The organism is Sphingobium sp., assembly GCA_035196065.1.
GTDB lineage: Bacteria > Pseudomonadota > Alphaproteobacteria > Sphingomonadales > Sphingomonadaceae > Sphingorhabdus_B > Sphingorhabdus_B rara.
On record CP136575.1, the window covers coordinates 846,912 to 902,379 of the forward strand.

61 protein-coding genes (2 of these 61 only partly in view) are annotated in these 55,468 nt (G+C 59.1%); 30 read left to right on the forward strand and 31 right to left on the reverse strand.

From position 1 onward, the window contains the following. The 5 genes from RSE16_04000 to panB form a co-directional block, all read right to left on the reverse strand. Positions 1–387, reverse strand: partial view of an Hpt domain-containing protein gene (locus RSE16_04000; protein WRH76639.1) — the 5' portion only. Its footprint begins 45 nt before the window's first position; 387 of the gene's 432 nt are visible here — the first part of the coding sequence; the start codon lies at positions 385–387; its stop codon lies off the left edge, out of view. A gap of 129 nt (positions 388–516) precedes the next feature. Continuing rightward, entirely contained in the window at positions 517–1,890 is a 1,374-nt protein-coding gene (gene der / locus RSE16_04005; protein WRH76640.1) for a ribosome biogenesis GTPase Der, read from the reverse strand. Between the two features lie 41 nt (positions 1,891–1,931). After that, positions 1,932–3,257, reverse strand: a complete 1,326-nt coding sequence (locus RSE16_04010; GenBank protein ID WRH76641.1) for a PQQ-binding-like beta-propeller repeat protein — start codon at positions 3,255–3,257, stop codon at positions 1,932–1,934. A 4-nt stretch (positions 3,258–3,261) separates the two neighbouring features. Continuing rightward, positions 3,262–4,005 (reverse strand): tetratricopeptide repeat protein, encoded by a 744-nt coding sequence (locus RSE16_04015; protein ID WRH76642.1) that lies wholly within the window; start codon positions 4,003–4,005, stop codon positions 3,262–3,264. A 77-nt stretch (positions 4,006–4,082) separates the two neighbouring features. Further along, positions 4,083–4,949, reverse strand: a complete 867-nt coding sequence (gene panB, locus RSE16_04020) for a 3-methyl-2-oxobutanoate hydroxymethyltransferase (protein ID WRH76643.1) — start codon at positions 4,947–4,949, stop codon at positions 4,083–4,085. Positions 4,950–5,073: 124 nt separating this feature from the next. Here panB and RSE16_04025 point away from each other — a divergent pair, with 124 nt between their 5' ends. Beyond that, on the forward strand, positions 5,074–5,496 hold the full coding sequence (locus RSE16_04025) for a hypothetical protein (GenBank protein WRH76644.1): 423 nt from the start codon (positions 5,074–5,076) through the stop codon (positions 5,494–5,496). A gap of 59 nt (positions 5,497–5,555) precedes the next feature. After that, positions 5,556–5,714, forward strand: coding sequence for a helix-turn-helix transcriptional regulator (locus RSE16_04030; GenBank protein WRH77293.1), 159 nt, complete (start codon positions 5,556–5,558; stop codon positions 5,712–5,714). Between the two features lie 62 nt (positions 5,715–5,776). Here the strand turns inward: RSE16_04030 and RSE16_04035 are convergent, their stop codons facing one another. The 12 genes from RSE16_04035 to pyrE form a co-directional block, all read right to left on the reverse strand. Next, complete coding sequence (locus RSE16_04035; protein ID WRH76645.1) at positions 5,777–7,363, reverse strand: GMC family oxidoreductase N-terminal domain-containing protein; 1,587 nt, start codon at positions 7,361–7,363, stop codon at positions 5,777–5,779. A gap of 52 nt (positions 7,364–7,415) precedes the next feature. Next, positions 7,416–8,321, reverse strand: a complete 906-nt coding sequence (locus RSE16_04040; GenBank protein ID WRH77294.1) for a sterol desaturase family protein — start codon at positions 8,319–8,321, stop codon at positions 7,416–7,418. After that, positions 8,321–8,731: a hypothetical protein gene (locus RSE16_04045; protein ID WRH76646.1), complete on the reverse strand. Its 411-nt coding sequence runs from the start codon at positions 8,729–8,731 to the stop codon at positions 8,321–8,323. The genes RSE16_04040 and RSE16_04045 overlap by 1 nt, the downstream gene beginning before the upstream one ends. A gap of 3 nt (positions 8,732–8,734) precedes the next feature. After that, positions 8,735–9,163, reverse strand: a complete 429-nt coding sequence (locus RSE16_04050; GenBank protein WRH76647.1) for a TIGR01244 family sulfur transferase — start codon at positions 9,161–9,163, stop codon at positions 8,735–8,737. A gap of 5 nt (positions 9,164–9,168) precedes the next feature. Further along, positions 9,169–10,947, reverse strand: coding sequence for a DNA helicase RecQ (gene recQ, locus RSE16_04055; GenBank protein WRH76648.1), 1,779 nt, complete (start codon positions 10,945–10,947; stop codon positions 9,169–9,171). A gap of 91 nt (positions 10,948–11,038) precedes the next feature. Beyond that, positions 11,039–12,874, reverse strand: coding sequence for an ABC transporter ATP-binding protein/permease (locus RSE16_04060; protein WRH76649.1), 1,836 nt, complete (start codon positions 12,872–12,874; stop codon positions 11,039–11,041). A 37-nt stretch (positions 12,875–12,911) separates the two neighbouring features. Next, on the reverse strand, positions 12,912–15,029 hold the full coding sequence (locus RSE16_04065; GenBank protein WRH76650.1) for a hypothetical protein: 2,118 nt from the start codon (positions 15,027–15,029) through the stop codon (positions 12,912–12,914). A gap of 126 nt (positions 15,030–15,155) precedes the next feature. Then, positions 15,156–15,425: a hypothetical protein gene (locus tag RSE16_04070; GenBank protein WRH76651.1), complete on the reverse strand. Its 270-nt coding sequence runs from the start codon at positions 15,423–15,425 to the stop codon at positions 15,156–15,158. 16 nt (positions 15,426–15,441) lie between these two features. After that, the gene (gene lepB / locus RSE16_04075; GenBank protein ID WRH76652.1) at positions 15,442–16,413 is read right to left on the reverse strand and encodes a signal peptidase I; all 972 of its coding nucleotides are present in this window, start codon (positions 16,411–16,413) and stop codon (positions 15,442–15,444) included. After that, positions 16,410–16,820 (reverse strand): holo-ACP synthase, encoded by a 411-nt coding sequence (acpS, locus tag RSE16_04080; protein WRH76653.1) that lies wholly within the window; start codon positions 16,818–16,820, stop codon positions 16,410–16,412. Before acpS ends, lepB begins: the two co-directional genes overlap by 4 nt. Further along, a complete protein-coding gene (locus RSE16_04085) occupies positions 16,817–17,557 on the reverse strand; it encodes a pyridoxine 5'-phosphate synthase (GenBank protein WRH76654.1) in 741 nt (246 codons plus the stop codon). Before RSE16_04085 ends, acpS begins: the two co-directional genes overlap by 4 nt. Beyond that, positions 17,554–18,138, reverse strand: coding sequence for an orotate phosphoribosyltransferase (gene pyrE / locus RSE16_04090; protein ID WRH76655.1), 585 nt, complete (start codon positions 18,136–18,138; stop codon positions 17,554–17,556). The genes RSE16_04085 and pyrE overlap by 4 nt, the downstream gene beginning before the upstream one ends. 225 nt (positions 18,139–18,363) lie before the next feature. Between pyrE and coxB the strand changes: the two genes are divergently transcribed. From coxB to RSE16_04135, 9 genes are all read left to right on the forward strand, one after another. Beyond that, the gene (coxB, locus tag RSE16_04095; GenBank protein ID WRH76656.1) at positions 18,364–19,491 is read left to right on the forward strand and encodes a cytochrome c oxidase subunit II; all 1,128 of its coding nucleotides are present in this window, start codon (positions 18,364–18,366) and stop codon (positions 19,489–19,491) included. A gap of 18 nt (positions 19,492–19,509) precedes the next feature. Further along, positions 19,510–21,186 carry a cytochrome c oxidase subunit I gene (gene ctaD, locus RSE16_04100; protein WRH76657.1) on the forward strand — a complete coding sequence of 559 codons (1,677 nt, stop codon included), beginning with the start codon at positions 19,510–19,512 and terminating at the stop codon, positions 21,184–21,186. A 133-nt stretch (positions 21,187–21,319) separates the two neighbouring features. Next, a complete protein-coding gene (locus RSE16_04105) occupies positions 21,320–22,225 on the forward strand; it encodes a heme o synthase (protein ID WRH76658.1) in 906 nt (301 codons plus the stop codon). Next, positions 22,222–22,407: a hypothetical protein gene (locus tag RSE16_04110; protein ID WRH76659.1), complete on the forward strand. Its 186-nt coding sequence runs from the start codon at positions 22,222–22,224 to the stop codon at positions 22,405–22,407. Before RSE16_04105 ends, RSE16_04110 begins: the two co-directional genes overlap by 4 nt. Next, positions 22,404–22,970, forward strand: a complete 567-nt coding sequence (locus RSE16_04115; GenBank protein WRH76660.1) for a cytochrome c oxidase assembly protein — start codon at positions 22,404–22,406, stop codon at positions 22,968–22,970. The genes RSE16_04110 and RSE16_04115 overlap by 4 nt, the downstream gene beginning before the upstream one ends. A 39-nt stretch (positions 22,971–23,009) precedes the next feature. Further along, the gene (locus tag RSE16_04120) at positions 23,010–23,897 is read left to right on the forward strand and encodes a cytochrome c oxidase subunit 3 (protein ID WRH76661.1); all 888 of its coding nucleotides are present in this window, start codon (positions 23,010–23,012) and stop codon (positions 23,895–23,897) included. A 16-nt stretch (positions 23,898–23,913) separates the two neighbouring features. Then, positions 23,914–24,312, forward strand: a complete 399-nt coding sequence (locus RSE16_04125; protein WRH76662.1) for a DUF983 domain-containing protein — start codon at positions 23,914–23,916, stop codon at positions 24,310–24,312. Then, a complete protein-coding gene (locus tag RSE16_04130; protein WRH76663.1) occupies positions 24,309–24,935 on the forward strand; it encodes an SURF1 family cytochrome oxidase biogenesis protein in 627 nt (208 codons plus the stop codon). The genes RSE16_04125 and RSE16_04130 overlap by 4 nt, the downstream gene beginning before the upstream one ends. A gap of 14 nt (positions 24,936–24,949) precedes the next feature. Continuing rightward, a complete protein-coding gene (locus RSE16_04135; protein ID WRH76664.1) occupies positions 24,950–25,705 on the forward strand; it encodes a sulfite exporter TauE/SafE family protein in 756 nt (251 codons plus the stop codon). Positions 25,706–25,712: 7 nt separating this feature from the next. On the opposite strand, the gene infC is transcribed toward RSE16_04135, so the two are convergent. Beyond that, positions 25,713–26,234, reverse strand: coding sequence for a translation initiation factor IF-3 (gene infC / locus RSE16_04140; protein ID WRH76665.1), 522 nt, complete (start codon positions 26,232–26,234; stop codon positions 25,713–25,715). A 150-nt stretch (positions 26,235–26,384) separates the two neighbouring features. Next, positions 26,385–27,068, reverse strand: coding sequence for a VOC family protein (locus RSE16_04145; GenBank protein ID WRH76666.1), 684 nt, complete (start codon positions 27,066–27,068; stop codon positions 26,385–26,387). A gap of 52 nt (positions 27,069–27,120) precedes the next feature. On the opposite strand from RSE16_04145, the gene RSE16_04150 reads away from it, so the two are divergent. Further along, positions 27,121–28,272 (forward strand): alpha/beta fold hydrolase, encoded by a 1,152-nt coding sequence (locus RSE16_04150; GenBank protein WRH76667.1) that lies wholly within the window; start codon positions 27,121–27,123, stop codon positions 28,270–28,272. Here RSE16_04150 and RSE16_04155 read toward each other — a convergent pair. The 3 genes from RSE16_04155 to thrS are packed head-to-tail and all read right to left on the reverse strand — an operon-like array spanning position 28,269 to position 31,508. Next, entirely contained in the window at positions 28,269–29,063 is a 795-nt protein-coding gene (locus RSE16_04155) for a sulfite exporter TauE/SafE family protein (protein ID WRH76668.1), read from the reverse strand. The genes RSE16_04150 and RSE16_04155 overlap by 4 nt on opposite strands. 15 nt (positions 29,064–29,078) lie before the next feature. After that, positions 29,079–29,486, reverse strand: coding sequence for a DUF305 domain-containing protein (locus RSE16_04160; protein WRH76669.1), 408 nt, complete (start codon positions 29,484–29,486; stop codon positions 29,079–29,081). Positions 29,487–29,510: 24 nt separating this feature from the next. Next, positions 29,511–31,508 (reverse strand): threonine--tRNA ligase, encoded by a 1,998-nt coding sequence (gene thrS, locus RSE16_04165; GenBank protein ID WRH76670.1) that lies wholly within the window; start codon positions 31,506–31,508, stop codon positions 29,511–29,513. A gap of 204 nt (positions 31,509–31,712) precedes the next feature. Here thrS and RSE16_04170 point away from each other — a divergent pair, with 204 nt between their 5' ends. From RSE16_04170 to RSE16_04185, 4 genes are read left to right on the forward strand one after another with little or no spacing between them, the layout of a single operon-like run. After that, on the forward strand, positions 31,713–32,933 hold the full coding sequence (locus RSE16_04170) for a YjgN family protein (GenBank protein ID WRH76671.1): 1,221 nt from the start codon (positions 31,713–31,715) through the stop codon (positions 32,931–32,933). Then, on the forward strand, positions 32,933–34,024 hold the full coding sequence (locus RSE16_04175; GenBank protein ID WRH76672.1) for a M48 family metallopeptidase: 1,092 nt from the start codon (positions 32,933–32,935) through the stop codon (positions 34,022–34,024). Before RSE16_04170 ends, RSE16_04175 begins: the two co-directional genes overlap by 1 nt. A gap of 51 nt (positions 34,025–34,075) precedes the next feature. Further along, positions 34,076–34,330 carry a DUF6356 family protein gene (locus tag RSE16_04180; protein ID WRH76673.1) on the forward strand — a complete coding sequence of 85 codons (255 nt, stop codon included), beginning with the start codon at positions 34,076–34,078 and terminating at the stop codon, positions 34,328–34,330. A gap of 21 nt (positions 34,331–34,351) precedes the next feature. Then, positions 34,352–35,089: an alpha/beta hydrolase gene (locus RSE16_04185; protein WRH76674.1), complete on the forward strand. Its 738-nt coding sequence runs from the start codon at positions 34,352–34,354 to the stop codon at positions 35,087–35,089. Between the two features lie 51 nt (positions 35,090–35,140). On the opposite strand, the gene ggt is transcribed toward RSE16_04185, so the two are convergent. Together ggt and RSE16_04195 are read right to left on the reverse strand one after the other, a co-directional pair. Beyond that, complete coding sequence (gene ggt / locus RSE16_04190; GenBank protein WRH76675.1) at positions 35,141–36,934, reverse strand: gamma-glutamyltransferase; 1,794 nt, start codon at positions 36,932–36,934, stop codon at positions 35,141–35,143. A gap of 106 nt (positions 36,935–37,040) precedes the next feature. Beyond that, positions 37,041–37,751, reverse strand: coding sequence for an SIMPL domain-containing protein (locus RSE16_04195; protein ID WRH77295.1), 711 nt, complete (start codon positions 37,749–37,751; stop codon positions 37,041–37,043). A gap of 194 nt (positions 37,752–37,945) precedes the next feature. Here RSE16_04195 and RSE16_04200 point away from each other — a divergent pair, with 194 nt between their 5' ends. Genes RSE16_04200 through RSE16_04210 form a run of 3 tightly spaced genes read left to right on the forward strand, consistent with a single transcriptional unit; the run spans position 37,946 to position 39,461 of the window. After that, a complete protein-coding gene (locus RSE16_04200; protein ID WRH76676.1) occupies positions 37,946–38,386 on the forward strand; it encodes a VOC family protein in 441 nt (146 codons plus the stop codon). A gap of 1 nt (position 38,387) precedes the next feature. Further along, positions 38,388–39,113, forward strand: coding sequence for a hydroxyacylglutathione hydrolase (gloB, locus tag RSE16_04205; GenBank protein ID WRH76677.1), 726 nt, complete (start codon positions 38,388–38,390; stop codon positions 39,111–39,113). A gap of 57 nt (positions 39,114–39,170) precedes the next feature. Further along, positions 39,171–39,461 (forward strand): zf-TFIIB domain-containing protein, encoded by a 291-nt coding sequence (locus tag RSE16_04210; protein ID WRH76678.1) that lies wholly within the window; start codon positions 39,171–39,173, stop codon positions 39,459–39,461. Between the two features lie 6 nt (positions 39,462–39,467). Here the strand turns inward: RSE16_04210 and RSE16_04215 are convergent, their stop codons facing one another. Then, positions 39,468–39,854 carry a hypothetical protein gene (locus RSE16_04215; protein WRH76679.1) on the reverse strand — a complete coding sequence of 129 codons (387 nt, stop codon included), beginning with the start codon at positions 39,852–39,854 and terminating at the stop codon, positions 39,468–39,470. Positions 39,855–39,942: 88 nt separating this feature from the next. Between RSE16_04215 and guaA the strand changes: the two genes are divergently transcribed. Both guaA and RSE16_04225 read left to right on the forward strand, forming a co-directional pair. Continuing rightward, positions 39,943–41,508: a glutamine-hydrolyzing GMP synthase gene (guaA, locus tag RSE16_04220; protein ID WRH76680.1), complete on the forward strand. Its 1,566-nt coding sequence runs from the start codon at positions 39,943–39,945 to the stop codon at positions 41,506–41,508. Further along, entirely contained in the window at positions 41,505–42,152 is a 648-nt protein-coding gene (locus tag RSE16_04225; protein ID WRH76681.1) for a VTT domain-containing protein, read from the forward strand. Before guaA ends, RSE16_04225 begins: the two co-directional genes overlap by 4 nt. 6 nt (positions 42,153–42,158) lie before the next feature. Here the strand turns inward: RSE16_04225 and RSE16_04230 are convergent, their stop codons facing one another. Then, entirely contained in the window at positions 42,159–42,653 is a 495-nt protein-coding gene (locus tag RSE16_04230; GenBank protein WRH77296.1) for an asparaginase domain-containing protein, read from the reverse strand. 98 nt (positions 42,654–42,751) lie between these two features. On the opposite strand from RSE16_04230, the gene RSE16_04235 reads away from it, so the two are divergent. After that, complete coding sequence (locus RSE16_04235) at positions 42,752–43,102, forward strand: arsenate reductase (GenBank protein WRH76682.1); 351 nt, start codon at positions 42,752–42,754, stop codon at positions 43,100–43,102. Positions 43,103–43,152: 50 nt separating this feature from the next. Then, positions 43,153–44,229: a glycerophosphodiester phosphodiesterase gene (locus RSE16_04240; GenBank protein WRH76683.1), complete on the forward strand. Its 1,077-nt coding sequence runs from the start codon at positions 43,153–43,155 to the stop codon at positions 44,227–44,229. 19 nt (positions 44,230–44,248) lie between these two features. Here the strand turns inward: RSE16_04240 and RSE16_04245 are convergent, their stop codons facing one another. Genes RSE16_04245 through hemC form a run of 3 tightly spaced genes read right to left on the reverse strand, consistent with a single transcriptional unit; the run spans position 44,249 to position 46,640 of the window. Further along, on the reverse strand, positions 44,249–45,025 hold the full coding sequence (locus RSE16_04245; GenBank protein ID WRH76684.1) for a hypothetical protein: 777 nt from the start codon (positions 45,023–45,025) through the stop codon (positions 44,249–44,251). Then, on the reverse strand, positions 45,022–45,735 hold the full coding sequence (locus RSE16_04250; GenBank protein ID WRH76685.1) for a uroporphyrinogen-III synthase: 714 nt from the start codon (positions 45,733–45,735) through the stop codon (positions 45,022–45,024). The genes RSE16_04245 and RSE16_04250 overlap by 4 nt, the downstream gene beginning before the upstream one ends. Beyond that, positions 45,732–46,640, reverse strand: coding sequence for a hydroxymethylbilane synthase (gene hemC / locus RSE16_04255; GenBank protein ID WRH76686.1), 909 nt, complete (start codon positions 46,638–46,640; stop codon positions 45,732–45,734). Before hemC ends, RSE16_04250 begins: the two co-directional genes overlap by 4 nt. A 41-nt stretch (positions 46,641–46,681) precedes the next feature. On the opposite strand from hemC, the gene tsaD reads away from it, so the two are divergent. Genes tsaD through uvrB form a run of 4 tightly spaced genes read left to right on the forward strand, consistent with a single transcriptional unit; the run spans position 46,682 to position 52,418 of the window. Further along, on the forward strand, positions 46,682–47,716 hold the full coding sequence (gene tsaD, locus RSE16_04260) for a tRNA (adenosine(37)-N6)-threonylcarbamoyltransferase complex transferase subunit TsaD (protein ID WRH76687.1): 1,035 nt from the start codon (positions 46,682–46,684) through the stop codon (positions 47,714–47,716). Further along, positions 47,713–48,699 (forward strand): NAD(P)H-dependent glycerol-3-phosphate dehydrogenase, encoded by a 987-nt coding sequence (locus RSE16_04265; GenBank protein WRH76688.1) that lies wholly within the window; start codon positions 47,713–47,715, stop codon positions 48,697–48,699. Before tsaD ends, RSE16_04265 begins: the two co-directional genes overlap by 4 nt. After that, a complete protein-coding gene (locus tag RSE16_04270) occupies positions 48,696–50,180 on the forward strand; it encodes an oligosaccharide flippase family protein (GenBank protein ID WRH76689.1) in 1,485 nt (494 codons plus the stop codon). The genes RSE16_04265 and RSE16_04270 overlap by 4 nt, the downstream gene beginning before the upstream one ends. Positions 50,181–50,231: 51 nt before the next feature. After that, positions 50,232–52,418: an excinuclease ABC subunit UvrB gene (uvrB, locus tag RSE16_04275; protein ID WRH76690.1), complete on the forward strand. Its 2,187-nt coding sequence runs from the start codon at positions 50,232–50,234 to the stop codon at positions 52,416–52,418. On the opposite strand, the gene RSE16_04280 is transcribed toward uvrB, so the two are convergent. Then, a complete protein-coding gene (locus RSE16_04280) occupies positions 52,415–52,795 on the reverse strand; it encodes an STAS/SEC14 domain-containing protein (protein WRH76691.1) in 381 nt (126 codons plus the stop codon). The two genes, uvrB and RSE16_04280, sit on opposite strands and share 4 nt — an antisense overlap. A gap of 74 nt (positions 52,796–52,869) precedes the next feature. Then, positions 52,870–53,562: a CHAP domain-containing protein gene (locus RSE16_04285; protein ID WRH76692.1), complete on the reverse strand. Its 693-nt coding sequence runs from the start codon at positions 53,560–53,562 to the stop codon at positions 52,870–52,872. Positions 53,563–53,722: 160 nt separating this feature from the next. Here RSE16_04285 and RSE16_04290 point away from each other — a divergent pair, with 160 nt between their 5' ends. The 3 genes from RSE16_04290 to dxs all read left to right on the forward strand — a co-directional run. Then, complete coding sequence (locus RSE16_04290) at positions 53,723–54,103, forward strand: MerC domain-containing protein (GenBank protein ID WRH76693.1); 381 nt, start codon at positions 53,723–53,725, stop codon at positions 54,101–54,103. Positions 54,104–54,148: 45 nt separating this feature from the next. Continuing rightward, positions 54,149–54,610, forward strand: a complete 462-nt coding sequence (locus RSE16_04295) for a transcriptional repressor (protein WRH76694.1) — start codon at positions 54,149–54,151, stop codon at positions 54,608–54,610. Positions 54,611–54,673: 63 nt separating this feature from the next. Beyond that, positions 54,674–55,468, forward strand: partial view of a 1-deoxy-D-xylulose-5-phosphate synthase gene (dxs, locus tag RSE16_04300; GenBank protein WRH76695.1) — the start only. 1,137 nt of this gene lie beyond the right edge of the window; the window shows 795 of its 1,932 coding nt (coding positions 1–795); the start codon lies at positions 54,674–54,676; its stop codon lies off the right edge, out of view.

Sequence of the window (55,468 nt, forward strand, 5' to 3'; positions counted from 1 at the left end):
CGCGGATCGCCGTTCAACCAACGGGCTGATTTCTGCCTCCAGCGCCGTCAAGGTCGTCTCGAACAATGGGCGCAGCAGAACAACCATTTCCACCAACTCACCCGGATCCTGATGGATCTCGACATAGTGGCGGGCAGTGATTTCGATTTCCTCGGTCAACGCGGCAAGCCTGTCTGCCCCGAATTGCCAGCTATCGCTTTTCAATGAATGTGCCGGCACAACGAGCTTCACCGAATTGCGCTCGCGTATTGCCTGTTCAATCGCTGCGACCGATTTGACTCCATCTTCGCGGAAGTAGCCGAGCACGCGCACAAACGCTTCACCCAGCACCGACCGGGTTTCGGCGAATGTCGCCCAATTCACAATTTCTTCGGCCGAATGATCCATCGCTGTTTGCGCTCTGTCACGAAAAAAGTGCCAAGGCAGAGGCAATAATTGCTACAGGTAAACAAGCCATTGACGACGGATTCGGCCAAACATCGGCGTGTCTGGGCGCCCCGCAGCACTGCTGCGCAATCAATCCTTGGTTGAGAAGGGATTTTTCGACGAACGGAAATTCATGCGCACCGGTACGGCGCCAAAGCCAAGATCGCGGCGGATGCCGTTGAGGAGATAACGGCGATAGCTATCGGGCAACTGGTCGACACGATTGCCAAAAACGACAAAGGTCGGCGGGCGGTTGCGGGCCTGCGTCACATAGCGCAGCTTGATCCGCTTGCCCCCGGGTGCTGGCGGCGGATTGGCGGCCACAGCCTCTTCAAACCAACGATTGAGCTGCCCTGTCGGCACGCGGCTGTTCCAGCTTTCGCGCGCATCGAACGCGGCCTTCAACATCTGGTCCAGCCCTTTGCCGGTCGCGGCCGATACGGCGATCAGGGGAACGCCCTTCAACTGAGAGAGACCGTCTTCAAGCGCGGCCTTGATACCGTTGAACAAGCTAGATGCGTTTTCCGCTACGTCCCATTTGTTGATCGCGATGACGAGCGCCCGGCCCTCTTCGATGACATGATCTGCAATTTTGAGATCCTGATGTTCCAGGCCCTTGGTCGCATCGAGAAGCAGTACAACAACTTCGGCAAAATCAATTGCGCGCCGCGCGTCCGAAACCGAGAGTTTTTCGAGTTTTTCTTGGACCCTAGCGCGCTTGCGCATGCCGGCGGTATCGATCAGGCGCACGCGCCGCTCGGCGAAATCGGGATCGGCAGGGGCCGGATCGTGCCAGACCCAGTCAATCGCGATACTGTCGCGCGTGATGCCGGCTTCGGGGCCGGTTACCAAGCGGTTCTCGCCGAGCAACCGGTTGACCAGTGTCGACTTGCCCGCATTGGGGCGACCAACAATCGCCAATTGCAACGGTGCGTCGGGGGACTCGACGTCAAAGCTTTCCTCTTCAAAGCCATCGACATGGGGCATCAGCGCTTCAAATAGGTCGGCCATGCCCTGGCCATGTTCGGCGCTTATCAGCACCGCTTCGCCAAAGCCGAGCGCAAAGGCCTCCATCAGCGTTTCTTCGGCTTTGCGGCCTTCGGCCTTGTTGATGACAAGAATGATCGGCTTGTCACTGGTTCTAAGCCAGCGGGCAATTTCCTCATCCAGCGGCATGACACCGTCGCGTCCATCAACCACGAAGATCGCTGCCGCTGCTCCTGCGAGCGCGGCCTCGGTCTGTTGCCGCATCCGCCCGGGCAGCGAGGCTGCGTCCTCATCCTCATAACCCGCCGTATCGACGATGCGGAATTTCAGGTCGAACAGCTTGGCATCGCCCTCACGCCGATCACGCGTCACCCCGGGCTGGTCGTCGACCAAGGCGAGCTTCTTGCCCACCAGCCGGTTGAACAGGGTCGACTTGCCGACATTGGGGCGACCGATAATGGCAATCGACGGCAACATGCCCCTTTTGTCCTTTCCCGCGGCCGCAGCCGCTTTCTTGCTTAACGAAACGCGGTGAGGCGTCCGCTGTCGTCGAGAATGTAGAGGCTGTTGTTCGCAATCACAGGCGCAACCGAAATTGGCTGTTTGATATCTACCAACATGCTTGCCGAGCCTTCGCCGGCCGAAACCGACCAAACTTGACCATGGCTGCTGGCAACGATCAGGCGATTATTGGCAAGCACCGGTCCACGCCAGGTGATGACGCCAGTCTTGTCTTCTTCGTCGCGATAGCGGGGCAGTTTAGAAATCCAGCGGATCTTGCCGGTGGTGCGCTGCACACAGAGCAGTTTTGCATCGCTGGTCATCACGAACACCCATTCGCCCGATACGACCGGGGTCGAAATGCCTGCAATGTTGATTTCCCAGATGCGCTGCCCGGTGACCAATTCATAGGCGGCCATCCGGCCGCCCTGGCCAAGTGCGAAAACGCGGCCACGGTCGATGACCGGGTCTGCGTCAATATCTGTCAGCGTCGAGACGCTGGTCGACATTGCCGTGCGCGACAGGGTGTCGCTCCACAGGCTGCGGCCATTTTCATAGCGATAGGCGGCGAGTTCGCCGGTTGAATAGCCCGCGATCACCGTGCCTTGTGCGGCTGCCGGGGCGGCAACTCCGAAAATGCCGGACGCGCCAATCGGACCAGCCTCATTCCACTGGGCTTCGCCATCGACCATGCGCACCGCATAGATCTGGTTATCCTGCGTCATCACATAGGCATTGCCGTTGGAGAGTGTCGGCGCGCCGCGCAGCGGACCAGCCGGACGTTTCGTCCAGCGGACGGTGCCATTGCTGGCATCAAGTGCGGCGACATCGCCCACGCCATTGGTGGCGAAAAGGGTTGTGCCATCGGTGCTGACGCCGCCGCCAAAACGTGACGGGCGGCCGTCCTTATTGACTTCCAATTGGGTGCCCCAAAGCTTGGCACCATTGGTTGCGTCGAACGCGCTGACGGTCGCCGCAGTGTCAATCACATAGACCTTGCCGTCATGGATTATCGGCGTCGCGGCAAGGCGTTCGCGATTGCTTGCACCTGCGACTTGCACGCTCCATGCGCGCTGCGGTGCCTCGGCAAGGGTCAGATGGCCGGGCGATTTGGCGGCATTGCCGCCGGGTTGCGACCAGTTTGCATTGGTGGCTGCTGGCGGCAGGATGACGGACACACCGGCAAGATTGGGGTCGGCGACGCTATCTGCTTCGGTACCCAATATGTCGATCCGCTTGCCGATCGTCGGCGTGTCCTTGGGTCCCTTTCCGCCCAAGGCAGCGCAGCCGCCGAGCAGGGCCAGAACGCTCAGCGACGCCAGAATCTTTGCATTTGTCTTCACAGGCCTATTTTCCCTCTTTTGCATCGGTTGCCGATGCACCCGTCTGCTTTGCGTCAAGCTGAACGGTATCCACCCCCAAAGCCCCTGCCATCTGTTGCGCACGGGCACGCAATGTCTGGGGCAAATCTTCCTGCTTGGCAATCTGGGCAAAAATTGGGCCGGCCAGTTCGTCCTTGCCCATTTTCATATAGGCCAGTGCAGTCATCTCGCCCGCGCTGCCAAACCATGGTGTATTTGGCTTGGCGAGCGGCTTGAGGCGGTCGATCACCGCCTGCGGACTGAGCGTTTCATATTCTGTTGTCGTCTGGCGGATCAGCGCGAGGTTGCGAAATGCCTCTGGCAGGCTTTCGTCCTTCGCGATCTTTGCATAGTCAGCAACGGCCTTTTTGCTGTTGCCCTCTGCCGCCGCGATATTGGCGAGCAGGATTTGCGACATGGCGCGATAGCCAGGCTGGTCGGCCGTAGTCAGCGTGCCCAGGTCCGCTTTGGCCGCAGCAAGATTACCGCCCTGCAGTTTTTCGACTGCGAGTACGAATTTCTCGCCCTGTAACTCGGCGGCGGCCTGCTGCTGGTTCTGCCAATAGATCCAGCCGCCAAAAGCCGCGAGGCCAAGAACAATCGCCAACAGCATCCAGCGACCATAGCGTGTCCAGAAATGGGCAAGATCGCCGGCGCGAACGGCATCATCGACTTCGCGCAGAAAGGCTTCGTCACTTGCATCGCGCCGGTCGGTGGGTGTCAGTGCCACTATGGCCTCCTAAAAACAATTACCGCGTCCTTAGCCATGCTGGCCATCAGATGCCAGTGCGAAGGCGCGGCATGACGCTATTCGGGTTGGTAGAGCTGTTCGGGGCCGGGGAAGACGCGGGCGCGTACGTCATCGGCATATTTTTTCACGGCATCGTCGACATGTTCCTGCATCTCGCCAAAGCGCTTTACGAATTTGGGAACGCGATCGAACAGACCGAGCATATCCTCTGCCACGAGAACCTGGCCGTCGCACTGCGCTGATGCGCCGATACCGATGGTGGGACAGGCGACCTTTTGTGTGATTTCGATAGCGATCGGCTCGAGCACGCCCTCAATCACCAGCGCAAACGCACCGGCCTTTGCTACGGCTTCGGCATCCTCGACGATTGCACGAGCTTCTTCTGCGCTTTTGCCGCGCACGCCATAGCCGCCAAGGATGTTGACCGCCTGCGGGGTCAGCCCGACATGGCCCATCACGGGTATGCCGCGCTGTGTCAGAAATTCGATGGTCGGCGCGATGACCTTGCCGCCCTCCATCTTCACGCCCGCAGCGCCGGTTTCCTTGAGCAGGCGGGCGGCATTTTCAAAGGCTTGCTGCGGCGATGCCTCATAAGAGCCAAAGGGCATGTCGACAATCACGGCGGCATGATAACTGCCGCGCACCACCGCTGCGCCGTGCAACGCCATCATTTCCATGGTCACGGCAACGGTATGCGGCAGGCCGTAAATCACCTGCGCCAGCGAGTCGCCGACCAGCAGCATGTCGCAATGCGGGTCCATCAACTGTGCCATACGGACAGTATAGGCTGTCAGCATTACCAATGGCTCGCCGCCCTTTCGTTGCCGGATGCGCGGCACGGTAAGGCGCTTCATCGGCTGTGGTGTCGGATTCGCGCGGCTGGTGGAAACCGGCATGGTGAAGGTTTTTGGCGTCGTCGACATGGCGCAAGCGCTTAGCGACTAACACGGGGTGGCAAAAGAGCGAACCTTATGTTTGTCGAAAAACATTGACTCAATGTTAAAAACATATAACATAGTGTGAGAATCAAGTAACATGGAGTTCGATATGTCGTTTCGTGAGAAAATCCACTGGGTCGCCCTTGCCGGGCTGATTGCCGGATTTGGTTGGTACTTCCTGTCCTATCCATGGGCCACCGCCAATACCCGCATGGGCATGCTGACCTCGGTCTGGATGCTGTTTCCGACCACCATCATCTTCTTGGTGCCCATGATTGCAGGCAGCGCCTATTTTGCCATCCGCACGCCGAAAGAAGCCAATCTGAAAGAGGATGAGCGTGAAAAGCTGATCCATCTGAAAGGTACGCATGCGGCCTATTATCCGTTGGTCCTAGGAGTGTGGGCCAATATTTTCGCCATGATCAACGGACTGATGTACGGCTGGTCGGTAAACATCCTGATGGCAACGCTGGTGCTTGCGGAACTGGTCCGTGTAGGCGCACAACTTTACTATTACCGGCGGGGCTATTGATCGTGGCGCAACTCCCATTCGACAATGACATAAGGACGCTGCGTTTCCTTGCCGCCGAGATGACTCAAGGCGATCTTGGCGACCGTGTCGGTGTTACCCGACAGACGATCGCCGCGATCGAACAGGGCAAATATTCGCCCAGCCTTGAGGTAGCCTTTCGCATTGCGCGGGTCTTTGACAAGCCGCTCGAGGATGTTTTCCGCTGGCGCGACGACTGATCCGGGTTCTGCCCGCCGCGCATTGGAAGAGGTAAGGCCCCTCCCAATCGCTGCAATGACGGTCAGCCGAGGTCGGCCGTGACAAAATCGGCCGCGCGTTCACCGATCATCATCGATGGCGCGTTGGTGTTCCCCGATATCAGGCGCGGCATGATGCTCGCATCGGCGACATAAAGCCCTTCAATCCCCCTGAACTTCAGGCGGGTATCGACGACGTCGTCTGCATTGCTGCCCATGCGGCAGGTGCCAACAGGGTGATAGACGGTGTCCGCCCGGTCGCGAATCAACTGTTCCAGCGCTGCATCATCATCAACAGCGGTCACATAGCGATCCTTGCCCTTATAGGCCGCGAGCGACGGTGCCTCGACTATCCGGTGGGTCAACCGGACGCCCGCCTTCAGCGTTTCAAGGTCGCGGTCGTCGGTCAGGAAGGCCGGGTCGATCAGCGGTGCAACCGCAGCATCTGCCGAGGCCAGCCGCACCGTGCCCCGGCTATAGGGGCGCAGCACACAGGCGTGGATGCTATAGCCATGGCCTTTCACTTTCTCGCGCCCATGATCTTCAAGCATCGCGGGCACGAAATGATATTGGATATCGGGCGCGGGCAGATCGGGTGACGATTTCCAGAAACCGCCGCTCTCGGCAAAACAGGTGGTCATGATGCCCGTGCGCTTCAGCCGATGCTCGATCACTGCCTTTGCCATCCGCCATGTGCCTGCCAGACTGTCGCCAAACAGTTCGGTCGATGCGGTCTGGAAACTCGATACATAGTCGATATGGTCCTGCAGATCGGCGCCCACTGCCGGCTTGTCGCACATCACATCAATGTTCAGGCTGCGCAGATGATCTGCAGGGCCAATTCCGGAAAGCTGCAATATCTGGGGGCTGCCAAAGGCACCGGCCGACAGGATCACCGCACCGCCTGCTTTCAGCGTCCTGCGGCTGTTGCCCTGGCGAATGACGATGCCCGTCGCGCGGCCTTCTTCGACGATGATCCGCTCGGTCAGCGCGCCGGTGATGACTTCCAGCTTGCCGGCTGCCTTGGCTGGCTCGACATAGGCGCGCGCCGCCGACCAGCGTTCCCCGCCTTTTTGCGTGACCTGATAAAGGCCGAAACCTTCCTGCTGAGAGCCGTTAAAGTCGTCAGTTCGCGGCAATTGCAGCTCCGCCGCAGCTTCGACAAAAGCCAAGCTGCCCGGATTGGGCCAACGTTGGTCCATGACGTTGAGCGGACCCTTGTCGCCATGAAAGGCATCGCCGCCCCGTTCATTGCCTTCGGATTTCTTGAAATAGGGCAGCACGTCGTCATAGGCCCAGCCTGCACAGCCGAGCGCAGCCCAATTGTCATAATCCCAGGCGTGGCCGCGGATATAGACCATCGCATTGATCGCACTTGACCCGCCCAGGCCACGACCACGCGGCTGATAGCCGGTCCGGCCGTTCAGCCCCTTTTGCGGCACGGTTTCATAACGATAGTTTGACGCATCGGGGATGAAAGGCATGAAGCCCGGCGTCTTTACCCGGATGGTGTTGTTATGCCCGCCGGCCTCGACAAGGCAGACCTTATATTTGCCAGATTCGGCAAGCCTGCCGGCCGCTGCGCTGCCCGCTGATCCGCCGCCAACTACGATGATGTCAAATTCGTCCATGACTACTCCTCTTGCAATCAGGACTTAATCAGGCGGTTAAATTTCGCAATCGCTATTCTGCGGGCGTTGCCTGATTTTGCTGGCGCTCGGTCCAACGCGCCTTGATGCTTTCAGATGTGTCGCGGCTATTGTCATGGCTCCAGCCGGGTGGGTTCCACAGATAGCCCAGTTTATGCCGCCAGGGCGCGGACCATAGGTCGCGCGCAATTCCCACCCATTCGTGGAACAGGCTCCACAGCAGGTTGAAACTGCCCAATTGGCGGACAATGCCATAACGGATCGGTTCCCCGTCCACTTCCTCGACAAATGTGCCGAACATTCGATCCCAGATGATGAAGGTGCCGGCATAGTTGGAATCGAGATAGCGCGGGTTGGTCGCATGGTGGACGCGATGATGGCTCGGCGTATTCATGACATATTCGAACCAGCGCGGCAGCTTTCCGATCGCCTCGGTATGGATCCAGAATTGGTAGATGAGGTTGATTGCACCGCAGAAGAAAACCATCGCCGGATCAAAACCGATCAGCACCAGCGGCAGGCGGAAGATGAAGCCTAGCGCTATGAAACCGGTCCAGCTTTGCCGCAGCGCGGTCGACAGGTTGTAATGCTGGCTCGAATGATGGTTCACATGGCTTGCCCAGAACCAGCGGACCTGATGCGCACTGCGATGAAACAGATAATAAGCAAGATCGTCGACTACAAAGCAGACGATCCACGCCCACCACATCCAGCCGATATCGAACAGGCGGTATTGATAGGCGCTGTAAAACAATGCGACGACCAACCCCGCCGTCAACGCCCCCGCTACGGTGCTTCCAACGCCGAAGGCTAGCGAGGTTAGCGTGTCGCGCGGTTCATATTTTTCGGGGGCATTACGCTTCGCCCATATCATTTCGATGAGGATCAGCAGGACGAAAACCGGAACTGCAAAATCAATCGGATTGGGCAGTTTCACCATCATGCTTGAATCCTTCGCAACCCTGCGGCCCAGGCCTGCGCGCGTTCACCCAGGTTGAGCGTTACCTTGCCGAAATGGCGGTCGCTCGTACCGATCGTCAGGAAATTCTGGTCCAGCCGCGATTCGGTGGAGCTATCGAGCAGCCGTCCGACAAATTGCGCGCCATGGCGGCGCAAAACCATCTGCCTGCCTTGTGCATCGCGAAGCAACGCGCCAATCCCTGCGCGGTCGATGGCGATGTCGACGGCTTCGAAACCGCATAGCGCCTGTTCGGCAAGTTCGCTGGCATGGGCTTCATCACGAATGCGCATGTCGCCGCCCAAACCCATGCGTCGTACCATCCATGCCACGAACAGGATCGAGATCAGCGATGCGGCCAGTTTTACAATTTCGAATAGCGCCCCGTCCAAAATTCAGGCCCGAGCTTTAAGCATGTCCATGAGCGGACGAATTGGGCTGACATCATAGCCCGCCTTGGCGGCCATGTTGGTAAGTGCGTCGGGATCGCCGCCCTGCGATGCTTCGGCGAGCGCCCAAAGCAACGTTGATCGCGTGCCCGACCGGCAATAGGCTAGGACACCGCCCTGCGCTGTATCCAGTGCATCGGCCATCGCCTTGACCTGCGGTTCGCTGAAGCCTGAATGGGTAACGGGTATTGCGACATAGTCCATGCCCGCCGCCCGTGCGGCTGCCTCAATTTCTTCACCCGGCGTCTGGTCGTCGCCTTCGCCGTCGGGCCGGTTGTTAACGATCAGCTTGATCCCCAAAGCGGTTGCCTCGGCGATCTGGTCAGCGGTGATTTGCGGGGAGGCATAGATGCCATCGGTGATTTTGCGGAACATGTGCGTCATCCTTCTGCAAACCCCCTTATTACAGACAGAAAGGCTTCGCCATAGGCTTCCAGCTTACGTGCGCCGATACCGCTGATCATCGCAATATTTGAAGGATCCTTTGGCCGCCGCTGTGCCAGTTCGCGCAAGGTGGCGTCGTGAAAGATCACATAGGGTGGCACACCCGCCGCTTCGGCAAGTTCGCGTCGCTTGGCGCGTAGCGCTTCGAACAGCGGATCGTCGGCTGGGTTGCCTTCGCGTGCCCGCTCCCGCTTAGGCTTGGGTGGTACGACAATCTCGATCTTGTGTTCGCCCTTCAGGATAGATCGCGCGCCGCCAGCCAGCCGCAAACCGCCATGTTCATTGGCGCCCAAATGCCCCTGCGCCTGCAAGGCCCGGGCGACCGGCCGGATCAGCGTCGCTTCCGCGGTATCGACGATGCCGAACACCGAAAGCTGGTCATGGCCGCGCGCCAATATGCGTTCATCGCTCTGCCCGCGCAGCACCTTTTCCAGATGCCCGACGCCAAAGCTTTGTCCGGTGCGATAAACCGCGGAAAGCAGCTTGCGCGCTACCTCGGTCGCATCGGTCACGCCGGGTGCATCGAGGCAATTGTCGCAATTGCCGCACTGATGCGGCGGGGTTTCACCGAAATGACGAAGCAGTATCGCGCGCCTGCAGCCGGCGGTCTCGACCAAAGCCGACAAGGCGTCGATCCGTGCCTTTTCGGCCAGCAGTCGGACTTCAGGCACGTCCTTCAGCCGTTCGCGTGCGAGGCTGAAATCGCCTGCTGACCAGAAAAGATGGGCAACAGCCGGGTCGCCATCACGGCCGGCACGACCGCTTTCCTGATAATAGGCCTCGATCGATTTGGGGATGCCGGCATGGGCCACGAAGCGCACATCCGGCTTGTCGATGCCCATGCCAAAGGCGACTGTTGCGACCATCACCATATCTTCGGATGCGACAAATTCCGCCTGTGCCGCTGCACGCGCAGCCGGGTCCATTCCCGCGTGGTAATAGGCGGCACGCCGCCCACTGCGCCCGATCAATTCCGCCAGTTTCTCCGCACGGTCGCGCGTCGTTGCATAGACAATCCCGGCACCGCGCCACCGCCGCACCGCAGAAGCGATCGCCGACCCCTTGTTTGTGCTGTTGGTAACGGCGTAGCGGATGTTCGGCCGGTCAAAGCCGGAAACGATGGTCCCGCTTTCGGGTATGCCCAGTTGCTGCGCAATGTCTTCGCGGGTGTGTTCGTCCGCCGTTGCGGTCAGCGCCAATCGCGCGACATCTGGAAATTCGTCCATCATCGGACGAAGCAAGCGATAGTCGGGGCGGAAATCATGGCCCCATTCGGATACGCAATGTGCCTCGTCGATCGCGAAGAGCGCGATATTTGCTTCGTGGAGCAAGGCCCGGAAATCGGCGGTCGAGGCACGTTCGGGCGCTACATATAGCAGGTCCAACTCACCTGCCCGGAACCGGGTAATCGTTTCCGCCCTATTGTTGTCGGCTGAAGTCAATGTTGCGGCCCGAATTCCGACAGCGCTCGCGGCGCGCAATTGATCGTGCATCAAGGCGATCAGGGGCGAAATTACGATGCAGGTGCCATCGAGAATCACTGCGGGCAACTGGTAACAAAGCGATTTGCCCGCACCCGTGGGCATTACCGCCAACGTGCTTTGTCCTTGCAGCGTGCGACTGACGACATCTTCCTGCACGCCGCGAAAGGCAGGAAAACCGAAAACGCGGTGCAGCACATCTGCAGGACTGGAATTGAGCGGTGTGCTGGCCATCGCCCGAGGCGCTAGGCGGGAAATCCGCCCAAGAACAGACCGCTCATGCCTGATCGATCACTAGCTTGTGGATAGTCGTGCCCGAGCCCCGTTATGCGGCGGCTTCAGGTTCCGCTTCTTTCTCGGCCTGTTGGCGCGTCCACATTTCGGCATAAAGCCCGTTGCTTGCCAGCAGATCGGCATGGGTCCCGCGTTCGGCAATTCGCCCTGCGTCGAGCACGACAATCTCGTCTGCATCGACCACGGTCGAAAGCCGGTGCGCGATAACGATCGTGGTGCGTGCCTTTGCTACGGCATCAAGTGTGTCGAGTATCTCTGCCTCAGTCCGGCTGTCGAGGGCGCTTGTCGCTTCGTCGAGGATCAATATGGGCGGATTTTTGACGAGCGTTCGGGCAATCGCCACGCGCTGTTTCTCACCGCCAGACAATTTCAGTCCACGTTCGCCCACCTGCGTTTCATATTGGCGCGGCTGGGCGGCGATGAAATGGTGGATCTGGGCACCGCGAGCTGCATCCTCGATATCGCGCTGGTCGGCACCCTCGCGGCCATAGCCGATATTGTAACCGATGCTGTCGTTGAAAAGCACGGTATCCTGCGGAACTATGCCGATATGCGATCGCAGCGAAGCTTGCGTCACGTCGCGCAAATCCTGCCCGTCGATCGTGATCCGGCCGCCGGTCACGTCGTAGAAGCGGTAAAGCAGCCGCGCGATCGTCGATTTCCCGGCACCGGACGGGCCCACAACGGCAAGTGTTTTGCCCGGCGGCACGGTCAGCGTCAGTCCATTCAGGATCTGCCGATCCTTGTCATAGCCAAAGGTGACATTTTCAAAATGCAGTTCACCGCCGCTCACATTCAGGGCAACTGCGCCGGGCTTGTCGACGATTTCAGCCTCGGTATCGATCAGGTCGAACATTGCGGCCATGTCGATCAGTCCTTGGCGGATCGTGCGATAGACCATGCCGAGCATATCGAGCGGACGGAAAAGCTGGGCGAGCAGGGTGTTGACGAGCACAACGTCACCGGTCGAGAATTTGCCCTGCGACCAGCCCCAAACCGAATAGCCCATTGCGCCCGCCATCATCAAATTGGTAATCAGTGACTGGCCTATGTTTAACCAGGCGAGCGAGTTTTCCGATTTGACCGCTGCCTCGGCATAGCGGTGCGCGACCTTTGCATAATATTCCGACTCGCGATCCTCGGCGTTGAAATATTTGACGGTTTCATAGTTTAGCAGGCTGTCGACCGAGCGCGCGACCGTTGCCGTATCCAGCTCATTCATTTCCTCGCGCAGCTTGTTGCGCCAGTCGGTCACTCTTTGGGTGAAGAGGATATAGACGGTCACCATGGCGATCGTCGCGACGACTAAGCCAAAGCCGAACTTGATCCAGAAGATTACCAGCACAGCGGTCAGTTCGATCGCCGTCGGGGCGATATTGAACAGCATGAAATAGAGCATGATGTCGATGCTCTTGGTGCCGCGTTCGATCACCTTGGTAACAGCCCCGGTACGGCGGTTCATATGGAATCGCATCGACAGGCGGTGCAGGTGGGCAAAGGTATGTTCGGCCAGCCGGCGGGTCGCATCCTGTCCGACGCGTTCGAACACCACATTGCGGATGTTATCGAACAACACGCCGCCGAATCGCGCGCCGGAATAGGCGACCACCAGCCCGATTGCGAGCCAGACCGCGTCTTCCAGCCCTGGTTTCATCTGGTCGACGGCCGCGCCATAGACGAAGCCCATGGAGAGCTGAACACCCTTGGACACGAGCACCAGCAGCATCGCGATGACGATCCGCACGCGAAGCGCCGTCATGTCCTTTGGCCAAAGATAGGGCAGAAACCGCTTCAACGTCGCAAATGTCGCGTCAGGCTTGGGCGAAGCCTTATCGTCCCCCTCGCCCTCGTTTGCGCTTGCCGTCATTCCCTGCATCGGAACCCTATAGGCCCGGAATTCAGGATCAGAAAGTGCTGCTGACGTTCAGCCGGTAGAAAGTGCCATAACGGTAATCGCCCTGTCGGGTGAAATCGACGGGGCCATTGCGACGATTGAGGTAGAAGATCTCACGCGAATGTTCCCGCTGCCCCGCGAGATTCATCACGGTTCCACGTACCTTCAGGCCCAGCACATTCTTATGCTCGATATAGGCCTGCACAAACGGCCCTGTCCGGGATTCACGGCCGAAATAATCGAGGCGGTAAAATCCGTTGTCGTAATTATCTTCGGCGAACAGCCCCCACGCCCATTGCGTATCGGGGATATCGTGTCGGAAATCGATGTTCCAATAGCTGCGTCCGCGATTGCTGATCGGTCGGCCGATAAGCAACAGCGGATCACGCACGCTGGTTGCTTGCAGGGCGAGCAGGGCATCCAGTTTGGCGCCCTTGAAACCGATCGCATCCAAAACGAAACTGCCGTTGATCTCGCCGCGCAACCGCTTCGCGCTCGGCAGGTTGCCTACGGCTTCCTCGGTCAGGCTGATCGGGATCTGGTCGACAAGATCGCTGATCAGTTCACCGTCGAGCTTGAACTTGATCGAACCAGCTTTGCCAAGTGACCAATTTGCTTCATTTTCCCAAAGCCAGCTTTGCGGCGGTACGAGCTCGGGATTGTTGGCATTATTGTTGCCGTTCTGGACATCAACCGAGGCCAGAAAGTCGAAGAAGCTCAACTGGCCGACCTTGCGCTGGAACTTGCTTGAAAAACTGAGGTTGGACGTTGCTTTCCAGCTCAATGCCACAAAAGCTTTTGGGCGCCAGAATGTGCGGTTCGATCCGCCTGCGCCTGTCTGGCCGAGCTGGCTATATTCGCCGCCGATACTTGCCTGGACCGACAGCGTCGGTGACAGCGGGCGCCCATAGGCCAGAATTGCCTGGCCGCGCTTTTCCTCGACGCGTGATGTTGCGCCGGGCACCGGCACCGGCTGATAGGCGGTGCCTGCCAGCTGGAATAGCTCCGCTTCTGCGTCGAGATAATTGAGCGCGCCTTCCAGCGACACTTGCCAATCGGCCGGCCCCGCCTTCCAACGATACTCGCTACGCACGACCGTTTCGCTTTCATCGATGCGGCGTTCAAATCGCTGGCCCTGCGGCGGCGTGCCGTCGATGAAATCGCGCCGGAATTCGCTGGTGATCGGACTATGTTCAAACCGGCGGAAGCCGACCAGTTTCAACCTGCCAGGGCCGATCCCGAATTCATAATCGCCGCCAAGTTCATAATTCCATTCATCTTCTCGGCTGCGCTGCAATTCATCGATATCCGGGGTGCCTGGGGCGAAGCGGACAAAGTCGCTCTTTCTGCGAAAACGGAAAAATTCGAGTGCACCGTTGATGTTGAAGATATTACCGTTGTCGGCTTTCAGATTGTAACTGCCGGCAAGGCGGGGGCGGTCGCCGCGGTTCCGCGCCTCAATTGCCCTTGTATAGAGCAGTGTGCCGTCGGCGGCCCGCGTAAACTCCTCGCCCCATGCGCCGCCGCGAAAGCCATCATCATTGCTCAAGCCAAGGGTGAAATCGCCTTTGCCCAGACGGCCCGAAAGATTGACTTCGCCGGTTCTGCCGTTCGCGCCAATCTTTTCGCGCGTTTCGCCGCGCCACGCAAAATTGCCCTTCAGCCTGCCTTCACGCGCGACGATATTGAGCACCTGTCCGTTGATGCCCGAAACGTTGAACGTGGCCGCATCCGCGACTTCTAGACGCAGGACCGACGATACCGCGATCCGCGACAGTGCCGTTTCGGCGTCATTACTTTTGCCAGTGACGCGCTGACCGTTGATCAGCACATTCTGGCTGGCTTCACCCAGCCCGCGATCGTTGCTGACTTGTGTGATCGAAAAGCCTGGAATCTGCCGTACCATGTCGAGCGCGGTCTGCGGGGCAAAGCGTTCAAACTGGCTGGTGAGATAGATCTGGCGGCCATTCTCCAGCTGTGGTTCAAGGCCGGTTGCGCCGGATGGCAGGGTAAGGGGCGCAGCAACTGTATTTGCCGGACTGCTTTCCGCGCGCAGCGGGTGCGCGGTGGCGAGCGCCAACAGGCTGGCAGCGGCGGTAAGGCCGTTACGGGCGCAGAAAACGGTCATTCCCTCTCCAAAACCAAGGTTTGCAGGCTTTCTTTCGGCCCGTTTGCGCTCCCTTGGCGTTGCCCTAGTTTTGCATGATGTTGGAATGAAGCCGCATTCGATCAGCGGCCAATGGTCAGGGACCAACTACATCCGGCGCGATAAAAGCATCCAGGCTGCGATCGCGTTGCACAGCGTGTATCCGGCATATAGCCCGAATATGAGGCCGGAATTGGCATGGGCGAAAAACAGCGCTCCCAGAAGAAGTATATATTCAACCATATAGCTTCCGTTTCGGCCAAAATGCCGGCCAAAATACAGCTTGGTATCCTCAACAAAGGGATGGCCGGATTCCATTACTGCCTTGTGCATCGCGAAATTGGCGACGCCGAGGACGAAGCAGGCGATCAGGAACATCTGTCGCCCGCCTCAATCATTGCGCAGTTGCCGGTTCGGCCTTTTCTGGGCGCAGGCTGGTACCTGCCCGGCCGCCGCGGAAGGAGGAGAACCAGCTCAGCGGGCTTAGTCCGGTCGTGCCGTCGAGCGAGAAAGTGATGATTTCCGCTCGTCCGCCAATCCGCTCCCATGCGACCGGGCCGCCAAGCCCGATCGGCGCATCGACGCGGCTGTCGGCGCTGTTGTCACGATTGTCTCCCAGAAGATAGAAATGCCCGGCCGGAATGCGCAGCGGCGCGACATCGTCGGTTGTACCGCGACGGGCATCGATCGTGTCATAGCTGACGCCGTTGGGCAGCGTTTCGCGCACGATTGTCACATAGCAATGCAGTGAACCGTCGGCTTCCTGCGCCAATGCGCCGGGAAAGTCGATTTCGGTGCATGGATTATTGGCATCGACTGCCAGATCCTTTGCCGGCTGCGCCTCTTGACGAACAGGCCGTCCATTGAGGAAAATCTGGCCGTCGCGCATTTCGAAAAGATCGCCCGGCATGCCTATCACGCGCTTGATATAATCCTGATTCTTGTCCTCAGGAGTCAGGATCACGACATCGCCGCGCTCTGGCATTGATCCCCAGATGCGGCCCTTCATTTCGGGAACGGTGAAGGCGAGCGAATCCACTTCATCGCGCAGCACCAGCCAGCGGAACAGAGCCACCGGGTTCGGAATCGTCGGTGAAACGAAGCTCCAGCCATAGGCATATTTGGAAACGAACAGCCGGTCGCCGACCAGCAGCGTCGGCATCATTGATATTGAGGGGATATAAAAAGGTTTTGCGATGAAGCTGTGAAAGCCGAGTACCGCCAGCAGTAACCAGAACAGCCCTTTCAGCTCCGCCCAAAGGCTTGCGGCCCAGCCGGGTTTTTCGGCTTCCGGACGCGCCGCTGCAGCTTCTGGAACGGCATTATTCTTGTCTTCGGGGGTAAGTTCAGGGGTCAAACTGCTCATGCTCTCGCTATCGCTACCGCCTCGATGATTACAAAGGCCTGCGCCCAAGGGTGATCGTCGGTCAGCGTCAAATGAATCCGGGCCTCATAGCCGTCCGGAACCATCGCGTCGAGCCGTGCTTTCGCGCCGCCGGTCAAGGCGAGAGTCGGTGCCCCTGAGGGTGCGTTGATGACGCCGATATCCTTCATGAACACGCCGCGCTTAAAACCAGTGCCTACGGCTTTGCTAAACGCCTCTTTGGCGGCGAAGCGCTTGGCGTAGGTGCCTGCTGCTGTGAACGGGCGTTTGGCGGCTTTCGCATTTTCGACATCTGTGAAGACGCGAGCCTTAAACCGTTCGCCAAATCGATCCAGCGAGTTCTGGATCCGCTCGATATTGCAAAGGTCGGAGCCGAGCCCGATGATCACCGCGCGGCGTCCATCAGCGTGCGCATCCGTCGCACGCTTTCTTCCAGCCCGATAAAGATCGCCTCGCCAACCAGATAATGGCCGATATTCAGTTCGGCGAGTTGGGGGATGGCGGCGATCGGCTGGACATTCTCAAAAGTCAGGCCGTGGCCGGCATGCGGCTCGATACCATTTTTCGCGGCCAGCGCGGCGGCATCGCCGACACGTTTCAGTTCGCGTTCCACGCCGGGGCCATCATTGTCGAGAAACAGATGGGCATAGCGGCCGGTGTGAAACTCGACCACCGGGGCACGCAGTCGCATCGCCGCCTCAATCTGTTGCGCTTCGGGCTCGATAAACAGGCTGACCCTGATCCCCGCATCAAGCAGCCGCGTGACGATCGGCGCGAGATGATTATGTTGTCCCGCCGCATCAAGCCCGCCCTCTGTCGTGCGCTCCTCGCGACGTTCGGGGACGATGCAGGCGGCATGCGGCTTGTGACGCAACGCGATCGCCAGCATTTCCTCGGTCGCGGCCATTTCAAGATTCACCGGCAACTGCGCTTGCGCCATGATCGCATCGAGATCGGTGTCACGGATATGCCGCCGGTCTTCGCGCAGGTGGACGGTGATTCCGTCGCCGCCCGCTGCCTCGACAATACGCACTGCCCGCATCGGATCAGGGTGATCGCCGCCGCGCGCATTGCGGATCGTGGCGACATGATCGATGTTGACGCCTAGGCGGAGCATTAGGTTCATGCGATCTTGCGGCTTCCGGGCTTCGTCGCCGGAATGGCGGCGAGTTCGGCAGGAACCTCTTCGGGCGCGTAGGTCGGAAAGTTCAATTCGATCAGAGGGTAGAAGGGCACGCCCAGATCAGCTGTGCCGCCCGACCGGTCGATGATGGATGCCGCCGCGATCACCTCGCCGCCGGCTTCTTCAACGGCCTTGATTGCTTCACGCGATGAAAGGCCAGTGGTAACGACATCTTCGACCAGCAGCACTTTCTGGCCCGGTTCAATGGAAAAACCGCGGCGAAGTCCGAATACGCCATCTGGACGCTCAACGAAAAGGGCGTTCACCTCAAGCGCACGGCCCATTTCATGGCCGATGATAATGCCGCCCATTGCGGGCGAGATTACCACCTCGATCGCACTGCGCACTTCGCGCGGCAATTTCTGCGCAATCGCAATTGCGATGCGGCTCGCGCGGGCAGGATCCATCAAAAGTCGCGCACATTGCAGATAGTTGGCGCTATGCCGTCCGGACGAGAGCAGGAAATGCCCTTCTAGCAAAGCTTCGGCAGCGCGGAATTCGGAGAGGATTTCATCTTCGGTCATGTTTTTGGGAGAGCCTTTATATGACGTGCAATTGCGGTTGCGCAGTTTGCAACGCAATTAGGTGGAAAACCCGCACAAATAAATGCAAAAATTGCTATTGCGGGTGCTTGAGGCTTGTGACAAGCGCGCCTATAAGCCGCGCCAAATCGCGGTTTTTGATAAGCGATGTTATGGCAAGTGGCGGAAACGTCGTTTCAAGATTACGGGGCTAACGTAATGAATGTTTTGAAGAAATTTATTCTGGCTTGCGGACTGCTGATGGTGCCCGCGCTGGTTTCGGCGCAGGCCGCGAATCCTGCCCCGGCACCTGCTGCTGCTGAGGCAAAAGCGGTGCCGGCACCGGTCCCGGGCAATGCCGCGGCCGTTCCGGCCGCTGGTGAGGCGCCTGCCGCGCCGGCTGCAGATGCCGCCGCCGCACCTGCTGCTGCCGATGATGGTTCGCTTCCCGGCTACACGCCGCTGGCTCCTGATTATGCCAACAGCGTTGGTATGCCGCATGAGCGCGGCGTCGATTTCCAGGAACAGTTCAGCCCCAATGGCCATTATGCAAAATGGATCAACAATGTGATCCTGCTGCCGATCATCATTGCCATTGCGCTCTTCGTATTGGGCCTTCTCCTCTGGGTGATCGTTCGTTATCGCCGAGCGGCAAACCCCAATCCTTCGAAGACGACGCATAACACCGCGATTGAGGTGATCTGGACGCTGGTTCCGGTGCTGATCCTTCTTGGTATTGCGTACCCCTCGCTCGACCTGCTCGCAAAGCAGTTCAAGCCCGCCCCCAAGGAGGCGGTGACCGTGAAGGTGACTGGTTATCAATGGTATTGGGGTTACACCTATCCCGACCATGGCGGCTTTGAAGTTGTATCTAACATGCTCAAGGAGCAGGCCGACGTGAATGCCGGTGAGCGCTTCCGTACCGAAAATGACGGTCCGAAGCTGCTTGCGGTCGACAACCGCATGGTCGTGCCGGCCGGCGTTCCGCTGCGCATCCAGACCACCGCTGCTGACGTCATTCACGCTTTTGCGGTGCCCTCGCTCTGGTTCAAGCTGGATGCCGTTCCTGGCCGGTTGAATGAAAAGGCGCTGCTGATCGAAAAGCCGGGCGTCTATTTTGGCCAATGCTCTGAACTTTGCGGTGCACGTCACGCGTTCATGCCGATCGTGGTTGAGGCGCTTCCGCCCGCGCAATTCGCGGCTTGGGTGAAGGCAAAGGGTGGCGCGATGCCGGGCGAAAAGCCGGCTGAGGCTGCTGCTCCCGCTGCGGCTCCTGCCGCTGCCGCACCGGCTGCTGCTGCACCCGCCGCTACTGAAACTGCCAAGGCCGCCACTCCGGCGCCTGCTGCACAATAAGACAAGAGGTCGACTCACATGACGACAATCGCCGCCAATCCCGCTGATCTCCATGATCATGCGCATGACGCTGACCATAAGCCGGGCTTCTTTGCCCGCTGGTTCATGTCCACCAACCACAAGGATATCGGAACGCTGTATCTGATCTTCGCAATCTTTGCCGGCATTATTGGCGGCGGGATTTCGGGTTTGATGCGGCTTGAGCTTGCCGAGCCCGGCATCCAGTATCTCCAGACCTGGGCGAGCTGGCACAATTCGATGGTTGGCGGCGGTGCTGCCAGCCTCGATGAAGCCTATCACATGTGGAACGTGCTCATCACTGCGCACGGCCTGATCATGGTCTTCTTCATGGTCATGCCTGCAATCATCGGTGGTTTCGGCAACTGGTTCGTGCCTCTGATGATCGGCGCGCCCGACATGGCGTTCCCGCGCATGAACAACATCAGCTTCTGGCTGACGGTCGTTGCGTTCCTGATGCTCCTTGGATCAAGCTTTGTTCCGGGTGGTACGGGCTATGGTGCCGGTACGGGTTGGACGGTCTATGCACCGCTTTCAACCAGCGGTTCGGTCGGCCCCGCAGTCGACATGGCGATCTTCTCACTCCACCTTGCAGGTGCTGCGTCGATCCTCGGTGCTGTTAACTTCATCACCACAATCTTCAACATGCGTGCGCCGGGCATGACCCTGCATAAAATGCCGCTGTTTGTCTGGTCGGTTCTGGTCACGGCATTCCTGCTGCTGCTCGCCCTTCCGGTTCTTGCGGCCGCTATCACCATGTTGCTCGTTGACCGCAATTTCGGCGGTGCATTCTTTGATGCAGCGGCCGGTGGTGACCCGATCCTTTACCAGCATCTCTTCTGGTTCTTCGGCCACCCCGAAGTGTACATCATGATTCTGCCCGGCTTCGGCATCGTCAGCCAGATTGTTGCGACCTTCAGCCGCAAGCCGGTCTTCGGCTATCTCGGCATGGCTTATGCGATGGTTGCGATTGGTGTGGTCGGGTTCGTCGTTTGGGCGCACCACATGTTCACGATCGGCATGAGCGTCGAAATGAAGATGTACTTCACCGCGGCAACGATGGTGATCGCCGTTCCCACCGGCATCAAGATCTTTAGCTGGATCGCAACCATGTGGGGCGGTTCGCTCAGCTTCAAGACCCCGATGGTCTGGGCTCTTGGCTTCATCTTCATGTTCACCGTTGGTGGCGTGACCGGTGTCGTCCTTGCCAATGGCGGTATCGACGATAACCTGCACGATACCTATTATGTTGTCGCGCATTTCCACTATGTGCTTTCGCTGGGTGCCGTCTTCTCGCTGTTCGCCGGTTTCTACTACTGGTTCGGCAAGATGAGCGGTCGCCATCTGAGCGAATTCCTCGGCCATCTCCACTTCTGGGTATTCTTCATCGGCGTGAACATGCTGTTCTTCCCGATGCACTTCCTCGGAAATCAGGGCATGCCGCGTCGCTATCCCGACTATCCGGAAGCCTATGCGCACTGGAACGAAATCGCGTCCTATGGCTATGCCGTAATGGGCGTTGGCGTTCTGATCTTCTTCGTCAACGTGATCTGGTCGCTTGTCGCTGGTCGCAAGGCGGAAGACAATTATTGGGGTGAAGGTGCAACGACCCTCGAATGGACGTTGACCAGCCCGCCGCCTTATCACCAGTTCGAAACGCTGCCGGTGATCAAGTAAGCCGAAAATGCTCTCCTCCCGCGTGCACGCTGCATGCGGGAGGAGAGAGGGAAGCGCGCCTTGGGCCATGCTCTTCCCTTGTTCCAAGGCCCGAACCTGGCTCCTTACGGTAACGTCAGGGGTAGGAAAACAGATGACAACGACAACGCATGACATCGGATTGCCTGCCCGTTGGCAGGATTTCTGGGCGCTGACCAAGCCCCGGGTGATGTCCCTTGTCGTTTTTACGGCACTGTGCGGATTATTGGCCGCGCCGGGCTCGATCCACCCAGTGATCGCCTTTACCGCAATCCTGTGCATCGCGACCGGCGCCGGAGCTTCGGGTGCTTTGAACCAATGGTACGAAGCCGAACTTGACGCCAAGATGCAGCGCACGGCATCGCGTCCGCTCCCGGCGGGGCGGATGGACAAAACATCGGCGCTGCATTTCGGTATCGGGCTGGCCGCCTTTTCGGTCGGCATCATGGGCGTTGCCGTGGGTTGGCTGGCAGCCGGAATTCTGGCTTTTTCGATTCTGTTTTACGCCGTCATCTATACGATGTGGCTAAAGCCTAATACGCCCCAAAACATCGTGATCGGCGGCGCAGCGGGTGCATTTCCGCCAGTAATCGGTTGGGCCGCAGTGACAGGTGACATCACGATCCTCCCCATATTGATGTTCGCCATCATCTTTTTTTGGACGCCGCCGCATTTCTGGGCGCTCGCACTGTTCATGAAATCCGATTATGGCGCGGCCGGTATCCCAATGTTGCCCAATGTTTCCGGACAGCGCGTCACCCGCAACCAGATTTTCGGATATAGCTGGGTGCTCGCCATTGTTGCCATTGCACCTTGGCTGATGGGAATGACGGGCGCGATCTACGGCGGTGTGTCGGTCGTCCTCAATCTGCTGTTTCTGGCGCTGGCTTTGCCTGTCTGGCGCAGCGAGACCAAGGAAGCCGCCGAAATGAAGGCTGAAAAGCGGCTCTTCGCTTATTCGGTTCTCTATCTTTTCGTACTTTTTGCAGCGCTTGCGCTCGATAGGATGCTGTTGGCATGACCGAACAGGAAAAAAAGCCCGTCGACATGGGCCCGCGAATGGTAGGCAGCCTCAGCGTTGATGAAAGCCGTCAGGTGCGCGAGCGTCAGGCCAGCCGTTCAAACGTCATGGGCGTCGTCCTGATCGGTCTTTGTGTGCTATTCTTTGCAATCACCATTGTTAAAGTCGGAGTATGGGGATGAATGACGTTGCCAATCCGAAGCCCAAATCCAATCTGAAGACGGGCCTCATGGCTGGCGGCCTTGCTGTTGCCATGGTGGGCATGGGCTTTGCTGCTGTGCCGCTTTACCGCATTTTCTGCCAAATCACAGGATTTGGCGGAACGACGATGCGGGTCAGCGAAGCGCAAGCTGCGACGATTCCTGTAAGCAACAAGACCATCGTTGTTCGTTTCGACGCGAACCAGCGCGACCTGCCTTGGGACTTTAGACCCGAAAGGCCGACCGATACGGTCAGCATCGGCGCACGTGACATGTCGGTCTATATTGCGAAAAACAATTCCAATCAGCCGGTCAAGGGCATGGCGACGTTCAACGTCAGCCCCGCTCAAGCAGGCCAATATTTCAACAAGGTGCAATGTTTCTGCTTTACCGAGCAGATATTGCAACCCGGGCAACAGGTGCGGATGCCCGTACTCTATTATGTCGATCCGAAGATTATGACCGATCCGGATACCAAGGACATCGAAGAAATTACCCTCAGCTATACCTTCTATCCCGTGGACGAGACGGAAACGGGAAGCTAAGGGCTAAAAAAACAGGTTAGGGAATAGGGAAGTCAAGCAATGGCCGGTGCCAAGAACCACGATTATCATATCCTCCCGCCGAGCGCGACGCCGATCATCGGTTCGTTTGCGGCGTTCACCATGTTCTTCGGGCTGGTGATGTGGATGCACCCCAAGGAATTGGGCAGCTATGGCAGCCTAATTTTCGGTGCAGGCCTGCTAGGCGTGCTCTATACTTTCTGGACATGGTGGGCGGACACCATCCGTGAAGCCCATGCCGGTGATCACACGCCGGTGGTGCAATTGCACCTGCGCTACGGCATGATCCTGTTTATCGCATCAGAAGTGATGTTCTTCGTAGGCTGGTTCTGGGCCTGGTTTGATTTCTCGCTTTTCCCGAAGGCCCTGCAGATCGAAATCGACCATGCAACCCACGCCTTTGCCGTCACCAACATGATCGGGCAGGAAGGCGCTGAGGCATTCAAGCAATGGCCGCCCAAGGGCATGCAGGTGTTTGACGCGTTCAGCCTACCTTTGCTCAACACGCTGATCCTGCTTTGCTCGGGGACTACCGTAACTTGGGCGCACCACTCGCTGATCAATGGCGACCGTAAGGGCCTGATCAACGGTCTTTGGGTGACCATCGGTCTTGGCCTGCTCTTCAGCTGCATCCAGGCTTATGAATATGCCATCGCACCGTTCCCCTTTGCCGGTCTGAACTATGGCTCAGCCTTCTTCATGGCGACGGGTTTCCATGGTTTCCACGTCATTGTCGGAACGATCTTCCTGATGGTCTGCCTTGGACGCGCCTATAAGGGTCACTTCACACCGAAGCAGCACTTCGGTTTTGAAGCAGCGGCCTGGTACTGGCACTTCGTCGACGTCGTCTGGCTGTTCCTCTTCATCGCCATCTATGTCTGGGGTGGATGGGGCGCGCCGGTCCATTGATCGGCAGTTAGGTCCTATGACCGACATAGAAGAAACCGAAAAAGGGCAGCCTGGCATCGCCGTGGCTGCCCTTTTTGGCCTTTGTCCGGAATGCGGTGCCAAAACGCTGTTCGCTGCCCCAGCGCAATTTGCCGATCGATGCGACAATTGTGGGCTAGATTATTCGGCTTTCAATGTGGGGGATGGGCCAGCCGCCATTTTGACCCTGTTGCTGGGCGCACTGATTATCGCGGCTGCAATTTCGCTTGATGTTGCGGTGAGACCACCCTTCTGGGTCCATGTCCTGATCTGGGTGCCGGTTACCAGCCTGATGGTGCTGTTCTCGCTTCGCATCGCAAAAGGGGCCTTGCTGATTGCAGAGCATCGGAACAAGGCCCGCGAGGGCAAGCTCGCAGATAAGGACCCGGAAGAATGAAGATCCGCTTTCCGATCGTCGCCACAATCATCGTTGCGGCCGCCGTGGTGGTGATGGTCGCGCTCGGTGTGTGGCAGTTGCAGCGCAAGGGTGAAAAAGAGGCGCTGATCGCTCTCTATGCCGCCAATCGTGCCAAGTCTGAAATCAGCTATCCTGCATTGGGTCCGGTATCGGATATGTCGATGTTCCGGAAATCCACTGTCACGTGCCTCAAGGTCGTCCGCTGGCAGGCAAGTGCAGGGAAGGACGCACAAGGTCGCAGCGGCATCCGATATATTGCGGAATGCACCGCAGGTGGAGCTGAAGGTCCCGGCATTCTCGTGCTTGCAGGCGTTGCAGACCGCCCTGATCTGACGCCTGCATGGACCGGCGGTGCCGTGACCGGCTTGATCGTCACCGAACCTGATAAGCGCAGCCTGCTTCAAAAGGCGCTTGGGAGCGATGTCGTGCTGCGCCCGATGTTGATCGCTACGAGCCCGGTCGAAGGTTTGCGCGCGCCTTCGCAACCCAAGCCCGAGGATGTTGCCAACAACCATCTCGTTTATGCTGTACAGTGGTTCTTGTTCGCCGCGGCTGCCGCGATCATCTATCTTCTTGCGCTTCGCAAACGGCAGGCCGGCTGACGCGAAATCTGACAGTGATATTTTCCCATGACCCGCTGTTTTACGCGGTCGCAATACTTGCGATCACGCTCGTCGGCTTAGCCAAGGGGGGCTTTTCGGGCTTGGGTGCTGCATCCACGCCATTATTGGTGCTGGTGATGGATCCGATCAAGGCCGCGGCGATGCTGTTGCCCATCTTGATCCTTCAGGACGTTGTCGGCGTCTGGTCATTCCGCAAAAGCTTTGATCGCACCGTGCTCGTCTGGATGGTGCCCGGCGCCGCTGTCGGCATCTTCATGGGCTGGTCTCTTGCCAGCGCCGTCAATGTTGACTGGGTCAAGGGGGCGGTTGGCGCGATCTCCTTGCTGTTCGGAATTGAACGGCTTGCAGCCTATTATGGACGGCGCCTGCGCGTTGGAAAGCCATTGCCTGAATGGGTCGGCAGCCTGTGGGGAGTTGTTGCCGGCTTTACCAGCCATATCGCCCATGCCGGCGGCCCGCCCTTTCAGGCGTGGACACTTGGACGCGGGATGACGCCCACCATTTATGCGGGAACCGCCGCGATATTCTTTGCGATCATTAATTGGATGAAGGTGCCAGCCTATTGGCAATTGGGCCAGTTTGACCGTGAAACTCTTGGCCTAGCTCTGCTGTTCGCGCCTGTGGCGATCGCGAGCACCACTGCCGGCGTCTTTCTTGTACGCCGCGTTTCACCAGCACGCTTCCAACTGCTTGTCAGCGGGCTGATGATTATATTGGGAGCCGAGTTGATTCGTCAGGCTATTTGGTAGGCGCGCCTTATTTGGGCGCGAGCACCATCAGCATTTGCCGGCCTTCGAGGCGGGGGTAAGCCTCAACTTTCGCGGTTTCGGTCATGTCTTCGGCCACACGCTGCAGCAACGCCATGCCGAGCTGCTGGTGCGACATTTCGCGACCGCGGAAACGCAAGGTCACCTTGACCTTGTCTCCTTCGCCAATGAATTCGACGATCTTCTTCATCTTCGTCATATAGTCATGATCGTCGATGTTCGGACGCATCTTGATCTCCTTGATCTCCTGCGTCTTTTGGCTCTTACGGGCAAGATTGGCCTTTTTCTGGGCCTCATATTTGAACTTGCCGACGTCGAGAAATTTGCAGACCGGCGGGTCGGCATTGGGGGATACCTCAACAAGGTCGAGGCCGACTTCGGCAGCTTGGGCAATCGCTTCGCGGGTGTACATCACCCCCAGATTTTCGCCTTCTTCATCGATGACGCGAACCTTGTCGCTCTGGATGAATTCATTATAGCGCGGTCCACTTTTGACCGGTGGCGTCAACATTCGCCTTTGAACTGGGGCAGCGATAGCAAATACTCCTAAAATCTAGATTGAGCCGCCCTTACCGCGAATCGGTGCGCAAATAAAGGGGGGCGCGCAATCGGCGCGCGTTTTATGCGCTAGCGTTGCAACGGGCTGCTCGACGGGGCCGTTTCAAGCCGGCACTGGAGGCTCGCTATGCGGAAACATTGCAGCAAGTGCCGTATCAGATAGAGCGAGGATGGTCCTATAGGCTTCCGCAGGATAGCCGAGATGCGGTTTTGCCGGATCATAAGGTGGCTGGGCAACTGACCCGTCAGCCCCATCATAACCATCCGGATTCGCAAAAGCCTCTGCCTCTTCCGCGCTGATTCCGATCTTTGCCAATACCGTCGGATCGATCCAGCGATCTGGCGCAACCGTCATTCCGGGGCAGGCAACTTCGAGCGTCAAATGTTCGGGCCCGCCGAAATAGATCGATTTGCACATGCCATGATCGAGCGGACCGATAACATTGACACCCTTGGTCCGGATCCGGTCGCGCATTGCCAGCAATCGATCTTCATTTTCGACATGGAAGGCCAGATGCTGCATAGTTCCGGGAGCACTATTCCCGGCACCGGTGCCTGCATGGGTCACACCCATTGTTATCGGGGTGTCTGCCGTTTGCGGCAACTGCACCAGCGAGAAATAGCAGCCGCTATCGAGCTTCAGAAAGGCATGAATGCCACCAGGAACGCCATGCATGTCAAAAATTGCAACCAGCGGCGCACCCAGAACGTCGGAGAAAAACTCGATTTGGCGTTTCATGTCGCCGGTCATCACTGCGATATGATGAATGCCTGTTGGTTGAACCATTTGCTTTTCCTCTCCTGCGGAGCAATGTGCCGCAACGAGGAGAGCTTGCCAAATGGAAATCGTGCGGACGCCTTACGCATTGGTCTACAAGGAGGAATCGGCCTTCAAGGATGTTTATGGCGGCGCAGGAGGTGCGGTTTTCGTTGAGTGCATGGCGATCAGGCCCAAGGATTTGCCATCCAAGCGCGCCATCGTCTTCACCCATCCGATCGGCGGCGGTTCTTTCCTGCCGTTGGTAACAGCACTTGCCGTAGGCGGACACCACATTCTCTATGTGAACCCTCGCTATCGTGGCAACGATACAGCGTTGGTGATGGAAAAATGCATCAGCGATCTTGCCGCCGCCTTGCGTCATGCCCGCGACAAACTTGGTTATGAACAGATCATTCTGGGCGGATGGTCTGGTGGTGGATCTATGTCGCTTTTCTATCAGGATCAGGCAGAGAACCCCACAATCACTCATACACCCGCAGGCGACACTTACGACCTTACCGCAATCGAAATGCCTAAGGTCGATGGCATCATGTTGCTCGCTGCGCATGTCAGCCGCGCGATGACGCTGACCGAATGGATCGACCCGTCTATTCTCGATGAGAACAAACCGTTCGATCGCGATACGGATCTTAACATCTATGATCCGGATAACCCCAACAAGGCACCCTATGATGACGCCTATGTGGCTAGATTCCGCAACGCGCAAATTGCACGCAATCGGCGGATCACGGCTTGGGTCAAGGAAGAACTGGCTGCGATCCAAGCAAGCGATACCCCTAATGCAGAACGCGCTTTTGTCGTTCATGGGACGATGGCCGATGTCCGCTGGACCGACCCCTCGCAGGATCCTTCGGATCGGCGGTCGTATGAATGCTATCTCGGCGTGCCCAAGGTCGCCAATGATGGACCAGTAGGCCTCGCGCGTTTTACGACGTTGCGCAGCTGGCTGTCGCAATGGAGCTATGACGATACCAACGCGACCGGCCTCGGCAATGCCGCACGGATCAGCTGCCCGGTGCTGGTGATCAACAACACTGCCGACCTTGCCTGCACCCCAAGCCACGCCCAACGGCTGTTCGCGGCGATTGGGCATGCGGACAAGGAGTATGCCGATGTCGCAGGGGCCGACCATTATTATATTGAACGGCCAGAGCTGTTGCCGGTTGCCGTTGAACTTTGCAGCGACTGGATCGCCCGGAAATTCGGCTAGTTGAGCAGCCGCATAATCGCTGCCACGCCTGCGACACCAAGGATGATTCCCACCAGCGTCCGCCACACAGGCTCGCTCACTCGACCAAAGGCGAGCTCGCCCAAACGTGTGCCGATATAAAGGGCCGGGTAGAATAAGAGCGAAACCCAGAGGAGGTGCAGGTCCGCAACACCCATCGCAAAGGCGGCAATGCTGCCGGCGATTGCGGTTGCAAAAAAGACCATCAACATTGAGGCGCGAGCAATGGCTGGTGGAAGCCGGCGGCGCATGTAGAAGGGCACAACCGGCGGCCCTGGCATGGAGGCAAAGCCGGTGAGAAGGCCCGCCGCAATCCCTGTTGTCACACTTTCCTTTCGGCCCGGTACTGCGCCAGCCTTAGCGGGCACAAACAGCATACCGAACGCGGCCAGTGCGATCAGTGCGATGGCAAGACGCGCTACATCGGGCGGCGTGACTGAAAGCAGCCAGACACCCGGCGGGGTCGCCAGCATCGCTGCGGCGGCAATCGGGAAAGCGGTCGATCGTTCACCATTGGCGAGGATTTGTTTGAGCCCGATCGGCCCTGCAAGCAATTGCAGCAGGATTGAAATCACAACGGCATCGGTTGGAGGTACGATTAAACCGAGCAATGGTACGAGGATGATAGCCAGGCCAAAGCCCGTCAGCCCGCGCACCAGTGACGCGCCGAAAACGAGCATCAGCGCTGCGGCAAAGGTAAGCGGATCAAAGCCGCCGAGCAGGCCGGCCCAGTTCATTGCGTCGGCAAGATGTCTTGCGGCATTGTCCCCCATGCCGCGCTCACAGGCTCAATGCCCCATCGCCTCATGGTCGACTTCGCCGTCAGCAACTGCGGGCTTGGCGCCGCGCTTGTCGAGCCATGCCTGCATTTCCTTGATCTCGGCTTCTTGCGCCGCAATCACCTTTTGGGCGAGCGCGCGGACTTCTGGATCCTTGCCATGTTCAAGCGCGACCTTGGCCATTTCGACGGCGCCCTCATGATGCGGGATCATGCCCTGCATGAAGGCGATGTCGGCATCGGCATCAATGCTGACCCCCATCGCCTTGTGCATTTTGTCGTTCGCAGCCGAATAGGCCTTTTGCGCTACGTTGTAATTGGCGGTTGCGTCTGCAGCGGCATCGGTGGTTTCGGTCGCGGGCTGTTGGCAGCCGGCAAGAAGCAATAGCGGGGCCACGAGAAAGGGAAGGGCTTTCATGATCGTCTCCTTCTTGAAAGGGGATTAACGCAAATCGGGTGGTGTTGCTTCGCTGATCAACATTGTGACCGCTTCGCCAATCGACATGATCCGCTGGCCTTCCTGGCCCAAGGTGCGAATTGCGACCTTGCCCTCTTCGGCCTCGCGATTGCCCACGACCAGCAGATGCGGAACCTTAGCAAGGCTGTGTTCGCGCACCTTGTAATTGATCTTCTCATTACGAAGGTCGGTTTCAACGCGGATCCCTGCGGCTTTCAACTTTTCGCTGACCTGGTTGGCATAAGCGTCGGCATCGGAAACGATTGTCGCCACAACCGCCTGAACCGGTGCCAGCCAGGCAGGGAAGCGACCTGCATAATGTTCGATCAAGATGCCGATAAAGCGTTCATAGCTGCCAAAGATCGCGCGGTGGAGCATGACGGGGCGGTGCTTTGCGCCATCCTCACCGACATAGCTTGCGTCGAGACGTTCGGGCAGCACGCGGTCGGACTGGATCGTGCCGACCTGCCAAGTACGGCCGATCGCATCGGTGAGATGCCATTCGAGCTTGGGTGCGTAAAATGCGCCTTCGCCGGGCAGTTCTTCCCAGCCATATTGCTCGGTCGCGAGGCCGGCCTTGACGACTGCGTCGCGCAATTCCTGTTCGGCCTTGTCCCAATCGGCGTCGCTGCCGAAGCGCTTTTCGGGGCGCAGCGCCAGCTTGATCGAATAGGTAAAGCCGAAATCCTTGTAGATCCGGTCTGCGAGCGCGCAGAAATCCTGCACCTCTTGCACGATCTGGTCTTCGCGGCAGAAGATGTGGGCGTCGTCCTGCGTAAACTGTCGCACGCGCATCAGGCCATGGAGCGCGCCATGCGGCTCGTTGCGATGGCAGCAGCCATTTTCGTAAAGCCGCAAAGGCAGGTCGCGGTAGGATTTGATACCCTGACGGAAGATCAGGACATGTGCCGGGCAGTTCATCGGCTTCAGCGCCATCCAGTCGGCCTCGCCGGAAATCACTGGGCCTTCGTCATCGACATTGGGCACTTCGTCAGGGATGACGAACATATTTTCGCGATATTTGCCCCAATGGCCTGATTGTTCCCACTGGCGCGCGTCCATCACCTGTGGTGTCTTGACCTCACGATAGCCGGCATCATCGATTGCGCGGCGCATATAGGCTTCCAACTGACGCCACACGACAAAGCCATGCGGATGCCAGAAGACGCTGCCATGCGCTTCTTGTTGCAGGTGGAACAGGTCCATTTCTGCACCCAAGCGGCGATGGTCGCGCTTCGCTGCTTCTTCAAGGCGGATGAGGTGTGCGTCGAGCTGCTTCTTGTTGAGCCAGCCAGTGCCGTAAATGCGCGTCAGCTGAGCATTTTTTTGGTCGCCGCGCCAATAGGCACCCGAAACGCGGGTCAGCTTGAACGCTGCCGGATCAAGCTTGCCGGTCGAGGCCAGATGCGGTCCGCGGCACATGTCCATCCAGTCATCGCCGGACCAGTAGACAGAGAGTTCCTCGCCCTCGGGCAATTCGGCCGCCCATTCGGCCTTGAAGCTTTCGCCCGCAGCGGTCCATGTTGCGATTAGTTCATCGCGGCTTTTCACTTCGCGGCGCAGCGGTTTGTCGGCGCGGATGATCTCGCGCATTGCCTCTTCGATTGCCGGAAGGTCATCCTCGGTAAATGGTCCGCGGCTGGCTGGTGCCATCACGTCATAATAAAAGCCGTCATCGGTCGCAGGACCAAAGGTGATCTGCGTTCCTGGATGCAGTTTCTGAACGGCTTCGGCAAGGACATGGGCAAAGTCGTGGCGTGCGAGCTCAAGTGCGTCTGCTTCATCGCGGGAGGTGATCAGCGCGAGTTGCGTATCGGCGTCCAACGGACGCATGATATCGCGCACTTCGCCGTCGATGCGCGCGGCGATCGCTGCCTTGGCAAGACCGGGCCCGATTGCGGCGGCAATGTCTGCGGGGGTAGTCCCGCGCGCGACTTCACGGGCAGAGCCATCGGGAAGGGTGACGCGGATCATATCAGACATCGGGAATACTAGCTTTCAGGATTGATTGGAGAGGACCCTTTGCCAGTCTGTGGGGCAGGCCGCAAGGGCGGAACGCGATAGATCAAGCAAGGTGGCCACCCCATATTCCTTATCGATTTTACATCGCGTCACCTGCCTTGCTTGACAACCGCTGCTGCCATCGCGCACCAATGCGCGGTATCGATCAGGGGAGGGCAGAGCGCGATGACAGACAATGACGCGAGGGCGCCGAGTGCCGTCACGTTCCACGGAAGTTGGACGGATTTTGCAAAGATCGCGCTGCCCAATGTCCTGCTGACTTTGGTCACCCTTGGTTTCTACCGTTTCTGGGCGACGACGCGCGAACGGCAATATCTTTGGGGGCAGACGCGCTTCATTGATGAGCCGCTCGAATGGACGGGCCGCGGACTGGAATTGTTCATCGGCTTCATCATGGTCTTTTTTGTGATCGTGATCCCGATCGTGCTGATCCAGTTCGTGCTGCAAGGCATGCTCTTGCAGGGGCAGCCGGCCGCGGCCGCAGTGCTGGTTATCCTGCTCTTCCTGCTGATCTTCTATCTCGTCGGCCTCGCCTATTTTCGCGCGCTGCGTTACCGGCTCAGCCGCACTTACTGGCGCGGTATCAGGGGCGGCAGCGACAATCAGGGCTGGTCCTATGGCTGGTCCTATATCTGGAGGAATGTTGTCGCCGCGATTCCGCTCTATTTGCTCTACCCTTGGGCCAGTATGTCACTCTGGAACGAGCGATGGAACAAGATGAGCTTCGGCCCTTATCGCTTCGAATCAAGTGCCGATTGGAAGGCGCTGATGAAGCGTTACCTGCTGTTCTACCTCTTCCCCTTCCTGCTTTTTGGCGGGGCCTTCATCCTTGGCATCACCATGGGGATGTCGGGTAATAGCGGCGGTGATCCCTTTGCGGCGGGCGGTGCGATTGCGGCGGTGATGGTCGTGCTGGCTGTCCTTGGACTTTACATCGTCATGCCAATTGCCGCTCTTCTCTATTATTCCAAGTTCATGCGCGTTGCGATCAGCGCGTTGCGGCTTGGCGACCTTGAATTTGCCTTCACTGCGCGATCGCCGGACTGGATCCTCTTCTGGCTGGCTAATCTTGCAATTTATGCGGTCGCTTATGGATTTGCAGTCATGCCTTTTGCGCTGCTTGTGGCCACCGACATTGCGCAGTTTGCGCAGCGGATCGAGACCGGAGAATCTTTCCTGTCGGCAGGTGTGATCATCGGAGTGCTGCTCGCGATCATCCCAATTGCCTTTGCCACATCGATTGTGCGCTATCGCAGCTGGAAATTTTTCGTCACCCACACCGAAGCCTATGGCGAGGTCAATCTTGACCAAATGACCCAATCGGAAACGCAGGCTTCGTCGCATGGCGAAGGGCTGCTTGATGCCTTTGATGTCGGGGCGATCTGATGACGGCTTTTTTCGACGCCTGGCATTTCGACGGACAGAGCGCGGTGCGCCGCAAGGTCGAAATCCAGACGATCGGCCGGCAATTCTATCTGCTCGAAATCGAAAGGCGGCATGGCCCCTTCCAGTTTGACGATCTCCGCTTTCAGGAAAAAAAGCCCGACGCGCAGGTCTATGGCCTTGATGGCAAGGATGGCTGGCGACTGGGGGTGCGGGGCACCATTCCTGCTGAACTCGTTCCGCTGCTGCCCGCGCCCAAGGTTTATGGCGGCTGGATTGATCGGCTGGGGCTGGGCAAGGCAAGCATCGCCTTTGCAGCGATTAGCTCGGCGGTGGTGGCGGTGGTGCTGCTGTCCCCGCAATGGCTGGCGCCGCTGATCCCGGTGAGCGTCGACCGGCAATTGGGCAATGCGCTTGTCGGCGATTTTGGCGGGCGGTTCTGTGACACACGCCAAGGCAAGGCCGCATTGACCAAACTCACCGGCGCACTTGATAACAAGCCGCAGGATCTGCGGGTAGAGGTTGCCAATATCGACATGCTGAACGCGGTGGCGCTGCCCGGCGGGCGGGTGATACTGTTTCAGGGGCTGCTCGATCAGGCCAAATCACCTGATGAGGTTGCGGGCGTGCTTGCGCATGAAATCGGGCATGTCCGCGAACGGCATGTCATGCAGGGGTTGCTCCGGCAGATGGGCCTTGCCGTTGTCCTCGGCGGCTTTGACGGCAGCGGCGGCAGCACGTTGAACAGCCTTCTGTCGACCACTTACACGCGCGATGCGGAACGTGAGGCTGACGAACATTCGATGGGCGCACTGAACAAGGCGAGGATATCGCCAGTTGCCACGGCTGATTTCTTCAATCGTCTCGCCGCGCTTGACGGCAGCCGAGAGATGCGGGACCGGCAGGTGCGTACCATTGCCAGCTATAGTTCAAGCCACCCCTTGTCGGACGAGCGGCGCAAGCTTTTCGAAAAGAGCGTCGTTAAGGGCAAGGACTATGTGCCGGCGCTGACCCCTGCCGAATGGACCGAGTTGAAGACGATGTGCGCGCAGGACCGGGATGTGAAATCGGGTTGGGGTTTTGACATCGGGTAGGATGCAAAGCTATTGAAGGCGCTTCGTTTCGATCGTCATTTGGAGACACCCATGTTCAAGCGCCTGTTCATCGATCATCCCCGCAGCGTCGATGAAAGCTATGCCGAACATTTCATGGTTGCCGGCCGTTTTGGTGTGACGATGATCTGGGGCGGACTGTGCGCGTTGGTGCATGCGGTTGTTCCCGGCTGGTGCGTAACCACCGGCAGCCGCACGATCGAGCGGCTCAACGCAATCATGGTCGTCCAGCGCCGTGCCAAGGGGCAGGAGGTCAGCCAGATGCTGACGGTCGACTGGGTTATTTGAACCGACTCACATTTGAAGCATATGGCAGAAATCCTTCATTTTACCCGCGCAGACGGTATCAAACTCGCCTATCGCCTTGTTGATGGTACCGGGCCGTTGCTGGTGTTCCTGCCGGGATATATGTCCGACATGGCGGGCGGCAAGGCGACCGCAATGCTCGATTGGGCTGCAGCAAATGGCCGCGCCTGCCTCCTCCTTGACTATGCCGGATGCGGGCTGAGCGAGGGAGACTTTGCCGACCAGACGTTGACGGGCTGGCGCGACGATGTGCTCGCGATGCTTGAAGCGCTCAGCGATAGGCCGGTTGTGCTTGTTGGATCGTCTATGGGCGGCTGGCTGATGCTAATGATCGGCGAGGCATTGGGTGACCGGTTGGCGGGACTGGTCGGCATTGCGCCGGCACCCGATTTTACCCAATGGGGTTTCAGCGAGACGCGCCGCGCAACACTTATCGCCAATGGGGTCGTCTATGAGGACAATCCCTATGGCCCTGACCCAACGCCAACCTGGCGCGACCTGTTTGAATCGGGCGAGGCCAATTTGATGCTCGACCGGATAATCGCGATCGACTGTCCAGTGCGTCTGCTCCATGGTCAGGCGGATGCCGATGTGCCATGGAAAATTTCACTGAAGCTCGCCGCTGCGCTGCGGTCTTCGGACGTCAGGGTTATGCTGATCAAGGATGGCGACCATCGCCTATCGCGCGCGCAAGATGTGGCGTTGCTGCTTGCGACCGTGGCGGAGGTGGCTTGCGGGTAGGGACTGCTTGCCGCAGTTCTGTGCAGTAGTCCCAAATGCCGTCAATCTGGCTTAGTAGCCCGCTGCCTGCCCATCCTTGCGGGATTCGCTTGCCCCCCAATAAACGCCCGTTTCCGGATCGCGCCAGATCGCCTGATAGCCACCATAGGGTCCGACGCTATATTTCACCTTATGCCCGCGGCGGGTGAGTTCGTCGGCGATCGATTGCGGCACACCGGTCTCGATCTCGATCACGCCGCCGCTGGTCATAGCCTTGCCGCCTTCAGGGTCGGTTGATCCGTCATGATGGAAACGGGCGACATCTCCGGCCTGCTGCACCGTCATCCCGAAATCGATCATGTTGACGACGATCTGCGCATGCCCTTGGGGCTGCATCCCGCCGCCCATCACGCCAAAGCTGAGCACGGGTTTTCCATCCTTGGTCATGAAGGCAGGGATGATCGTATGGAACGGCCGCTTGCCCGGCTGCCAACTGTTCGCATGTTTGGGGTCAAGATTGAATTGCGCGCCGCGATCCTGGAACATGAAGCCCAGCGTGCCACCCTTTCCGTCATCGGAAATAAGGCCTGATCCCATGCCGCGATAATTGGACTGGATCAAACTGACCATCATTCCGTCCTTGTCGGCGACGGTCATGTAGATCGTGTCCTTGGCAGCGCTGTCGATGGGCAGACCGGGCAGGTCGCTCTGCGTGACCTTCGCCATATCGATGCCCGCGCGTTGTTTTGCGGCACGTTCCTTTGACAGCAGTTCCTTCAAAGGAATCCTGGCGAAATCGGGATCGGCATAGAAGCGCGCCCGATCGGCATAGGCCGCCTTTTTCGCTTCGACAAACACATGCCAGAAATCGGCGCTCGCGCGGCCCATCGCCTTCAGGTCATAGCCTTCGAGGATATTGAGTATTTGCAGCGCGGCAATGCCCTGGCCGTTGGGCGGGATTTCCCAGACATCATAGCCGCGATAGTTTGTCGACACCGGATCGACCCACTCGCTTTTGTGCGCAGCGAAGTCTGCCAACCGGTGCGGCGCTCCGATGCGCTGGAAATAACCGTCCATCGCCTGCGCAAGTTCCCCCTTGTAGAATGCGTCGCGACCCTTTTCGGCAATGGTTTGCAGCGTGCGTGCCAGATCAGGGTTGCGGTAAATATCGCCTTCTTCCGGGGCCTTGCCGCCGGGCAGGAAGACCTTGGACATATTGTCAATTTCTTCGATCGCGCCTTCGGCCTTCAATGCCACAAAGCCCTCGGTATTGGATTTCCAATAGCGCGCGATCAGTTCCGGAACCGGCGCGCCCTTCCGGGCATAGTCAATCGTCGGTGCGAGGATACGTGCCATGGGCAGCTTGCCGAAACGACCATGCATTTCATACCAGCCATCTACCGCGCCGGGGATTGTCACCGACGCTGCACCCCAATCGGGGATGGTTCCTGATTCATCCCGCTTTGACAACGGTTTGGTCCCAATCCATTTCCGGAACTGTTCCGGCGTCAGGCCCTTTGGCGCTCTGCCGCTGGCGTTGAGGCCATGAAGCTTTCCGGTCTTCGGATCCCAGATGATCGCGAACAGATCGCCACCAATGCCGTTGCCCGTCGGCTCGAGCAGCCCCAGCGCGGCGTTGCCGGCAATCGCTGCATCAACAGCGCTGCCTCCGTCTTTCAAAACATCTAGCGCGATTTGCGTGGCGAGGGGATGGCTGGTTGCGACCATGCCGTTTTGCGCGATCACTGCAGAGCGGCTGGCCCCTGCCGCACCCGAATAGCGGTCGCCCTGATCCTTGGGCACGGTCTGCGCGGCAAGCGGGGTGGCGGCGAGCAGCAGGGATAAAAGTGTGATCGGTTTGCGCATGGAACAGTTCCTCATCTGGAGGGCGCAACGCGTATCGCCTTGCGGCATCGGCCGCAAGCAGGCTCGCAACTTTGCGCCAAGATCCAGTTGGTGCGCGCCAGACCGATCAATCGAGATAATATTCGACAGTCGTGACCACGCGCACCTTTTTGAAAGGCGTGTCCGATACGCCCCATCCGCCAGAGGCATCGCCGTCGCGTGCAGTCACCTCGAAATAGCCCTGCGTAGCCGATTTGATGCTACCCACATCGGTGCCGCTATCCTTGGCAAATTGTTCGGCCGACTTGCGCGCATCGCGCGTTGCCTGCGCGACCATTTCGGGCTTGATCGAATTGAGCTTGGTGAAAGTGTAGCTCATGCCCGAACCTTCCTCCAGTTCGACGCCCTGCTTCACAAGGTCGAATTGCCGCTTCACAGCCGCCTGCGCCTTGCCGATGTCGGTCGTGCGCAGCGATAAACGCTGCTTGACAGTATAGGTCGCTACGCCATTTTCATTATATTGCGAGACGTTGGCGCCCGTCGGTTGGAGGTCATCGCCCTTGAAGCCCAGCTCGCCGAAAAAGGTGCGGATCGCCCGTGTGTCACCGTCAAGATCGGATTGTGCGGTTTGCAGGTCACCTGCCTTTGCCGAATAGCTGATCGTCCATGTCGCCAGGTCTGCCGTCACTTCGCGCTCGGCAAGTCCGCGCACGGTAACCGCCCGGTCAGCCTGTTTCATTCGAACCAGCCCGTCGCCCATCAGCCAGCCGCCTGCGACCAGCCCGATCGCGATCAGCCCCGCGCCTGCAAGCCGGGCCTTGCCGTTGTTGGCCGTCAGTCGATCGAAAATCCCTGATCGCTATTTGCGCTGTCGATCTCGCCCATCGGAAAATCCTTCCCTCAGTTTCGTTCCGTGGCACCTGTCCGCCCCTTGCGTCGGCCGCTCTGCCGGTCCATGTTCGCGCCGACCCAGCGCAGATTGGCGAATAAAACCGCTGCGATGAACCGTGCCTTAACATCGATGAGTTGAATATGCCCACCAAATATCTGCACAGCATGATCCGTGTTTCCGACCCTGATGCGACGGTCGCCTTCTTTGAATTGATCGGCCTTCAGGAAGTGCGTCGCTTTGAAAGCGCGCAGGGCCGCTTCACGCTGATCTTCCTCGCCGCCGAAGGGCAGGAGGGGCTCGCTGAGGTCGAACTCACTTACAACTGGCCGCCCGAAGATGGCAGTGCGCCCGAATCCTATGGCGGTGGCCGGAATTTCGGTCATCTCGCTTATCGCGTCGACAATATCTACGAAACCTGCGCTGCTCTGGCCGATGCAGGCCACATCATTCACCGCCCTCCGCGCGACGGCTATATGGCCTTTGTGAAGTCGCCCGACGGCATTTCCGTCGAATTGCTGCAGGAAGGTCGGCTGGAGCCCCAAGAACCGTGGGCGAGCATGGAAAATGTAGGGAGTTGGTAACATGCCTTTGGAGATCGTCCGCATTCCCGTTCTGTCCGACAATTATGTCTGGCTGGTGCATGAACCCGTCAGCGGCGAGACGATGGCGGTCGATCCTGCAGTTGCCGAGCCGGTGCTGGCCGAGGCGCAGCAGCGCGGCTGGCAGATCACGCAGATCTGGAACACCCATTGGCATCCCGATCATACGGGCGGCAATGCTGCCATCCGTGAGGCTACAGGCTGCACGATAACTGGTCCTGCGGCAGAGGCCGAACGTATCCCGACGCTCGACCGGCTTGTCAGCGAAGGTGACACCATAGCCTTAGGTTCGGTCACCGCCCGCGTGCTGGATGTCCCAGCCCATACCGCCGGCCATATCGCCTATCATTTCGCCGAGGACCGCGCCGCCTTTGTTGGCGACACCCTGTTTGCGATGGGCTGCGGGCGGTTGTTCGAAGGGACAGCCGAACAGATGTTTGCCAATATGCGCAAGCTGGAGGTGCTCGGCGACGAAACGCGCATTTACTGCGCGCACGAATATACCATGAGCAATGGCCGCTTCGCTCTGACCGTTGAGCCCGAAAATGCCGCACTGGTCAGCCGCATGGCCGAAGTGACCGCGATGCGCGAACGGGGCGAACCGACCGTCCCGACGACGATCGCGCTCGAACGGGCCACCAATCCGTTCATGCGCGCATCGTCCGTCGCAGAACTGGCAGAAAGGCGCGCGGCAAAAGACCGGGGTTGAATCGCGTCTGATCCACCCCACTTCATTCCCGTCGGGGGACGAAGAGGAGTGTTTGTCATGCGTACATCCGATCAGGTTGCCGCCATGCCCTGCCCCGTTTGCCGTGTGCCCTTGGCAATGAGCGACCGGGAAGGCATCGAAATCGACTATTGCCCGCAATGCCGTGGCGTTTGGCTCGACCGCGGCGAACTAGACAAGATCATCGAACGAAGCGCGGCGCCCCAAGTGCAGCCCGGTGCCCCGCCTGCCCCATATCCCGCCCAGCCCTATGGCCATGCGCCATCATTTGGGCACAAGGAATATCGGTATAAAAAGCCGAAGCACTGGCTGAAGGATATCTTCGATTGACCCCTGTCAGGCCGCGCGCTTGCCAAGCTGGCGTGCGGCAAACAGCATCAGCACCATGCTGATCGCCTCCACCGTGATCGCCTGTGTCGTCGCTGGTGCCAGCGGATCGCCCATTGCAAGGCCAAACAGCCGTCCGGCGAGCGCCGTGCCATAAAGCACAGCTGGTATATATAGCAGCACCGCCTTTTCCGGCTTGGCAGCTGCGTAAAGGGCGCAGGCAGCCGACACCAAGAAAAAGGCCGAAAAATCGGCGCGCAGCGTGTTGATCGCCGCACCTTTGCCTTCAATCCCGAACTGGTCGACATAGACTTGCGGGTCGATAAGTCCGCGAATGGCGAGAAGCCCGAATGCAAGGCCCCAAAGGCTGATGATGATACGCAATGCTATTGTCATGAAATTTTCCCCTCTCAACGACTTTCTTACCGGCGCGATTGGCGACTGGCAACTGGACAGCGCGACGGTTCGCAACTAACGCGCTGCCATGACGATACAGCCTTCCGACTCCATCCTGATCATCGATTTCGGCAGCCAGGTAACGCAGTTGATTGCACGCCGCGTGCGTGAGGCGGGGGTCTATTCGGAAATTGCTCCGTTTAATTCGGCCGAAGCTGCGTTTCACCGTATGAACCCAAAGGGCATCATCCTTTCTGGCGGTCCGGCATCGACCACCGACGAAGGTAGCCCGCGTGCGCCGCAATGCGTGTTCGACAGCGGCCTGCCCGTCCTTGGCATTTGCTATGGCCAGCAGACGATGATGATGCAGCTTGGCGGTCTTGTTGAAGGCGGCGGCGAAGGCGGCGGCGAATTTGGCCGCGCCTTTATTGAGGTGCAGCAGCCTTGCGGCCTGTTTGACGGTCTGTGGACAGCCGGCGATAAGCATCAGGTCTGGATGAGCCATGGCGACAAGGTGACACGGCTTGCGCCCGGTTTCGATGTTGTCGCCACCAGCGATGGCGCCCCCTATGCCTTCATCGCGGATGAGGCGCGGCGCTATTATGGTATCCAGTTCCACCCCGAAGTCGTCCACACCCCCGATGGCGCAAAGCTGATCGGCAACTTCGTGCACAAGGTATGCGGGCTTGCTGGCGACTGGACCATGGCCGAATTCCGGGCGACCAAGATCAGCGAGATTCGCGAACAGGTCGGTTCGGGCAAGGTGATCTGCGGGCTTTCTGGCGGCGTTGACAGCTCGGTTGCAGCCATCCTGATCCACGAAGCCATCGGAGACCAGTTGACCTGTGTGTTTGTCGATCATGGTCTTTTGCGCCTGAATGAACGCGAACAGGTCGAAAGCCTGTTTCGCGACCATTACAACATCCCTCTCGTCGTCGTCGATGCCGAGCAACGCTTCATGGCGGGTCTTGCGGGCGTCACCGACCCTGAAAAAAAGCGCAAATTCATTGGTGCGGAATTCATCAATGTGTTTGAAGAAGAAGCGAAGAAAATCGGCGGCGCGGATTTCCTTGCGCAAGGCACGCTCTATCCGGATGTGATCGAGAGCGTGTCCTTCACCGGCGGGCCGTCTGTGACGATCAAGAGTCATCACAATGTTGGCGGTCTGCCCGAACGCATGAACATGAAACTGGTCGAACCGTTGCGCGAACTGTTCAAGGATGAAGTGCGTGCATTGGGCCGGGAACTTGGTCTCAATGACCAGTTTGTCGGTCGCCATCCCTTCCCGGGTCCGGGCCTTGCCATCCGTATTCCCGGTGAAGTCACCAAGGAACGTTGCGATATCCTGCGCAAGGCCGATGCGGTCTATCTGGAGGAAATCCGCAATGCAGGCCTCTACGACGCGATTTGGCAGGCCTTCGCCGTGCTCCTTCCCGTCCGCACCGTCGGCGTGATGGGCGATGGCCGTACCTATGACAGCGTCTGCGCGCTGCGCGCCGTCACGTCGGTCGACGGCATGACTGCCGATATCTACCCCTTCGATGCTGCCTTCCTCAGCCGTGTCGCCACCCGCATCATCAACGAGGTGAAGGGCATCAACCGTGTAGTTTATGACTATACGTCAAAGCCGCCGGGTACGATTGAGTGGGAGTGAGCGCCCATCGCCCCTTGGGGCGCTGGCTGGCGCTTGCTGCGATCGGTGCCTTGGTCCTGCTCGGGCCGCTGGTTTTTGCGGACCAGATTGAACAGATCGCCAATGCCACCGCTGATAAGGCGCGGCACCACCCGATGATGGTGGCTTCACTTATCATTGCAGCGCTTGCGCTCGATATTTTCCTTCCCGTTCCCAACGGCGTTACCAATACACTTGCCGGGGCAATATTCGGTTTTGCGGGTGGAATGGCAGTGATCTGGATCGGCCTGATGGCAGCAAGCCTATTGGGCTATGGCGCGGGCGCAATAGCTGCACGGCCGCTCGCACGGCGGTTGTTGGGTGAACAGGAACTTGAGCGTGCGCACCGTGTTGCTGCGGGTTTTGGGCCTCTCCTTTTGATCCTGTCGCGACCCGTTCCGGTGTTCGCCGAATTGGCATCGCTTGCAGCAGGCATGTCAGCGATGCCGCTTCGGCTTTTCCTGCTGCTGACGGGGTTGGCCAATCTGGCGGTCGCATTCGTTTATGCAGGAATTGGGGCTGCGGCGATGTCGACCAATTCAGGCGGGCTCGCAATGTTGGGTGCAGTCATATTGCCACTTTGCGCATGGCTGACTTACCGGTGGTGGTTGGGACGCCCGTCTTAAATCTGTTCAGATCGCTACAAACTTCCCTGCCGCACGGTCTTTCCTGACTTTCAGGCCATTAAACACCTGACCACTCATCGCGATCCAAACTCCGGGCGGAGCCATTTGGGCGGTTGCGAATGCCATACCCAGATTGAAGGGCGCATCGGTTTCGGCGAAGCGGGCAGGGCTGAGTGCACCTGTGAGCACGATGGTTTTGTCCGGCACGTCCGCCGCTAGCAGCTTCGCGGTCTCGGTCATCGTATCGGTGCCGTGGGTGATAACAATGCGTGTTTCCGGGGCCTCGCGAGCAGCAGCGGCGATGAGGGTGCGATCGGCGTCGGTGAGTTCCAGACTGTCTTTGCGCATCACTTCGACCAACCGATAAGGCAATTCCACGCGTGCCTCTTTGAGCAAGGCGGGGATGCCGCTATCGACAATCTGATATTCCGACAGCGCATCGAAATAATTTTTGTCGATCGTTCCGCCGGTGGTGAGGATCAATATGCCTTGCTCTGTCATGGCACGACGCATAGCCGATGCCCAATAAGGGGGAAAGCATCGCTTGCCTCGCGCGGTCCGGCATAGCTAGATGCGGCACGCACAGAATAAGAGGCATTATGAGCATCACATTTTACGGCATCCCTAATTGCGACACGGTGAAAAAGGCGCGCGTCTGGCTCGACGGCAAGGGACTCGCCTATGCTTTTCACGATTACAAGAAAGCGGGTGCCGATGCCGAGAAGCTGGAGCGTTGGTGCGACGAAAAAGGATGGGAGACTATCCTTAATCGTGCAGGCACGACCTTCAAGAAACTGCCGGATGATGCAAAGACCGGTCTTGATCAGGCAAAGGCGGTCGCGCTGATGGTGGAACAGCCAAGCATGATCAAGCGGCCAGTAGTGGAATATCCGGGCGGCCTGCTTGTTGGCTTCAAGCCCGCTGAATGGGAAACTGCCTTTGGTGCATGATCCACGGCGCCGTCACGCAATTGCAATGAAAGGCAGGGAAAGGATGTGCGATGATCAGACCGCTTATTCTGCCATTTTTGCTGCTGCCCTTTTTGGCCGCCTGTTCCTTGGCGAAGGGTGAGGCTGTGGTGACCGCGTCAACTGGCACGCCGATCATCATCGCGCATCGCGGTGCGAGTGGAGAGCGGCCCGAGCATACCATAGCCAGCTATGCCCTCGCGATCGAGCAGGGTGCGGACTATATCGAACCCGATCTGGTCCTGACGCGGGACGGGGTGCTTGTCGCCCGGCACGAAAATGAGATTTCGGAAACCACCGACGTTGCCAGTCGCCCCGAATTTGCCGATCGCAGGACCAGCAAGATCATTGACGGCCATAAATTCACCGGCTGGTTCACAGAAGATTTCACCCTTGCCGAACTGAAGACGCTGCGCGCGCGGGAGCGGTTGCCGCAGTTGCGCAAGGCAAACACCGCCTTTGACGGCCAGTTCGACATCCCGACCTTTGCGGAAATTCTTGAACTTGCGCGCACCCAAAGCGAGGAGACTGGGCGCATAATCGGGGTTTATCCCGAAACCAAGCATCCATCCTATTTCGCCGCCATCGGCCTGCCGCATGAGGCGCCTTTGCTGCAGACGCTTGCCGCGCATGGCATGGCGGACGAGGGTAGCCCGGTGTTCATTCAGAGCTTTGAGGTCGAAAATCTGAAGGCGTTGCGGCCAAAGACGAAGCTGCCGCTGATCCAACTCATGTCGGCCGATGGCGGGCCGGCGGACGATGCAGAGCAAAGCTATGCCGAAATGGCGACGCCTGCGGGGCTCAAGGAGGTTGCCAGCTATGCCGACGGGATCGGCGTTGAAAAGGCGATGGTGATTCCGCGCACGCTTATCGGCAATCTTGGGCAACCGACAGGGCTTGTCGCCAATGCCCATGCCGCGGGCCTCAAGGTGCATGTTTGGACGATGCGGCGCGAAAACTATTTCCTGCCGCTCAGTCACAAATCCGGGTTGAACCCGGCGGGTCATGGCGATCTTGTAGGCGAGATTCGTGCTTTTCTTGATACCGGGATCGACGGGATGTTCAGCGACAATGTGACAGAGGCGGTTATGGCGCGAACGCGCGAATAGCCAGCCTAGTGCATCCTGTTCAGGGCTGCGTTGTGTCTTTGCCGGTGGCCGGCGCGGGCGCTAGCTGCTCAGGCGCAACCAGCGGAGCGACAGGCGCAACGGGAAGCGCAATTGCGGCGGCTTCAAGCTGGTCGAGCGCGCGCTGTGTATCCAAATAGCGGCGGGCCTTTGTCTTCCATGCCTGACCATTGCTGGCACCCGGCAGCGTTTCGATAAAGCGCATCGCGGCCTCAACATTACCACCTGCCAGATAATCTCGCGTCTGCTGCAATTGGCCGCCGACCGTTTCCGGAGGCGACCCCGTACGACGCAGCACAAACAGGCTAGCCAGCTCGCGCTGCAGACCGTCCCAGGTCATTGCTGGTTCACGGGCAAGTTGCGGGGCAATGGCATCGAAATCGGAAAGCAGCACTGCCGGAGTCAGCCTTTCACGATCAGCGGCCAGAATTTTTGATAAAGCTTGTGGTTGGGTGGTTCCGAAGCTTGCCTGCAATCGCGCAGCGACATCCCCTAATGGCGCGCCACTCGCGATTGCGCGGCGGGCAGCCATCACGGTTAGCATGGCTTCGGTGCGCGTGGAATCAGCGATGGGCTGAATGATTTGGGGAACCAGCGGCGCAGCCGTCATCGGATTGGCGATGGGTGGCGCGGGATCTGAAAGGCCGGACTCTGCTTCGTTCTGAACCTGCGGCGCCGCACTCCATGGCATCAGACCCGATGAAGATAGCCAGCTTATCGCAAGACCTCCCCCGATAAAGGCGAGTATCGCCAAGGCTGTGCCCGTTCTCCAGTTCAAAACCCGTTTCCCTTGTCGTTTCTCTTGAGCGTCTGTCTAACAAGCATGTGCGCCTGCGACAACAGTGCCGCGTCATCGGGCGTGGCGGCCGTCGCAATACCCGCCCAGCCCCGTCCGGCGGCCGCGCCAATTGCCGGTGAAAAGGCCGCCAGTGTGAATCTTTGGCGCGTTAAGCCTGAATTGTCGACATAATCGCCAAAGGCGGCTGCGGCCCGCGCCGAATGCAGCGCGACTATGGGGCAAGATGCGATCATCGCCCCGGCCTCTGGACCCAGCGCAACATGATCAGACGCATAAATGGTCAAGATATCTATTGTGGAGCCGGCTGGCGGATTTATCTTGGTGCGGTCTTCACCAGCAAGCCAGAGAAGCCGGCTATGTCCGGCCGCTGCAGCTGATGCGACCAGCGCCTCAACGCCCGCTGTTCCCGTCGAGGCAAGGGTGAGGCCGGCATCCCTTACGGCATCTGCACTCCGCGCGCCGACTGCGTGAAATGGCAAGCTATGCAGTTTGTCTAGTTGAGCCCCGGCTTTTCGGATCGCATTGGAGCTCGTGACCATGACAGCGTCGAACAGCTGTGGATTGGGTGCTTGCCATGGCCGTGGTGCAATTTCGAAAAAGGGCAGGCAAACCGGTTCGAAACCTGCCGCCAGGGCCCGTGCCGCACTGGCGGATGCACCAGGTTCCGGACGGATGATCAGGATTCTCATGGCGTGAACAAGGCCGCGAGCGCGGGGCTTGCCCGGCCAAGAAGTTCAGCGGCGAGAGCGACAGGGTCATTGCTTTCGGCTTCATGGCATTCGCTGCCATCCTCATTCAATATCTGGCCGCGCAGGATAATCATCCCTGTTTCCATCCGGGCCTGTGCCGCCACCGGCGAATGGCAGGTGCCGCCCAGTGCAGCGAGGAAAGCGCGCTCTGCCATGACGCAGGCAAAGGTAGTGGCATCGTTCACCGGCTGGAGGAGGTCTGCAATAGCGGGCCGTGCAGCAAGGCAATCAATTCCGATCGCACCCTGCGATGCAGCAGGTAGCATCTCGGCCGGATCGATTGCGGTGCCGGTATCAGCCATGCCTAGCCGGTCGAGCCCGGCTGCGGCGAGAAGCGTCGCATCAAATTCACCTTCGGCTAGTTTCGCAAGCCTGGTCGCAACATTGCCCCGGATCATTCCAGTATGGAGGTCAGGCCGCAGCGCCTTTAGCTGGGCAGCGCGCCGTGGGCTCGATGTGCCGATACGGGCACCTTGCGGCAATGCGGCAATGCTATGCGCCCCGATAAGCCGGTCGCGCGCATCGGCACGTGGCAGCATGGCGGCGATGGAGAAAATGTCTGCGCGAACGGTTTCGACATCCTTCATCGAATGCACCGCAATATCGATTTCATCGTCAATTAGCGCGCGTTCCAGCTCCTTGGTCCAGAGCGCCTTGCCACCGATTTCGGCCAGTGGCCGGTCCTGCACCTTGTCGCCGCTTGACAGCATCGGCACCAGCGCGACAGCTGCAACCGGCCAGCCATGTGCGGCAACCAGCGCGGCGCGCGTCATTTCGGCCTGGGCAAGGGCGAGAGGCGAAGAACGGGTTCCGATGCGCAAGGGCGAAGAGGCTGATGGGGTCATGCGGCTTGTCCATAGCGGGGGCTGCGCCTAAGGGGAAGCGGATGGCAATCATCCTTGGCCTTGAATCGAGTTGTGACGAAACCGCTGCCGCGCTGGTGCGGTCTGACCGCACGGTGCTGGCGCATGCGCTGGCGGGGCAGGAAGATCATCACCGCGCCTTTGGCGGCGTGGTGCCGGAAATTGCCGCGCGTGCGCATGCTGACCTCATGACCCCGCTTGTCGAGACCGCGCTTGCCGATGCAGGGCTGACGCTTGATGATGTCGATGCAATTGCGGCAACGGCTGGCCCCGGGCTGATCGGCGGCGTTATGGTCGGGCTGGTGACGGCCAAGGCGCTCGCCATGGCGGCGGGCAAGCCGCTGATTGCGGTTAACCATCTCGAAGGCCATGCCCTCTCGCCCCGCTTGGTCGATGCAGAGTTGGAATTTCCCTATTTGCTCCTGCTTGTGTCGGGCGGGCATTGTCAGTTGCTGCGCGTGAATGGCGTTGGCGATTATGACCGGTTGGCAACGACAATCGACGATGCCGTAGGCGAAGCCTTTGACAAGAGCGCGAAGATATTGGGCCTCGGATTTCCCGGTGGGCCCGCGGTCGAACGAGCTGCGAAAAATGGTGATGCGAAGGCGGTGCCGCTGCCGCGGCCGTTGAAAGGTGCAGACGAACCGCATTTCAGCTTTGCGGGGCTAAAAAGTGCCGTTCTGCGGGCCCATGAAAGCGGGCAGCATCGTGCAGAGGATATTGCCGCTTCGTTCCAGCAGGCCGTGGTTGATTGCCTCCAGGACCGGCTCGAATATAGCCTTGCACGGATTGAACCACTGCCCGCGCTGGTTGTCGCCGGCGGCGTTGCGGCCAATGAAGCGGTGCGCGCCATGTTGCAGGCTCTGGCTGGCCGGCACGGCATGCGCTTCGTCGCGCCGCCGCACTGGCTGTGCACCGATAATGGCGCGATGATCGCATGGGCAGGTGCAGAACGTTTCGCGGCGGGGATGACCGACCCGCTGGACGTGGCGGCGCGCCCGCGCTGGCCACTTGACCCGAACGCAGAGGCTGCACGCGGCGCGGGGGTGAAGGCATGAGCGGGCCGCCAATAGGCGTGGTCGGGGCGGGGGCATGGGGCACGGCTCTTGCCTGCGTCATGGCACAAAATCATGACCGCGTGCTGCTTTGGGCAATCGAGCCCGAAGTGGTGGCCGCGATCAATGGCGGGCAGGGTAACCCGCTTTATTTGCCGAACATCCCGCTGCCTTCGCAAATTCAGGCGACGGGCGACATGACCGACATGGCGGATTGTTCGGCGCTGCTCCTAGTTACGCCGGCACAGCATCTGCGCGCCACGCTCGACCGGCTGCCCGATATCAAGGCGCCGCTGTTGTTGTGCTCAAAGGGTATCGAGGCAGGGACGCAGTTGCTCGTCTCCGAAGTGGTGGCGCAGCAGCGCCCCGACAATCCGCTCGCGGTGCTATCGGGCCCTACGTTCGCGCATGAAGTGGCGGCCGGTAAGCCGACTGCGATCACTTTGGCCTGCGAAAGCCAGCCATTGGGTGCGCAGTTGATGCGGCTGGTCGCGACGCCTGCCTTTCGACCCTATTGGTCCGATGATGTTGTTGGTGCCGAAATTGGGGGCGCGGTCAAGAATGTGCTCGCCATTGGCTGCGGCGTCGTTGACGGCGCGGGGCTTGGCCTCAACGCCCGGGCAGCTCTGATTGCGCGTGGATTTGCCGAAATGCAACGTTATGGCCTTGCCCGCGGGGCGCGTGCAGACACGCTCGGCGGGCTGTCGGGACTAGGCGACCTTGTGCTCACCTGCAGTTCCGAAAATAGTCGTAATTTCTCGCTCGGCCGCGGGCTCGGCCAAGGAAAACCGGCAGCTGAGCTGATGGCTGACCGGCGGACAGTTGCCGAAGGGGCGTTCACCGCGCCGGTCCTGCACCAGTCCGCACAGGCGCTGGGCGTGGAGATGCCTATCGTAGAGGCGGTCTGCGCGCTGCTTGCAGGCAGTGCCAGCGTGAACGAGGTGATCGGGGCGCTGCTCGCCCGGCCGTTGAAGGCCGAACGTTGACAGCTTCAACTTCGGGGCAAGATGAGGCAGACCTCAAAGCGCTGGCCAAGGGCGGACGCACCAACGTGTTCGGCTTTGTCCTGCGTCTGGCCGCACGCCTGCCTTTCCTGTTCATTGCGGGAAGGCTTTACGGGCCGGAAGTACTAGGGCGTTTTGCCTATGCAATCCTGATTGTCGAATTTGTCGCGCAACTGGCAACGATCGGTCTGCGCCGCGGGTTAGCCGAGGCGCTGTCGCGGCAGGAACGGCCCGATACCCATATCGTCGGCGATGCGATGCTGGTGGCAACTTTTGCATCGGCGATTGGGGCGGCAGTGCTGATCGCGTTACCGCAGCTGATGTTTCCGAACAGTGCGCTTAACGGGCTCGACCGGTTTCTGCCCCTCACGATCTTTGCCATTGTCTGGACCGAAATCGCGCTTGCTGCGCTGGCCTATCGCTTTGATGTCGCCTCGACCGTGCGGGCACGTGCGATTGTGGAACCCTGGACAATCAGCATCGCCGCCGGCCTGCTGTTTTTCTATTCGGCGCGCGATGGCCTGATCCTGTCCTATGTTGCATCGATCATTGCTGCCATGTTTGCTGCGCTCTGGCCGCTCTGGCGCAGCTATGGAAGTCTTCGCGGCTGGCGCCCCCGTCCGGCGGAGCTTTACGGGCTGGCTCGGCGCAATCTGCCGCTGGCCGCGGCCGACGCCATTGAATGGGGTAGCCGCCGGCTAGACCTTGCGATCCTCGGTCTGTTCGCAAGCCCCGCCGTGGTAGGCATCTATTATGTTGCGCAGCAGGTCGCCAGCCTGCCGCAGAAACTGAAATCGAGCTTCGATCCGATCCTCGGCCCCGTAATCACCCGTAATTTGCAGGCGAAAAATTATCGCGAAATTGCACGGCAGGTTGGTCAGGTGGGCTTCTGGATCATCGCCGCACAGGCCGGAATCGCCCTTGCACTCGGCATTCCAGGCGAAGCGGTTATGGGGCTCGTCGGCCCGGAATTTGTCGGCGGCACGGCGGCCATGGCCTTCCTTCTTGCGGCAGAGGTCGCCGCCGCGACGGCCGTGGTCAGTGAAAGTGCGCTTGTCTATATGGCGCGGCACCGCAACCTCATCCTGTCGCTGTTCATGCTTGGCCTGCAGGTGGTGCTTAGCCTGATCCTGATCGAGATGGTGCCGATGCTGGGGCTGAAACCGGAGTATCTTGGCCTTGCCCAGGCCGCTGCCGTGGCTTGCGCATTGATGCTCGCACTGGGCGTTGCCTCGCTCGCCAAGGTGGTCCTTCTGGCTCGGATATTGGGCGAGCCGATCCGCATCTGGCGGTGGAGCCTGTTGCCCGCGGTTGCCGCCGCCACGATCATCGGCGTAGGTGCAACCCAGCTTCCCGAATGGGCGGAACTTGCCTTTGGCATTCCGGCGATCCTTGGCGTCTATCTTTGGGTGATTTGGCGCTGGGGCTTTGGCCCGGAGGATCGGGTGCTTTTCAAGAAATAGGGTGGGCGCATCCCCCTTGCCCCCACTCCCAAACCCGCGCACAGGGAAGTTATGGCCGAACTGATCATCCGCCGGGGCCTAGAAGAGCCCGAAACAGACGGCAATTTTGTGCCGCACCGTCCGGCGCGTCCGGCAAAGGTGGAGGGCGGGCGTCCGTTCAAGCTTGTCTCTGAATACCAGCCCGCAGGCGATCAGCCGGCGGCGATCAAGGAATTGGTGGAGACCGCGCTCGCGGGGGAAAAGGATCAGGTGCTGCTCGGCGTCACCGGTTCGGGCAAAACCTTCACCATGGCAAAGGTGGTGGAGGCGTTGCAGCGACCGGCGCTGGTGCTGGCGCCCAACAAGATCCTCGCCGCGCAGCTTTATGGCGAATTCAAAAGCTTTTTCCCTGAAAACGCCGTCGAATATTTTGTCAGTTATTACGATTATTACCAGCCAGAGGCCTATGTGCCGCGCAGCGATACCTATATCGAAAAGGAATCGAGCGTGAACGAGGCGATTGACCGGATGCGCCATTCGGCCACCCGATCACTCCTCGAACGGGATGATGTGCTGATCGTTGCCTCGGTTTCTTGCCTTTATGGTATCGGATCGGTCGAAACCTATTCGGCGATGATTTTCGACCTAAAGGTCGGGGAAAGCGTCGACCAGCGCGAGTTGATCCGCAAGCTGGTCGCGCTTCAGTACAAGCGCAACGATGCGTCTTTTGTGCGTGGCAATTTCCGCGTGCGCGGCGATAATCTCGAACTCTTCCCCTCCCATTTTGAAGACATGGCCTGGCGGATCAGCATGTTCGGTGATGAGGTCGAAGAAATCGTCGAATTTGATCCGCTGACCGGCAAGGCAGGCGCGAAGCTGAACGCCGTGCGTGTCTATGCCAATTCGCACTATGTTACCCCGGGGCCGACGATGAAGCAGGCGGCTGCCGCGATCAAGTTCGAGCTGGAGGAAAGGCTGAAGGAGCTGGTCGCCGAAGGCCGGCTGCTTGAGGCGCAGCGGCTGGAACAGCGCACCAATTTCGATCTGGAGATGATTGCCGCGACCGGAAGCTGCGCGGGCATCGAAAATTATTCGCGCTTCCTCACCGGCCGCTTGCCGGGTGAACCGCCGCCGACCTTGTTCGAATATCTGCCTGACAATGCATTGCTGTTCGTTGATGAAAGCCACCAGACGGTGCCGCAGATTGGCGCGATGGCGCGGGGTGACCATCGACGCAAGCTGACCCTTGCCGAATATGGTTTCCGTTTGCCTAGCTGTATCGACAATCGGCCGCTACGCTTCAACGAATGGGATGCGATGCGCCCGCAAACGGTCAGCGTGTCAGCCACCCCGGGCAATTGGGAGATGGAGCAGACCGGTGGCGTTTTTGCCGAACAGGTGATCCGCCCGACCGGCTTGATCGATCCGCCGGTCGAGATCAAACCGGTTGAGGATCAGGTTCAGGATTGCATCAACGAATGCCGTAAGGTGGCCGAGGCCGGCTATCGCACTTTGGTGACGACGCTGACCAAGCGGATGGCGGAGGATCTGACCGAGTTTATGCATGAGGCGGGGTTGCGCGTCCGTTATATGCACAGCGATGTCGAAACGCTGGAACGTATCGAACTGATCCGTGATTTGCGGCTGGGCGTCTATGACGTGCTCGTCGGCATCAACCTGCTGCGCGAAGGCCTCGACATTCCCGAATGCGGGCTGGTGTGCATCCTCGATGCCGACAAGGAAGGTTTCTTGCGCAGCGAAACTTCATTGATTCAGACGATCGGCCGCGCCGCGCGCAATGTCGAAGGGCGCGTTATCCTTTATGCCGACCGCATCACCGGCAGCATGGAACGCGCGATGCGCGAGACCGACCGTCGCCGTGAAAAGCAGCGCGCTTACAACGAACTGCACGGCATCACACCGACCACGATCAAGCGTAACATTCACGATATCGTAGCTGACACCGCCAGCCGGGATGGGGTCTTGGTCGAAATCGATGCCGAAGGCGCCAACAACCTCGTCGGTCATAACCTCCGAGCCTATATCGAAGAATTGGAAAAGAAGATGCGTGCCGCCGCCGCCGACCTCGAATTTGAGGAAGCTGGCCGCCTGCGCGATGAAATTCGCGCGCTCGAGGCCGAGGAACTGGGCTTGCCCCATGAAAAACGTGTCGCCGCCCCCAAGGGCCGCGCCACCGAAGGGCGGCCGGGGACGCGAAAGATGCGCTTTGGCAAGACGCAGCGGAAATTCGGGCGCTAATCCGCCGCCTTGTTCACATCGCCGACCTTTGCCCATTGCCGCGCATGTTCGAGCTGGTCCAGCCCGAAGGTGCGGATGGCCGCGGGGTAAAAGGGCGCAAAAATGCGGGTGACGGGGCCTACCCAGCCCGAATCACTGACGACGGCAGCGCGGTGAATGAAATTGCGGTGCGCGAGGTGGAAGAGCAAATCCTTCCACCAGACTTCGGGTTCGATCCAGCCAATATTGCGCACCACTTCGACGACGTTCAATTGCGCGTGCGATTGCAGCAGCAGGTCAACGGCATCGACCGCTGCCTGGTAATCTTCCTTGTCGACTGCACCGTCGACGGTGAGTTCAAGATAGCCCGCAGGCACATCGGTTTCGACTTTGAGCATGACAGCCTCCTTTCGCTGAAGGCCCTATGCTGAACGCGGCCCTCCATGCTGTCATTGACTCGCGTCAAAACGCGTCACGAGGCGGCGCGGGGCTTTTCCTTTTTGGCCTTGCGGTCGATCTCTGCCAGCAGCCCCGAGGACAGCGCAAATCCTGCTGCACGGGTTGGCGGCGCAATTGCGTTTCGCGCGGCAGCTTTTTGGTTTGGCGCAAGGTTGGTCGATTCGCGCGGCGTCATGGTTGCCGCGAGGGTGGGCGAGGCCGGGCGCGGTGTGATCGCAAGCACCGCAGCAAGCGCCTTACGTGCCTCAGCTTCTTTGCGTGGCCGATCAGGATAGATGAATCCATGGAGCGGCCATTCGGTCGTCCCCAATGCGCCATTGGGTGTGTACCAGACGCGCACCCGGCTCCAGTCATTTTCCTCGGATACATCGATGACGCGAACATCCTCTTCGATATGACCGCGAACGCCGTCAATCGTTGACCAATTGGCGTGGCTGATCAGAAGCGTGCGTTTGTCGATGATCCGCCGCACCGCCGCGACATGGCCCAAGCGCATATTGCCATGCGGAACGAACGTCATCACCGCGCCCACCTTCGGCCGGCTTCCCCGTTCATACCGACCTTCCGCCTGATCCCACCAGCTATGGGCATCACCCCGGATTTCTACCCCGGTAAGCGCGCGGGCAAAGGGCACGCATTGCAGCCCCTCATTCAACGCATGGGCCGGGGTTGCGAAAAGCAAAAGGGAGAGAAGGGCGGTGCGCATTGCCCACCACCTAATGCGGAGATGGCAAAAATGCGGCTAAACGAAATGGTTAACGGCAGGAGAGGCAGAAAATTTAATCACGACGAAGAGATATTATATCAAATGTAATGTTGTAACGTCGGATCAGGCATGGCATAGGGATTCGCGTAAGGCAGTATCGATGACAACAATGCAGGCAATCTGGCGTCAATCGCGATGGGATGGGCTGGGGCTCGGTATTGCCGGGCTATGCCTGATGCACTGTCTTGCAACTTCCGTACTGCTCGCGATTTTTGCGTCGGTTGGCGGCGCACTCTTCTCACCCCTCATCCATGAAGTCGGGTTGGTTTTTGCGATATTGTTCGGCGCGATCGCTTTGGTGCGCGGTATGCTTGCGCACCGGTTTGTGTTGCCCGCAGCGATCGGCGCGATCGGCATCGGGGTTATGATATGGGCGCTCACACTTCCCCATGGCGGCGGCGAAATTGCCTTCACCATGCTTGGGGTTGCCATTCTCGCGCTCGGCCATTTCATGAACTTGCGCGCCGCGCGCCGGAACTAACAGGCGGCGCTTGCCCTTCTGACGCGGAGCGCCTAAATTCCAGCTATGGCGCGGCTACATCATCATCATGAACATCATGGGTCGGATCTTGCACAGGCGGCCGAACTTGCCTTGACGGCCGCTGGCGAACAATGGACCGACATGCGTGCCGATATTTTTGCAGTGCTTGCCACCTTTGAAAAGCCTGCGTCGGCCTATGATATTGCAGACCTTGTGTCGCAGAAACGCGGAAAGAGGGTCGCGCCGAACAGTGTTTACCGGATCCTCGATCTGTTTGTAGCGAACAACCTTGCCAGCCGTGTCGAAAGCGCGAACGCCTATCTTGCCAATTCGCATCCTGGCTGCCTGCACGACTGTATTTTCCTGATCTGCGACCGATGCGGCGCTGCCACCCATATCGATGATGACAGCCTGACCAGCAATGTCCGCAAGGCGGCTGAGGCCGCAGGTTTTCATGTCGTCCGTCCCGTTGTAGAGGTGCGCGGTACCTGCGGTGATTGCGATTAGGTCCAAGCCCACGGGAAAATATCCCGTTCGACACTTCCCTGAAACATCGTTAAAGCTGATTTGATGACTGACAAACCCGTCACACCCTTGCTCGACAAGGTGAAGATCCCGGCAGACCTTAGAACGCTGCAGCCTTCGCAACTGCGCCAATTTGCAGACGAATTGCGCACCGAAACCATTTCTGCGGTCTCCGTAACCGGCGGGCATCTGGGTGCCGGGCTGGGTGTGGTCGAACTGACCACCGCGATCCATTATGTCTTCAACACCCCCGAAGACCGGCTGGTCTGGGATGTCGGCCACCAATGTTATCCGCATAAGATCATTACCGGCCGACGCGACAGGATTCGCACCTTGCGCACCGGTGGCGGGCTTTCGGGTTTCACCAAGCGGACTGAGAGCGAATATGACCCCTTCGGCGCGGCGCACAGCTCGACTTCGATTTCGGCGGCGCTTGGCTTTGCCATCGCCAACAAGCTGAACAACAAACCGGGCAAGGCGATTGCCGTGATCGGCGATGGGTCGATGTCGGCAGGCATGGCTTATGAAGCGATGAACAACGCGCAGGCAGCGGGGAACCGGCTGGTCGTCATCCTCAATGATAATGACATGTCGATTGCGCCGCCGGTGGGCGGGCTTTCGGCCTATCTGGCGCGGCTCGTGTCGTCGCGGCCCTTCCTTTCCTTGCGCGAAGTGGCAAAGCGGATTTCGCGCAAATTGCCCGAGCCGCTGCACATTGCCGCGCGCAAGACAGACGAATTTGCCCGCGGCATGGCGATGGGCGGCACCTTGTTCGAGGAATTGGGTTTCTATTATGTCGGCCCGATTGACGGGCATAATCTCGAACATCTGATCCCCGTC

Excerpts from the sequence above, each read along its gene's own strand:
- RSE16_04175 (WRH76672.1), top strand. The coding sequence starts at position 32,933 with ATGACGGCTTTTTTCGACGCCTGGCATTTCGACGGACAGAGCGCGGTG.
- RSE16_04290 (WRH76693.1), top strand. The coding sequence starts at position 53,723 with ATGACAACAATGCAGGCAATCTGGCGTCAATCGCGATGGGATGGGCTG.
- RSE16_04250 (WRH76685.1), bottom strand. The coding sequence starts at position 45,735 with ATGAGAATCCTGATCATCCGTCCGGAACCTGGTGCATCCGCCAGTGCG.
- RSE16_04110 (WRH76659.1), top strand. The coding sequence starts at position 22,222 with ATGACCGAACAGGAAAAAAAGCCCGTCGACATGGGCCCGCGAATGGTA.
- RSE16_04130 (WRH76663.1), top strand. The coding sequence starts at position 24,309 with ATGAAGATCCGCTTTCCGATCGTCGCCACAATCATCGTTGCGGCCGCC.
- RSE16_04285 (WRH76692.1), bottom strand. The coding sequence starts at position 53,562 with ATGCGCACCGCCCTTCTCTCCCTTTTGCTTTTCGCAACCCCGGCCCAT.
- RSE16_04070 (WRH76651.1), bottom strand. The coding sequence starts at position 15,425 with ATGTTCCTGATCGCCTGCTTCGTCCTCGGCGTCGCCAATTTCGCGATG.
- tsaD (WRH76687.1), top strand. The coding sequence starts at position 46,682 with ATGGCAATCATCCTTGGCCTTGAATCGAGTTGTGACGAAACCGCTGCC.
- RSE16_04185 (WRH76674.1), top strand. The coding sequence starts at position 34,352 with ATGGCAGAAATCCTTCATTTTACCCGCGCAGACGGTATCAAACTCGCC.
- RSE16_04200 (WRH76676.1), top strand. The coding sequence starts at position 37,946 with ATGCCCACCAAATATCTGCACAGCATGATCCGTGTTTCCGACCCTGAT.
- RSE16_04125 (WRH76662.1), top strand. The coding sequence starts at position 23,914 with ATGACCGACATAGAAGAAACCGAAAAAGGGCAGCCTGGCATCGCCGTG.
- panB (WRH76643.1), bottom strand. The coding sequence starts at position 4,949 with ATGTCGACGACGCCAAAAACCTTCACCATGCCGGTTTCCACCAGCCGC.
- RSE16_04235 (WRH76682.1), top strand. The coding sequence starts at position 42,752 with ATGAGCATCACATTTTACGGCATCCCTAATTGCGACACGGTGAAAAAG.
- infC (WRH76665.1), bottom strand. The coding sequence starts at position 26,234 with ATGTTGACGCCACCGGTCAAAAGTGGACCGCGCTATAATGAATTCATC.
- RSE16_04085 (WRH76654.1), bottom strand. The coding sequence starts at position 17,557 with ATGAACCTAATGCTCCGCCTAGGCGTCAACATCGATCATGTCGCCACG.
- RSE16_04030 (WRH77293.1), top strand. The coding sequence starts at position 5,556 with ATGACTCAAGGCGATCTTGGCGACCGTGTCGGTGTTACCCGACAGACG.
- RSE16_04180 (WRH76673.1), top strand. The coding sequence starts at position 34,076 with ATGTTCAAGCGCCTGTTCATCGATCATCCCCGCAGCGTCGATGAAAGC.
- RSE16_04160 (WRH76669.1), bottom strand. The coding sequence starts at position 29,486 with ATGAAAGCCCTTCCCTTTCTCGTGGCCCCGCTATTGCTTCTTGCCGGC.
- lepB (WRH76652.1), bottom strand. The coding sequence starts at position 16,413 with ATGAGCAGTTTGACCCCTGAACTTACCCCCGAAGACAAGAATAATGCC.
- thrS (WRH76670.1), bottom strand. The coding sequence starts at position 31,508 with ATGTCTGATATGATCCGCGTCACCCTTCCCGATGGCTCTGCCCGTGAA.
- RSE16_04060 (WRH76649.1), bottom strand. The coding sequence starts at position 12,874 with ATGACGGCAAGCGCAAACGAGGGCGAGGGGGACGATAAGGCTTCGCCC.
- RSE16_04105 (WRH76658.1), top strand. The coding sequence starts at position 21,320 with ATGACAACGACAACGCATGACATCGGATTGCCTGCCCGTTGGCAGGAT.
- RSE16_04230 (WRH77296.1), bottom strand. The coding sequence starts at position 42,653 with ATGACAGAGCAAGGCATATTGATCCTCACCACCGGCGGAACGATCGAC.
- RSE16_04265 (WRH76688.1), top strand. The coding sequence starts at position 47,713 with ATGAGCGGGCCGCCAATAGGCGTGGTCGGGGCGGGGGCATGGGGCACG.
- recQ (WRH76648.1), bottom strand. The coding sequence starts at position 10,947 with ATGGCCAGCACACCGCTCAATTCCAGTCCTGCAGATGTGCTGCACCGC.
- RSE16_04115 (WRH76660.1), top strand. The coding sequence starts at position 22,404 with ATGAATGACGTTGCCAATCCGAAGCCCAAATCCAATCTGAAGACGGGC.
- RSE16_04120 (WRH76661.1), top strand. The coding sequence starts at position 23,010 with ATGGCCGGTGCCAAGAACCACGATTATCATATCCTCCCGCCGAGCGCG.
- RSE16_04150 (WRH76667.1), top strand. The coding sequence starts at position 27,121 with ATGGAAATCGTGCGGACGCCTTACGCATTGGTCTACAAGGAGGAATCG.
- hemC (WRH76686.1), bottom strand. The coding sequence starts at position 46,640 with ATGACCCCATCAGCCTCTTCGCCCTTGCGCATCGGAACCCGTTCTTCG.
- RSE16_04025 (WRH76644.1), top strand. The coding sequence starts at position 5,074 with ATGTCGTTTCGTGAGAAAATCCACTGGGTCGCCCTTGCCGGGCTGATT.
- RSE16_04210 (WRH76678.1), top strand. The coding sequence starts at position 39,171 with ATGCGTACATCCGATCAGGTTGCCGCCATGCCCTGCCCCGTTTGCCGT.
- RSE16_04035 (WRH76645.1), bottom strand. The coding sequence starts at position 7,363 with ATGGACGAATTTGACATCATCGTAGTTGGCGGCGGATCAGCGGGCAGC.
- guaA (WRH76680.1), top strand. The coding sequence starts at position 39,943 with ATGACGATACAGCCTTCCGACTCCATCCTGATCATCGATTTCGGCAGC.
- RSE16_04280 (WRH76691.1), bottom strand. The coding sequence starts at position 52,795 with ATGCTCAAAGTCGAAACCGATGTGCCTGCGGGCTATCTTGAACTCACC.
- pyrE (WRH76655.1), bottom strand. The coding sequence starts at position 18,138 with ATGACCGAAGATGAAATCCTCTCCGAATTCCGCGCTGCCGAAGCTTTG.
- RSE16_04050 (WRH76647.1), bottom strand. The coding sequence starts at position 9,163 with ATGTTCCGCAAAATCACCGATGGCATCTATGCCTCCCCGCAAATCACC.
- RSE16_04155 (WRH76668.1), bottom strand. The coding sequence starts at position 29,063 with ATGGGGGACAATGCCGCAAGACATCTTGCCGACGCAATGAACTGGGCC.
- RSE16_04295 (WRH76694.1), top strand. The coding sequence starts at position 54,149 with ATGGCGCGGCTACATCATCATCATGAACATCATGGGTCGGATCTTGCA.
- uvrB (WRH76690.1), top strand. The coding sequence starts at position 50,232 with ATGGCCGAACTGATCATCCGCCGGGGCCTAGAAGAGCCCGAAACAGAC.
- RSE16_04240 (WRH76683.1), top strand. The coding sequence starts at position 43,153 with ATGATCAGACCGCTTATTCTGCCATTTTTGCTGCTGCCCTTTTTGGCC.
- RSE16_04170 (WRH76671.1), top strand. The coding sequence starts at position 31,713 with ATGACAGACAATGACGCGAGGGCGCCGAGTGCCGTCACGTTCCACGGA.
- RSE16_04215 (WRH76679.1), bottom strand. The coding sequence starts at position 39,854 with ATGACAATAGCATTGCGTATCATCATCAGCCTTTGGGGCCTTGCATTC.
- RSE16_04065 (WRH76650.1), bottom strand. The coding sequence starts at position 15,029 with ATGACCGTTTTCTGCGCCCGTAACGGCCTTACCGCCGCTGCCAGCCTG.
- ctaD (WRH76657.1), top strand. The coding sequence starts at position 19,510 with ATGACGACAATCGCCGCCAATCCCGCTGATCTCCATGATCATGCGCAT.
- RSE16_04040 (WRH77294.1), bottom strand. The coding sequence starts at position 8,321 with ATGGTGAAACTGCCCAATCCGATTGATTTTGCAGTTCCGGTTTTCGTC.
- RSE16_04145 (WRH76666.1), bottom strand. The coding sequence starts at position 27,068 with ATGGTTCAACCAACAGGCATTCATCATATCGCAGTGATGACCGGCGAC.
- ggt (WRH76675.1), bottom strand. The coding sequence starts at position 36,934 with ATGCGCAAACCGATCACACTTTTATCCCTGCTGCTCGCCGCCACCCCG.
- der (WRH76640.1), bottom strand. The coding sequence starts at position 1,890 with ATGTTGCCGTCGATTGCCATTATCGGTCGCCCCAATGTCGGCAAGTCG.
- gloB (WRH76677.1), top strand. The coding sequence starts at position 38,388 with ATGCCTTTGGAGATCGTCCGCATTCCCGTTCTGTCCGACAATTATGTC.